Origin of the sequence: Bacteroides sedimenti, from assembly GCF_040365225.1 — a bacterium.
In the GTDB taxonomy this organism is placed as follows: Bacteria; Bacteroidota; Bacteroidia; order Bacteroidales; family Bacteroidaceae; genus Bacteroides; species Bacteroides sedimenti.
The window spans coordinates 2364530-2422200 of record NZ_AP028055.1; the positions used below are offsets into that span (position 1 = coordinate 2364530).

Below are 57671 nucleotides of genomic sequence, written 5' to 3' on the forward strand. Positions count from 1 at the left end.
CAAACGAATTCTTACAGAAATCAACAATCGTATAAACTTCCTCATGGATGTAGGTCTGGGTTATCTAACTCTCAATCGGTTAAGCAATTCTCTCTCAGGAGGAGAGAGCCAACGCATCAATCTGGCAACATCACTGGGTAGCAGCCTAGTAGGCTCACTCTATATTCTAGACGAACCAAGCATCGGCCTACACTCTCGTGATACTGATCGGTTAATTAAAGTGCTTCGGCAACTACAAAAATTAGGAAACACAGTTGTAGTTGTAGAACACGATGAAGAGATTATACGTACAGCAGATTATATCATTGATGTTGGTCCTCAAGCTGGCAGATTAGGTGGAGAAATAGTGTACCATGGCGACATGAAGAACCTGAAAAAAGGAAGCAACAGCTATACTGTAAAATATCTACTTGGAGAAGAAATTATTGAACCTCCCAAACATCACCGTCCTTGGAACAACTACATTGAGATTTTGGGAGCACGAGAAAATAATTTAAAAGGGATTAATGTACGATTCCCGCTGAATGTGATGACTGTTGTTACAGGAGTTAGTGGCTCAGGGAAATCAACTTTAGTCAGAGACATATTTTATAGAGCTCTGAAAAGAGAATATAGTGAAACAAGTGAGCGTCCGGGTGAATTCGCTTCTTTAGGTGGAGATGTCGGAATGGTAAAAAACATTGAATTTGTTGATCAAAACCCTATTGGAAAATCTTCTCGTTCAAATCCGGTGACTTACATTAAAGCATATGATGAAATAAGAAAGCTATGGGCAGAACAACCTCTATCAAAATTGATGGGATACGGAGCCTCCTACTTTTCTTTTAATATGGAGGGCGGCAGATGTGAAGAATGTAAAGGGGACGGAACCATTACGGTTGAAATGCAGTTTATGGCTGACTTAGTGTTGGAGTGTGAAAGTTGTCATGGAAAACGTTTCAAGAAAGAAACTTTGGAAGTTAAATTTAAAGACAAGAATATATACGATGTTCTTGAAATGACAGTTGAACAGGCCATTGAATTCTTTGAAGAAAACGGCCAAAAGAAAATTGTAAAAAAGCTTAAACCGCTTAAAGAAGTCGGGTTAGGATATATTAAGTTGGGGCAAACATCTTCTACCCTTTCCGGTGGAGAGAATCAACGGGTTAAATTGGCTTATTTTCTGAGTCAGGAGAAGGCTGAACCCACAATTTTCATTTTTGATGAACCAACAACAGGTCTTCACTTTCATGATATCAAGAAATTGCTGGAAGCATTTGATGCCTTAATTACAAGAGGACATACGGTAGTAATTATTGAACATAACATGGATGTTATTAAATGTGCCGATTACATCATAGACTTAGGACCCGAAGGTGGAAATTTGGGAGGCAATCTGGTGTGTTGTGGTACTCCTGAGGAGGTCTCTAAATGTGCGGCATCTTATACTGGACAATTTTTAAGAGAAAAACTTTCATAAGCAAAACCCCCTAAAATAAAATGGTGAGATAAGTAACAGTAGAATATTATTTATCTCACCATTTATGTTATTATTTAAACAAATCGTGAAGGCTATTACTGGTCAGATCTATCTAGAAGTAAAAGCCAAAGCCTATTTTTACTCCTACCTTGCTGTAATCTTGATCTGTTAAACTCTGATTGTAGTATATTGCTGGTTCAATTGTTACAGTTCGATTTATGAAAAAGGCATACCCTATCTCTGCACCGAGAGTCACATCATTCTTATTCCCGGTGTCTCGAAAATCATATTTATCATATTTAAATTTTGAACCGATATAAATCCCAGTCTGTTCAAAATAATAACGAACTCCGCTCCCTAGTGAGGTACGCTTATCTCCTTCTCCTTTATAATCAGACCCAGCGTTAAGCAGCACAGCGAAATTATCCATTAAAAAGACCCCTCCTTCGGCTTCAAAGCCAAACGAAAACTTATCCTGTCCGCTATATGACATCCCTATTCCGGTAATCGATGGTGTCAGTAGCCATTTATTTTGTTCAAACTGCGCTTTTGCTGTCAAGGAAGAGAGTAAAAAGATAATACCAATAAGAAGTAGTTTCTTCATTTTATTTCTTTTATTTGAGTTCTTTTGTGTTTTTATTATTTCCCATTTCACGCCGGCGTTGTTCAGCCAGTTTTTCTTTTCTGCGTAAAATTAACCACAAAAGGAATACTACTACATAGGATATTCCTACTGTCAGGATTTTCTCGAGGTCACTAATGCTAGTGTTGCGTGGAACCAAATAGATAGCTGTTACCGTAACATACACAAATAGTGCCAAACAAAGCCAGGTTGATTTTTTATGTTTCTTCATTGATCTTGTTCTTTCAAAAGTCAATAATCACAGATAAAATATTTTCATCAAATGCAAAAATTTATTCCAGCATCGAATTCTTCTATCTCCCATTTTAACTTAAAACAAAAATAATTAATATTATTGATTTGCAACATCTTTCATCTGAAAAAGCACTTAGTTCTAACGCTTTTTTACTTTCTTTTATCTACCTTTGCAACATTACGATATAAAAGAATGAAATATAAATATCTGTTTCTGTTGTTGTTCTCGTTCTTTCAGTTAAAATCGGAGGCGCAACCCAAGAATGAAATACGTGCCACATGGCTAACTACTATCTATGGGCTTGACTGGCCCACAGTCAAGGCTACTTCACCTGCCAACATAAATAAACAGAAAGCAGAGTTATGTAACATTCTGGACAACCTGAAAGCAGCCAATTTCAACACTATACTTTTGCAAACCCGTTTACGAGGAGATGTGATTTACCCCTCTTCCATAGAAACTTTTAATGAAACTATGACTGGCAAAAGCGGTTCTTCGCCCGGCTATGACCCACTGGCATTTGCTATTGAAGAGTGTCATAAACGAGGTATGGAATGTCATGCTTGGATGGTAAGCATTCCGCTTGGGAAAGAGAGCCATGTAAAAGAACTTGGCAAAAATTCTGTTATCAGGAAACATCCCCAGATTTGCAAACGATACCAGGGTGAATGGTTTTTGGATCCGGGAAACCCAGCCACTAAGGAATACCTATTTTCGGTCATAAAAGAAGTAGTTACCAGATATGACGTGGATGGCATAAACCTAGATTACATTCGTTATCCAGATCAACCTAAAAATTTTCCTGACAAGGAAACGTACAATAAATATGGCAAGGGCGAAAAACTTGACAACTGGAGACGTGAGAACATCACTTCTATTGTGAGGTACCTATACGATGGAGTAAAACAATTAAAACCATGGGTAAAGATGAGCAGCTCTCCTATCGGAAAATACAAAGATACATCTCGATACCCATCTGGAGGATGGAATGCATACCACACCGTTTATCAAGACGCTCAAGAATGGCTGCGGGAAGGTATTCAGGACATTCTTTTTCCAATGATGTATTTCAACGGAAACAACTTCTATCCGTTCGCTCTTGATTGGCAAGAAAAAAGCAGCGGTCGTTATATAGTTCCGGGACTGGGGATTTATTTTCTGGACCCTGTTGAAAAGAACTGGCCGTTAAGTGAAATTGAGCGACAGATATTCTTCACCCGCAGTCATGGTCTCATGGGACAAGCCTATTATCGTACCAGCTATATACTTAACAATACCAAACATCTCTACAGTGAACTAAGCGGATATCATTACGCCTGTCCGGCTCTTCAACCAGACATGAAATGGATGGACAATACTCCCCCATCATCTCCAGATAAAATAACCTGCAATCATGTAGGTTCGACGACGTTGTTAAGTTGGCAGCCAGCAGTGGACAACGATCCTGTTAATAAACCCACTTATATAGTGTATGCCTCCAACCATTATCCAGTAGATACATCTAACCCAAAAAATCTTCTGGCGCAAGGAATCAGAGAGACTCATTATACAGTAGAAGGAAAACCCGGAAAAATCAGAAACCAATACTTTGCCGTCACAGCCACCGACCGCTTCGGCAACGAGAGTCTGGCTGTCCAGCTTGATGCTCCAAAGGAGACATTTCAAATATCCGAAGACAGTACATTACTAATTTTACCACACTCAGAAGACTTGACAGAAATCACAATTACAGATCTTACAGGAAGATGTGTATTACATTCAGAATACAAGGAACAGGTAGCTATAGGTAATATGCAGTCAGGAGTTTATAAGGTTATTTTCACAGACTTTACAGGAAAGACTCACTTCTCAACAACAATGCTGGCTCGATAGTTGGTTTCCGAACCAATCGGGTTTAATGAGAGATATCCGGAAAGAATACGTCCTTTTTCTATAACTAGTGGTAATTCAACAAGTTTACGCAAATGATCTTCCAACAGCAAAGCGGGAGATTTGAAATATTCAACTTCAAAATGCCCTTCTCTATCAGGCTGAACAAAACGGTCATGGAATAATCGGGAGAAAAGCCCCATATTCATACGGAGATTAATTTCTACGCAAGGATGGATCCTATAAATGGGGCTTTCACTGAAATGGCAGACCATCATATCCACTCCCAAATATCCCTGGTATTTCCCGTCAAATAGTTGCGTAAGTTTCTCTTCAAGTAACTTGCGCAAGATAAGCAAATCACTTTTTGACACATATTTTGCCAAGTGTGCTTCAATATTCTTATCTGAAGCAAGCAAGTTTCCTTTATAAGCACCGCGTACATCCGTTTCAAAAAAAGAATAGCCAACAAAAGATACCCGACCAATCTCATCACAAAAGAACTCCATGGCAAAGTCCTCAACCTTTTCCATGAAAGGTTCACCAATTACACATCGCTGGTATTTGATGATTCTACGGCTCCAACCTTCAATATGAGAAGTATATTCTCCTTTCCCTGGGCGTAATCCCTTTCCGCTTCCGGACCAAGGGGCCTTTAGAAGTACCCGAGGGTAACGCTCTACGAATTCACGAACAGCCTTATCGGTAGTCAAGATTTCGGAACTACCACAAAAAACAGAGGAATCGGTTAATTCTTTAAGCAATTTCGCAGCCAGTGAGCGGTGAGAAAGCTCTCTGATATTTTCCATCCGTTCCTTTCCTGGTAGGTATTCATCAGAAAATCCTAACAGTCGTGCATGCTTGATTAATGTAGCGTTCCATCCCCAAGGGAAAAGTTTCGTGGATGAAAAGGAAGCTATCTCCTCTTCTCTGATTATCTGGAAGGACAAACTAAAAGTATTTTTCAGATTATTCAGCCACACCTCATCCACATTTTCTTTACTCATTATAAATGCACCTGTGGAAGCGTACCATACGGGCAGCAAAGAAAGGTCATCTGCCATCTTTCTGGCCGAAAGAGGCGGCATATAATTTTCATCACCATTGGCTAAAGCTAAATCATTATCAGGGTTGAATAAATATACTTCCTGCATTATCATATTCGATTGAGGCTGCAAAAATAAAAAAAGAGAAAAGACAAAGCCACAATTCATGAGAAAAATAAAAAATATTCTGAGATTAAGAAAAAACAATCGCACAGAATATTTATTCAACTCATACGAATCATATCATTTTATATCCCTTTCAAACCAAAAGATTTCCTGATTAAGCCAGAATCAATATTGTATATTTATAACATTCCCACTATTATTTTTGCATAGAAACTATAAACTAGTTTAAATCAGTGAATATTTTGCAATCTCCACTTTGCAAAGCAGAGAATATTAATTATCTTTGTCCCGAATAAAGAGAAATTTATGGAAGCTTTTTACAGAACACACAGTTACCTGGTAGAACACACCCATGCCGCCGTCCGAAGAGAACTGATGGACGAGATCGATTGGAACGACCGTCTGATTGGCATCAAAGGGACACGTGGAGTTGGTAAAACCACATTTCTGTTGCAATATGCAAAAGAACGCTTCGGAACAGATCGATCATGCCTGTTCATCAACATGAATAACTTTTATTTTTCGGGACACACTATTGTTGATTTTGCTGATGAATTCCAGAAAAACGGAGGTAAAGTGCTGTTGATTGACCAAGTTTTCAAGTATCCCAACTGGAGTCATGAGCTAAGAGTGTGTTACGATCGTTTTCCCGAATTAAAAATTGTATTTACTGGTTCATCAGTGATGCGATTGAAAGAGGAGAATGCCGAACTGTCGGGTATCGTTAAATCATACAATCTTAGAGGATTCTCTTTCAGAGAGTTTCTAAATCTTCAGACAAGTAGCTCTTTCCCCTCATATAAGCTTGAAGATATCCTTGTCAATCATGAACAAATAGCCAGGAGTATTCTTTCAAAAGTACGTCCTAATGATTATTTTCAGGATTATCTGCATCATGGTTTTTATCCTTTTTTTCTTGAAAAAAGAAATTTTTCTGAAAACTTACTTAAAACCATGAACATGATGATAGAGGTAGACATTCTATTAATTAAGCAGATAGAATTAAAATATCTCTCCAAGATAAAGAAACTTTTTTACCAGCTCGCAGGCAATGGTCCTTCCGCACCTAACGTAAGTCAATTAGCGACGGATATAGAGACCTCTCGAGCTACAGTAATGAACTATATTAAATATCTGGCAGATGCAAGATTAATCAACATGGTCTACCCAAAAGGAGAAGCATTTCCAAAAAAACCATCCAGAATTATGATGCATAACACCAATCTAATGTATTCTATCTATTCGGTAAAAGTGGAAGAACAGGATGTAGTAGAAACTTTCTTCCTTAATGCACTCTACAAAGATCATATCCTGAATAAAGGAGAGAAAGGAACCTCATTCTTAGTGGATGAAAAAATTCCGTTTAAAATATGTGCCGAAGGGTTTAAGGCAAAAAATAATCCCAATATTACTTATGCGATTCATCGGGCAGACATAGGACGCGATAATCAAATTCCTTTATGGCTGTTCGGTTTTCTTTATTAACTAAAATTTTTTATTTAATATATTAACAATTATGACTAAACAGAAGAAATTCATCACTTGTGATGGTAATCAAGCTGCTGCACATATCTCGTATATGTTCTCAGAAGTAGCTGCGATTTATCCTATCACCCCATCTTCGACTATGGCAGAATACGTAGACGAATGGGCTGCCGCCGGACGTAAAAATCTTTTCGGCGAAACAGTTTTAGTACAGGAAATGCAATCTGAAGCAGGTGCAGCAGGTGCATTACACGGTTCTCTTCAGGCAGGAGCACTGACCACAACTTACACAGCTTCTCAGGGATTGTTGTTAATGATTCCTAACATGTATAAAATAGCAGGTGAATTACTTCCTTGCGTTTTCCACGTATCAGCACGTGCTCTGGCTTCTCACGCTCTTTCTATCTTCGGTGACCATCAGGATGTGATGGCTTGTCGCCAGACAGGTTTTGCAATGTTGGCAGAAGGTTCTGTACAAGAAGTTATGGACCTTTCGGCAGTTGCTCACCTGGCTACTATCAAGAGCCGCGTTCCTTTCGTAAACTTCTTCGATGGTTTCCGTACATCACACGAAATCCAGAAGATTGAAATGTTGGAAAATGAAGATCTTGCTCATCTCCTTGATCAAGAAGCTCTGGCCGAATTCCGCAGCCGTTCATTGAATCCTGAAAATCCGGTTGCACGTGGTATGGCTGAAAATCCAGACGTATATTTCCAACACAGAGAATCTTGCAATAAATTCTATGATGCAGTTCCTGCTATCGTAGAAGAATACATGAAAGAACTTTCAGATATCACTGGTCGTAAATATAGTCTGTTCGACTACTATGGCGCAGAAGATGCTGACCGTGTAATTATAGCAATGGGTTCTGTAACAGAAGCTGCCCGCGAAGCAATTGACTACCTGACTGCTCAGGGAGAGAAAGTTGGTTTGGTTGCTGTACACTTGTATCGTCCATTCTCTGCTAAACATTTCTTGGCAGCTGTTCCTAAGACTGCAAAACGCATTGCTGTATTAGACAGAACAAAAGAACCAGGTGCTGTAGGCGAGCCATTATACTTAGACGTAAAAGACTGCTTCTACGGACAGGCTGATGCGCCGGTTATCGTAGGCGGACGTTATGGCCTGTCTTCAAAAGACACCACTCCTACTCAGATCCTTTCTGTATACGAAAATCTTTCTTTAGCTATGCCTAAGAACCAATTCACAATTGGTATCGTTGACGATGTTACTTTCACTTCTCTTCCTAAGAAAGAAGAAATCGCTTTAGGCGGTGAAGGCATGTACGAAGCTAAATTCTACGGTTTGGGTGCAGATGGTACTGTTGGTGCCAACAAGAACTCTGTTAAGATTATTGGTGACAATACCAACAAACACTGTCAGGCATACTTCTCTTACGACTCTAAGAAGTCAGGAGGTTTCACCTGTTCACACCTTCGTTTCGGTGACTCTCCAATCCGTTCTACTTATTTGGTAAATACGCCAAACTTCGTTGCTTGCCACGTTCAGGCTTATCTTCGTATGTACGATGTAACTCGTGGTCTGCGCGAAAATGGAACTTTCCTTCTGAACACCATCTGGAATGAAGAAGAATTGGCAAAACACCTTCCAAACAACGTAAAACGTTATTTTGCACAAAAAAATATCTCAGTATTCTATATCAATGCAACTCAGATTGCACAGGAAATTGGTTTGGGCAACAGAACAAACACTATCCTTCAATCTGCATTCTTCCGCATCACAGAGGTTATTCCTGTTGATCTGGCTGTAGAACAGATGAAGAAGTTCATCGTGAAATCTTACGGCAAGAAGGGTCAGGACATTGTTGACAAAAACAATGCTGCTGTTGATCGTGGTGGTGAATATAAGAAACTGACTGTTGACCCTGCATGGGCGACTTTAGCCGACGAAGAAGCTGCAACAAGTAATGCTCCTGCATTTGTAGAAAATGTAGTTAAGGTTATCAACGCTCAGAATGGTGACGACCTTCCTGTTTCTACTTTCGTTGGTATTGAAGACGGCACATGGCAACAAGGTACTGCAACTTTCGAAAAACGTGGTGTTGCTGCTTTCGTTCCAGTATGGGAATCTGCAAACTGTATTCAGTGTAACAAGTGTGCTTATGTTTGTCCTCACGCTTCTATTCGTCCATTCGTTCTTGATGAAGCAGAACAAGCTGCAGCTCCTTTCACAGATATGCTGAAAGCTACCGGAAAACAATTTGATGGCATGAAATTCCGTATTCAGGTTGACGTACTCGACTGTCTTGGTTGCGGTAACTGTGCTGATGTTTGTCCGGGTAACAAGCAAGGTAAAGCTCTTAAAATGGCTCCTCTTGAAAGTCAACTTCCGCAAGCAGCTAACTGGGATTATGTAGCTAGCAAGGTTAAGAGCAAACAACACTTGGTTAATGTAAATGCCAACGTGAAGAACTCACAATTTGCTACTCCATTGTTCGAATTCTCTGGCGCTTGTTCAGGTTGCGGTGAAACTCCTTACGTAAAATTGCTTACTCAGTTGTTCGGCGACCGTCAGATGATTGCTAATGCGACCGGATGTTCTTCTATTTACTCAGGTTCAGTTCCATCAACTCCTTATACAACTAACGAAGAAGGACACGGACCGGCATGGGCAAACTCTTTGTTTGAAGACTTTGCTGAATTCGGCATGGGTATGTCTCTGGCTGTTGAGAAAATGCGTGATCGTCTTGTTGACTTAATGACTAAAGCACAAACTTGCGATTGCTGTTCAGCAGAACTGAAAGGTTTGTTCAACGAATGGATTGCTGATAGAGAGAATACAGAACGTTCAATCGAACTGGAAGCCAAAATTACTCCGCTGGTTAAAGCTTGCGATTGCGATATCTGCAAAGAAGTTGCTTCACTCAGCAAGTTCTTAATCAAAAAGTCTCAATGGATTATCGGCGGTGACGGTGCGTCTTATGATATCGGCTTCGGTGGTTTGGATCACGTACTTGCATCTGGAAAGAATGTAAATATCTTGGTTCTTGATACTGAAGTTTACTCTAACACTGGTGGTCAGTCATCTAAAGCAACTCCGGTTGGAGCCATTGCTAAGTTTGCTGCCTCTGGTAAGAGAGTACGCAAGAAAGACCTTGGTCTGATCGCTTCTACATACGGATATGTATATTGCGCACAAATCGCTATGGGTGCTGACCAGGCTCAGACATTGAAAGCCATCCGTGAGGCAGAAGCTTATGACGGACCTTCAATTATTATTGCTTACTCACCATGTATCAACCACGGTTTGAAAGCCGGTATGGGTAAAGCACAAGCTGAGCAGGCTGCTGCTGTAGAATGCGGTTACTGGCACTTGTGGAGATACAATCCTGCATTGGAAGCTGAGGGACAAAATCCATTCACATTGGATTCTAAAGCTCCAAACTGGGATAACTTCCAGAACTTCCTGAAAGGTGAAGTTCGTTATGCTTCATTAGCAAAACAATATCCTGCTGAAGCTGAAGAGTTGTTCCAGGCTGCTCAGGAAAACGCTAAATGGAGATATAACAACTACAAGCGTTTGGCTAAGCAACAATGGGGTGTTGAACAAGAAGACTAATTCAATTTAGTTCTATAAAAGAAAGGCTGCTTCAGAATTCTGAAGCAGCCTTTCTTTTTCATTTAGAATGTGATGTTTTTTAATTCATCGTTTTTCCAGCTCGAATATAGATAAAACCTAACCTATATTGATTTCTGAAATATAATGATCATTATCAGTAAATACTATAATAGCGTTTTGATTATTATCAAATAAAATACTTTGAGATTGGATATAACAACTATTGGTGATTGGCTAATCAGCAGTGGGGTGTTGGTTGAATATCATCTATCACAGAGTTGATCACTTTCCCCGCGCAAGCATAGCCTTCATTATAGAGATCTGTAAGTTTCATCACATCAGTCTCCACCCTATCCACCACCATTGGTTTCTCAGGTCGAATAACTATAATCTTTCCTTCATCTTCCATACGCTCCACCATTTCCAACTGTTGGTTATAAACAAAGCAGCGGCGGCTCAGTGCTTCTCTTATTTTGGGATATTTGCGGTAAATAAAAGATGGAACCTTGTGGTCTTTAGTCTCTTTACGAAATCCTTTGTTGCGGGTCAATACCACTATATTCTTCTGGAATCCTTCTTCCATGGCATGAAGCAGAGGTATAGAATCAACAATTCCTCCGTCGAGCATCGGGATTCCATCCACAAAGGTAACAGGACATACAATAGGTAGGCTGCTTGATGCTTTACATATATCCAACAGACGCTGTTTTTCCTCTTTTTCTTCCAGATAGTTAGCCTCACCGGTTTCGCAGTTCGTAGTAACCATCACAAATCGTTCGGAAGAGGAAAAATAAGTTTTATAATCGTAAGGTAGTATTTTCTCGGGGAACTCTCCGAAAAGCAGATCAGCATCCAGCAGATTCTTTTTCTTTAAAAGATGCTTCACACCAATATAATGATATTTCTCCAACAAATCGATATTGCTGAACTTGGCACGTCCACGTTGACGCGAGATATACGACAATCCATTGCAAGCTCCAGCTGAAACAGCAATTGTATAAGGAAACCGGATATCATGATCCATAAAATAATCAAGTACGCCACTGGTAAAAACCCCACGCATACCTCCTCCTTCGAGAACTAATCCAGTATTACAATCTATCGTCATATTTATTTTTTCTCTTTTTTAAAGTTATCCTTTCTGATGTTGCTTCGGACTCATTACTAACAATGATGGCAGAGCTTCAAAAGCGTCTCTGTCTTCGGCTATTTTTTCACAAACCGAATGGCTGAGAATGAGCAAACCATCTTTCTGATTAAATGTAATCTCAGAAGTATCATTAATCGGATGTGGAATTACACATTCCGGGTATTGTTCAAGAATGGTATTTACTCGCTTGGTAAATTTTTCGTCTCCGGCAAACATGAAAAGATGAACCTTCTTAATATGATTCATCAGTAATGATTCCAGGTAATGAAGCATGAACAGATCCATATTCCCACCAAGAACCAGAGCTACCTCACCATGACCGAAGTTTCGGTTTACAAAAACCGCCACTTCACAACTGGCTTGACTAATCACATCATTAATTTTATTACGAAATAATCCTAGCAAAGGTAAAACCGGGGCACCACCTTCAATCATATAGTTACTACCGGCTCCAAGTAAAAGCAAATCCGGTTTCTCTGATTGCGCAAGATGTATCATCTCTTGCACCAACTTATCGGTTACTTTATAACGACAATCCACTTTCAGGGACTTTTTCTTAGCTTCAGTGTTTATCAGATTAAAACTGTCTTCCTCATATTGCTCTGCATGCAAAGGGTTTAAATCGGTTCCCAAAGTATAATGAGCTGCAATAACCTCTTTCTGCTTCAATCTTGGTCCGAAAAGAAGTTCATAAATCACAAGCAAATCGCGTCCTGATTCCATTCGGCCAAAACATAATATCAGCTTCTTTGTCAGACTGATCACAGGCTTACGGATTTCAAATATCTTTTCAATTAATGATAGTACCGGAGTGGTCATAAATGTCGTAACCAACGCCATAATAACCAAAATCACAAAAATTGATGGCGGAAGAACTCCCATTTCGTACCCTATATTCAGAGCAACTAGTTCCATCAATCCACGGGTATTCATCAGTGAGCCTACAATAAGACTGTTTTTCCAGGACTCACCTACCAGTCTAGAGGCTATAGCACAACCACCAAACTTCCCGATGATAGCCACTGCAATCAACATTGCACAGACTCCTAGTAGCTGAGGACTGTTAATCAAGCCAATTTCTGTACGCAATCCGGTGAAAACGAAGAAGAGGGGAAGGAAAAAAACTAGGGATATATCCTCAACCTTTTCCATCATTACTTTCCGGAAACCGAAGTTTGGAGGCATCACAACACCAGCCATAAAGGCTCCGAACAGAGCATGAATACCTATCAGTTCTGTTGTTGCCGCTGAAATTACCAGAATAAGAAATATAAATCCTACAAATGTTTTGTTTATAACCTCTTTATTGGCATATAAATCGCCGATTTTTTTCAAGAACGGACGAATCACAGTAAACATTACCACTATATACAAAAGAGTAAGCCCCACAGCATAAAGCGCACTACCAAATGTCCCCGCTTTGGCAATAGCTATGACAACCGCCAGCAAACACCAAGCCGTTACATCGTCATTTGCGGCGGAGGCAATTGCAAGAACCCCAATAGGAGTCTTGGTCATGTTTCTTTCTTGTATAATACGAGCTAGCACCGGAAAGGCGGTGATACTCATTGAAATTCCTATAAAAAGAGAGAAAGCAAGGAATGATGTATGTTGCGAAGCGTATTCTTCGTAAACCCAGAACGATGAGAGTACCCCCAGAAAAAAGGGTACTAATATTCCCGCATGGCTTATTACAAGTGTTTCATTTATTTTATTCTTCAATATGCTGAAGTCAAGTTCCATACCTATTACAAACATAAAAAGAATCAGACCTATCTGACTGGCCATCTGAAGATTGGTCATGGACTCGGGACGAAACAAAAATCCGAAAAACTCCGGGAAAAGGTAACCCATGACTGATGGACCAAGAATAATTCCAGCTACGATTTCGCCAATAACACCAGGCTGACCGATATATTTGAAGAGGAAAGAAAAAAGGCGTACAGTAAATAGAACCACAATTATCTGGAGCAACAGAATCATGAAAGGGCTATTAAAATTCTCAATCAGAATGCGTCGAAACATCTCATAATGATCTTCAAACTGTCCTGACGTTATTTTTGTCATGTCCAGATGGCTGAATCGGTTGCCTTCTTCTAACGCGACATAAATCATACCAGAAAAAAGCACCAGCATGATTACATAAATAATATAATTTTTTTTGATTCTGCTCATGTCTCTTTAATAATTCTGAAATTAAAAACAAATCTACTAAATTTTTATCCAACAATACTTATCTTTGTATCATTAAAAATTGAAATTAATTAAAGTATTATGAAAAAGATTGCATGTATAGCCCTTTTAGCAGCCTTTACTCTTCACAGTACAGCACAGGAGAAAGCAAAGAAAGAAGAAGGATTTATTTTTACAACAGTAAAAGAAAACCCTATCACTTCCATAAAAAATCAGCACCGTTCAAGTACTTGCTGGAGTTTCTCGGGACTAGGATTTCTGGAAGCTGAACTTCTTCGCAAAGGAAAAGGGGAATATGATCTTTCTGAAATGTTTGTGGTTCATCACACCATGGAAGATCGTGCGGAAAGATTTGTCCGTTTGCACGGAGACAGCCCTTTTGGCCCGGGTGGAAGCTTCTATGATATTATTTATTGTATGAAGAACTACGGATTGGTTCCTCAGGAAGCCATGAACGGAATACAATATGGAGATACACTTCCTGTTCACAATGAACTCGATGCTTTGATGCAATCATACGTAAATACCATTGGAAAAGGTTCTCTCAAGAAACTTACTCCGGTTTGGAAGAATGGCTTCAACGCAGTTGTAAGCACATACCTTGGCGAATGCCCGAAAGATTTCACATATAAAGGAAAGAAATATACTCCACAGTCGTTTGCCAAAGAACTGGGACTGAATGCTGACGATTATGTTTCACTTACTTCTTATACCCACCATCCGTTCTATTCAGAATTTGCAATTGAGATTCAAGACAACTGGCGCAACGGCAACTCATACAACCTGCCAATCGACGAATTTATGGAGGTAATTGAAAATGCTGTCAACAAAGGATACACAGTTGCTTGGGGTAGCGATGTTAGTGAAGCGGGATTTACACGCGACGGCATTGCCGTAGTTCCGGATGAAGTAAAATCGAATGAACTAACAGGCTCTGACATGGCACGCTGGACCGGCATGACAACTGCCGAAAAGAACAAGGAGCTCACCTCAAAACCTATGCCAGAAAAGGAAATTACTCAGGAAATGCGCCAGACCGGATTTGACAACTGGGAAACAACCGATGATCACGGTATGCTTATTTTCGGGATCGCAAAAGATCAGAACGGAAAAGATTACTTCATGGTGAAGAACTCTTGGGGAACAAACAGCAAGTACAAAGGAATATGGTATGCCTCGAAAGCATTTGTTAAATACAAGACGATGAACATTTTGGTTCACAAAGATGCTCTTCCTAAGAATATTTCTAAAAAGCTGGGGATAAAATAAAAATATCCTGTACAAAAGATTGCATTCTTTTGTACAGAAGAATGAATTGTTTTGTACAAAAGAATGCAATCTTCTGTACAAGAAAATAAGAAAGGCACGGGAATGATTTTTTCCTGTGCCTTTTGTTTTATATTTATCCGTCGTTAACCAATAAATTTCTCATTTACCATACAAGGTTATCTCCATCTAAAAATTTGCCGCTATCCAGTATAACTTATCACATTACCATTCTTTATCCATTATTACAGGCACTCAGTAACATTTAGTGCTGTCTGAACATTGTAATTTTTCGATCGACCAAGAATAAAGAGCCGGATTATAAAAAGTCAAACCTGGTTAAGCAACAAAAAAGGTTATAGACAAATATTATACTGTATACCCGCTTTTACTAAGCAAATATGCAACATACTCATTTACAGTTACTCTATTTTCAGTTATTAATTTGCTAATCTATTTGCTCATAAAGTATAAAGATGTGCATTTTTAAATAATAATCCTTTGTATAAGTCAACTGTTTGACTAAATTTGCAGACCGTTAGACAAACAGCTTTCAACACTCCGTTGACAGCTCTACTATACTGGTAATAGAATACTAATACTAAAATTAATATCATGAGTTTAAAGATTATTGTATTGGCAAAACAAGTCCCCGACACACGTAACGTTGGGAAAGATGCCATGAAAGCCGACGGAACAATTAATCGTGCGGCACTTCCGGCTATCTTCAATCCAGAAGACCTGAATGCTCTTGAGCAAGCTCTCCGGTTGAAAGATACACACCCCGGTTCTACCGTAACAATCCTGACAATGGGACCAGGTCGTGCGGCAGATATTATTCGCGAAGGATTATATCGCGGAGCAGATAATGGTTATTTGCTTACCGACAGAGCATTTGCGGGAGCAGATACGCTGGCCACATCTTACGCACTTGCCACTGCCATTCGTAAAATAAAGGAATACGATGTAATTATCGGCGGACGTCAGGCCATTGACGGTGATACAGCTCAGGTAGGTCCTCAGGTCGCTGAAAAGCTGGGATTAACTCAGATTACTTATGCAGAAGAGATTGTAAAGGTTGAAAACGGCCGCATTACTGTAAAGCGTCACATTGACGGCGGTATTGAAACTGTGGAAGGTCCTCTTCCCATCGTACTTACTGTAAATGGATCAGCAGCCCCTTGTCGTCCACGCAATGCCAAGTTCGTACAGAAGTACAAACATGCCAAGACAGTAACCGAAAAACAACAAGGAAACCTTGATTATACCGATCTTTATGATACAAGAGATTATCTGAATCTTGTAGAATGGAGTGTAACCGATGTTGAAGGAGATGTTAAACAATGCGGTCTTTCCGGTTCTCCAACAAAGGTTAAAGCAATTCAGAACATTGTTTTCCAGGCAAAAGAGAATAAAACTATCTCTTCTTCCGACAGAGAAGTTGAAGATCTGATCGTAGAGCTTTTGGCAAATCACACAATTGGTTAATCACTAAAGAAAGAAGTAAAAATGAACAATTTATTTGTATATTGCGAAATAGAAGACGGCATTGTTGCCGACGTAAGCCTTGAACTGCTTACCAAAGGCCGCTCTTTAGCTAACCAGTTGAACTGCCAGTTGGAAGCTGTTGTTGCCGGTTACAAATTAGATGGTATTGAAAAACAGGTACTTCCTTACGGAGTAGACAAACTGCATGTATTTGATGCAGAAGGTCTCTACCCTTACACTTCACTGCCTCACACATCCGTAATGGTGAACCTCTTCAAAGAAGAAAAACCTCAAATCTGTCTGATGGGGGCTACCGTTATCGGACGCGACCTTGGCCCTCGTGTTTCCTCAGCACTGACAAGCGGTTTGACAGCCGACTGTACTGCTCTCGAAATCGGTGACCACGAAGAAAAGAAAGAAGGCAAAGTTTACAGCAACCTGCTGTATCAAATTCGTCCTGCATTCGGTGGTAACATCGTTGCAACCATTGTTAACCCTGAACACCGCCCACAGATGGCAACCGTTCGCGAAGGGGTAATGAAGAAACAAATCCTTTCAAACGATTATAAAGGCGAAATTATCCGTCATGAAGTAAACAAGTATGTAGCCGACACAGACTACGTTGTGAAGGTTATTGAACGTCACATCGAGAAATCAAAGACCAACATCAAAGGTTCTCCTATCGTTGTAGCCGGCGGTTACGGTGTCGGTTCCAAAGAAAACTTCAACTTGCTTTTCGACCTTGCAAAGGTACTAAACGGAGAGGTAGGAGCTTCACGTGCAGCTGTCGATGCCGGTTTCTGTGAACACGACCGTCAAATTGGACAAACAGGTGTAACCGTACGTCCTAAACTTTATATCGCTTGCGGTATTTCAGGTCAGATTCAGCACATCGCAGGTATGCAGGAGAGTTCAATGATTATCTCAATTAACAATGATCCGAATGCACCGATCAACACTATTGCCGATTATGTTATTAACGGAACAGTAGAAGAGGTTGTGCCAAAGATGATTAAGTTCTATAAACAAAATTCGAAGTAGTAAAATGGCAAACTTATATTTAGATACACCAGAACTGAAGCATTATCTCAATCATCCGTTGATGAAGAGAATCGTTGAACTCAAAGAGCGCAACTATGCTGACAAAAATAATTTTGATTATGCTCCTGTAGATTTTGAAGATGCAATGGACAGCTACGATAAAGTGCTGGAAATTGTAGGTGAAATTTGCTCGGAAATCATTGCTCCCAATGCAGAGCACGTAGACCACGAAGGACCTCAGGTAATCAATAACCGCGTGAAATATGCAAGCGGAACTGCAGAAAACCTAAAAGCGGTAGTTGACGCAGGCTTAATGGGAGTGTCAATGCCTCGCCGTTTCGGAGGACTTAACTTCCCAAATGTTCCATACATGATGGCAGCCGACATGGTATCTTGCTGTGATGCCGGTTTTGAAAACCTTTGGGGGTTACAGGACTGTGCTGAAACACTTTACGAGTTTGGTAACGAAGATCAAAAGCAACGTTATATCACACGTGTTTGTGCCGGCGAAACCATGTCAATGGACCTTACTGAACCGGATGCAGGTTCCGACCTTCAGGCAGTAATGCTGAAAGCTACTTACAGCGAACAGGACCAATGCTGGTACCTAAACGGTGTAAAACGTTTCATTACCAATGGTGATGCTGATATTCACTTGGTACTGGCTCGTTCGGAAGAGGGAACTCACGATGGTCGTGGTCTTTCAATGTTTATCTACGACAAGAAGAACGGTGGAGTAAACGTTCGTCGTATCGAAAACAAGATGGGTATCAAAGGTTCTCCAACCTGCGAGCTTGTCTACAAAAATGCAAAAGCAGAACTTTGCGGCGACCGCAAACTCGGTTTGATTAAATACGTAATGGCATTGATGAACGGTGCACGTCTGGGTATTGCAGCACAATCTGTAGGTATTTCTCATGCTGCATACAGCGAAGCCTTGGCATATGCCAAGGACCGTAAACAGTTTGGCAAGGCAATCATTGAATTCCCCGCTGTATACGAAATCCTTTCATTGATGAAAGCAAAACGGGATGCTTCACGTACCTTATTGTACGAAACAACTCGTTTCGTAGATATCTACAAGGCGCTCGACGATATTTCCAAAGAACGCAAACTAACTCCGGAAGAAAGAACAGAACAGAAAACATTCTCTAAGCTGGCCGACAGCTTCACTCCACTTGCAAAAGGTTTGGGAAGTGAATTTGCAAACCAGAACGCTTACGACTGTATCCAGATTCACGGAGGTTCCGGTTTCATGAAAGACTACGCTTGCGAACGTATCTACCGTGATGCTCGTATCACCAGCATCTACGAAGGTACAACCCAACTTCAGGTAGTAGCTGCTATCCGTTATGTAACAACAGGTGCTTACCTGGCTCGCATGAAAGAGTACGAAGCAGAGCATGTTGCTCCCGAATTGGAGGGTCTGCATCGCCGTCTGAAAGCAATGTCTGAAAAATATGCCGCAGTTGTTGAAAAGATAGTTGCTGCCAAAGATCAGGAATTGCTCGACTTCATGGCTCGCCGTCTGGTTGAAATGGCCGGATACACCATCATGGGTTATCTGCTTGTACATGATGCTTCAAAATGTGATTCTTTCACAGAATCGGCTCATGTATTCGTTAAATATGCGGAAGGTGAAATTGACAAACACGCATTGTTCATCAACAAGTTCGATGCAGAAGATTTGTCTTTCTACAGAAAGTAATATCTTATCAATCCAAAAAGAAAGCGGAGGCTTCAGAGCCTCCGCTTTCTTTTTTTGTGGTTCGCATTTTTACCGAATTATTTGTTTCATCATTGCAACAATCCTGTCACCGCAAGACATAACTCCACTCCGCGAGCCTTTATCATTGGTTGGGCATCAATCAGTCATCCCTAACGAAGCCCTTTTTCAAATGCTTCTCAACGCTTCAATAAATCTCTTCACATCATCCTCAGTTGTATCAAACGATGTTACCAGACGCACTTCGTTATTGGTCTCATTCCAGAAATAGAAGAAATAGGTTTCCAGCAGTTTGTCAATCACCTTCCGAGGCATCTTCAAAAACAGAGCATTTGTTTCCGGCTTTTGAGTAAAAGTTACCCCAGGATAGTTCTTCAGCTCCTGATAAAGTAGCTGCGCCATCTTATTTGCATGTGACGCATTTGTGTGCCAGAGGTTATCAGTAAGGTAAGCCGTAAACTGACAAGAGAGGTAACGCATCTTAGAAGCCAGCTGTGCCGACTGTTTCCTGAAAAAACGTGTTTTTTTGGCCAAAACGGGGTCAAAAACAACTACGCACTCTCCCATCATCAAGCCATTCTTTGTTCCACCGAAACTAAGCACGTCGATTCCGCAATCCACCGTCAGCTCTTTCAGAGAAAGATTCAGAGCTACAGCTGCATTGGAGATGCGTGCACCGTCCATATGCACATACATTCCATATTCGTGAGCCAGACTTGTAATGGCTTTCAGTTCTTCTACGGTATAAACAGTTCCCAGTTCGGTACACTGAGAGATATAAATGGCTCCTGGCTGGGAATGATGCTGATCGCCAAACCCATGCAGGTGAGGTAAAATAAGCTCCGGAGTAAGCTTTCCGTCGGGAGTTTCAATCGGGCGGATCTGACATCCAGTCATTTTAACAGGAGAACCGCATTCGTCCACATAGATGTGAGCAGTCTCGGCACAAAGGATAGAATTGTAAGGCTGGGTTAAAAGTTGCAAGGCAACAACATTGCTACCTGTTCCGTTGAACACAAAAAATGGTTCACAATCGGGAGTAAATGTCTCTTTCACTTTAAGGACAGCCTCAGCAGTCCATTGGTCGTCACCATAACCAAAAGCATGGTCTTTATTGGCTTTTGCAAGTGCCTCCATTACTAAAGGGTGCACCCCTGAATTATTGTCTGATGCAAAACTTCTCATAATAGTATTTTGTTTATCATTGCAAAGGAACAGTTTTTTGTTGAAATCACATTGACAATGGTTGCAAAATATATCTATTTCTTTAACTTTGTTCGAAACAGAAAGAAGAAAAAATGAAAATTGATATTCGAAATATACGAAGAGAATACTTAAGGGGCGGACTGGCAAGAAAAAACCTGTCTGACAATCCATTCATTCAATTTCAGAAATGGTTGGAAGAAGCAATCGACGCGAATGTTAACGAACCAACAGCTGTCATTGTAGGTACGGTTTCTGAAGACGGAAAACCTTCCACCCGGTGCGTGTTGCTAAAAGAGTTACGTGATGATAAATTTGTGTTCTACACCAACTATGAAAGCCGCAAAGGAAAACAGTTGACCGGTTCTCCATATATCTCACTTACCTTTCTGTGGCATGAGCTGGAAAGGCAGGTCCACGTGGAAGGAATTGCCACAAAGGTTCCGCCCGAAGTATCGGATGATTATTATAAAACCCGACCTTATAAGAGTCGTATTGGGGCACGCATTTCCCCTCAAAGCAGACCTATTTCAGGAAGAATGAAAATCATGCTGGCATTTATCAGGGAAAGTATTCGCTTGGCAGGGAAAGAGGTGAAAAGACCTGAGAACTGGGGTGGTTATGCGGTAACTCCAACGCGCATTGAATTCTGGCAAGGAAGAGAAAGTCGGCTGCACGATCGTTTTCTTTATACTCTGCAAAATGACCAAAGCTGGAAGATTGAGCGACTCGCACCCTGAAACTGTGCAAATGTGGCTATTCCTAATATACTATAATTGTGTTATATTAGATTGCACAAGAGAGAAATTATTATTTATGCATTCCAAAAACAGATACTAAGTTCCATTCCATTTGCTTATCTTTTATCTGTGACTTTGATCTTCTCCATATCCAAACAGTGCAAAGTCATATTTACAGGGATCTTCTGGGCAAAGCTCTGATAGATGGTTTGTTATTTTCAACGCTGTTGATAGGCGATCTGTTTTGGGTAAATCATTCCAGATTATTCTGGAAACACGTCCTACGTGCACATCCAGGGGAATGATAAGCTCAGCCGGAGATATTCTTTTCCAAACTCCCATATCTACAATTCCATCATTCCTTACCAGCCAACGTAGCATCAGGTTACTTCTTTTGCAAGGACTTTTTCTTTGTGGTGATGAGATATGCCTGGAAGGAATCCAGCCGGATAACATCTGAAGGCCATTTAATATTCCATCTGAAAGAAACAACTCTTCCAAAGAATGGCTTTTCTGATAATAGTAGTACAATCCCTGACAAACATCCCACATATCCCGTTCAAAAAAAGTACGATGTATGTTTTTCTCCGATCCTTTCATTTCTTTCCACTCCCGATTCATTATATAAGTATACGGACTATTTCCCATTAGAGAGTGCATCTTCTCGGCATCTCTTAAAATCAGGTCGCGCTTTCCCCAAGTAATTATTGAAGTAAGCAACGCCGAAACCTCCACATCCTGAAGTAGCGAAAATCTTCTGGGAAACTGAATCGGGTCAGTTTCTATGAATGAATAGGTATTATATGTCTCTGCAAGCTCATCAAGCTTGCTTTTAATGGAGATATGTTTATTTTTCAGTTTAAATTCCATTCTTTTTCATCAATCATAATTGTGCAAATCTAATACTTTCTAAACAAAGATTTATCAATATTTGTCTTTCAAAAATCCAAATAAACTTAATATCTTCACAATACCATAATATATAAATTGTATTAAAATGCATCGTTTTTGGCAAATAATAATGCCTATTCAAACGTTATCTTCACAATTAAAGTATATAAATACTCTTTACTCAGAAAAAAAACATATATTTGCTTATAAATTTAATCAAGACACATTCAAATGAAGATTCGGTTCACCAGCTTCATCTTAATTCTAATTTGCAGCATAGGATGTTCTTCCCATCAGATTCCAGGTTACATGAAAAGTCAGAAGGGTGTTATGAATGAATCAAGGTTTTCAAGCGGATTTAATGTTTTTCTGACAGCGCTATCCGAAGAAGCCGAAGGCAATTCCCTAGATCAGTTTGTTCCTTCAGAGAATCTGATAAAACAATTTTCTCTGAAAAAGATAGATGGTCTGTTCAATATCTTCGGCTTTCTGCAAACAGATAATTCTTTTCAAGAAAAGGAAGTAGAGAAAATAGGGGGAAAGCTAATTCCATATTCTCTGCAAATATACAGCTTTCATATTCCTATTGAATCTATCCAAAAGCTGATTCAAATTAAAGGAATAACCTTTATTGAAATCAATCAGAAAACAAGGACCAAACAAACAAATACAAAAAGAGACTAAACACACAAAAAATAAAAAAATGAGACGGAAATCATTATTATGCTTTATCATTCTTTTTTCTCTTTCTGCAATAACACAAGCTCAGGAGAACTCCAAAAAATTGTCACCTTTTACAAAATCGTTTCTTACGAATATCAAACAACCGGAAGGTTCTTCAGCTCAGAAAAGATCGTTTATTAAAAGAGCTGGAATCCGCCAGATTGGTATCAACGAATACCTTGGCGCATTTGTCCGTCTGGCAGAAAGTGCCGGGACTGAAGCCTTGGAGGAATTGGGAGTAAAAATAGGGACTCGCTGCAAGGAGATTGTTACTGCACAAATTCCGTTGAGTGCTGTCGAGTCAGTCGCAGCTTTGCCCGAAGTAACATATATTCAGATAGGCAGCCCGGTACACAAACAAATGGATAAAGCCAGAGCAGCCTCAGGTGTTGATAAAGTACAGTCGGGAATGTCTCCCCTGAATGCTCCTTATTGGGGAAAAGATGTAGTGATAGGAATCATTGACAACGGATTTGAGTATGGTCATCCGGCTTTCTATACATCCGATCATACAGCTCTTCGTATAAAAAAGGTCTGGGACCAGAATGCCTATGAAGGAAATGCACCATCCAAGTTCGGTTACGGTGCTGAATACGTCAATCAGGATTCTATTTTGGCTGCATTATATGATATAGCTGACGCCTCTCACGGAACACATGTTGCTGGCATAGCAACCGGAGCCGACAAATCGTCAGAAAACGGCTATTATGGAGTAGCGGGAGAATCTGAAATAATTCTGGTATCTCAGGGTGGAACATCCACCTACATTGCCGATGGTATAAAATATATCTTTGATTACGCCGATTCAATAGGCAAACCATGTGTCGTTAACCTGAGTCTAGGAACCTATATCGGGCCGCACGATGGAACTTCAACCTTTGATGTTCTGGCAGACCAGCTACAAGGAAAAGGGCGCCTTCTGGTGGGTTCAGCAGGCAATGAGGCCGGAAAGAAAATCCATACATCCGGTAATTTCAGTGCTACAGACTCTATTTTCCGTACTTTTGTGAATTTCAAAGATAACGTAGCTTGTGATATATGGGGCGAAACTGACAAAAACTTCAAGGTACAGCTTTGTTTGTATGACACCCTAACAATGGACACCTTGTACATAACACCGGAATATAACACTACCGATCTTAACAACGGAACTAGAATTAATCTCACCTCACTGACAAACAGAATTGTGCGGGGATCTATTTACTTATCAACAGGAACAGATCCACAAAATAAAAAGCCTAATGTTTACTTTTATTCCGAATTTACTGCCATGCCCGAAAAATACTGCCTTGGACTGATTTTCAAAGCAAAAGATGGAAGAATTAACGCGTGGGCAGATGAAAGTATCTGCTCCTTTACAAACAGGAATCGTATCGGATGGTCTGATGGAGACAACTTTTGTTCAATCGGAGAAATAGGAGGAACAGGAAAACAGATAATTACCGTAGGAGCATATGCTACTAAAACGTCATATACTAATCTGGATCAGACAAATCTTACAATGAATGAAACATTGAACTCTCTAGCCTCCTTCTCTAGTGCTGGACCCACCGTTGACCGACGTATGAAACCGGAAATCACAGCTCCGGGAAGCATTATCATCTCTTCAGTTTCAAGTTATGATACCACCAATCCAAGTGAAAGAGTCAAATCAACAGAGATAAACGGAAAGATATACTACTACGGTATGATGCAAGGAACCTCTATGGCTGCTCCTAACGTATGCGGTGTTCTAGCTACTTGGCTCCAGGCCAACCCTAAACTGACTCCAGATGAAGTTAAGGCTATTCTGCAAAAAACAGCAATTAATGATTCTTTTACCGGAGACTTGATACCTTCAGGGAACAATACCTGGGGGTATGGAAAGATTGACGCTTTCAAAGGACTTCTGGAGGTAATTAAACAATCCACCTCTATCGAAGAGACATTCTCGCTTCCATCAACATCGGTATTGATGTACGCTACTCAGGGAAATCGGCAGTTGATTAAATTTCTATTCACACAGGAAGATTCAAACGTACAGATCAGCATATTTAATGTAAACGGTCAAAAACTTCTTAGCAAGCAGATCGGAACAATATCCAGTAAACAGGAAGAAACAATTAATCTGGAGAATATGCCTAAAGGTTTTTACCTAATTAAAATTTCAGGGAACAATTTAAATCAGGTATTTAAGGTAAATACAAAATAATAGATACCATCTATCGCGACAGAAATAGATTCGGTTCTCATAAATAGAAAAAGAGTAGGCAGTTCATCAAGGCTGCCTACTCTCATTTTAGTCCATTCATTTATATACTTTTTAAATCAGATTGTCTGGATCTTTCAGTTCAGTTATACAATTCCATACAAAAGCCATACGAACTATGAATGTTGTTTCAGCTTGCGTAAGTAATAATCAAGGCCAAGTAAACCAAGAGCCAGAAATCCGATATAAAAATAGAAGCCAAAAATTGGGCTTGATTCAGAAGAATAACGAAGATTTATCAGGCTTTCGATTATATCGAAAGAGAAATAAGTTCTCAATAAATAAGTAGTAAAACCAATTAAGGAAGCAGAAGTTACCAATAAAAGAACAAAATTTAATCTAGCAGCCCGCCGATGCTTTCTCTGAGCTTCAACATTGATTTGTTCCATTACCTTACTTGTAAAATCAACTGAGAGAGTCTCAAAGGAAGACTTTCTGAGAGCTTCTTTCAACAATTTATCTTGATTTGCTTTCATTTTCACACTTGGTTTATCAATGCACATATTTTTTTTCGGATACGATGCAATTTCACTTTTATATTAGTAGGAGTCAACCTAAAGATTGAGGCTAACTCATCAACAGATTTATTCTCGTTATAAAAGAGAGTGATTAATACTCTTTCATTTGCGTTAAGTTGAGTAAGCGCCCACTCCATTTTTTTTATTCTCTCTTCGTTGTCAGAACTGCACAATATCTCATCAGCCTCGTCGTCAGATATATTATCAATTATTTGTTCATCTATAACTGATAATTCTTTTTTTTGCTTACGCGTGGCAGAAATCGCAGTATTATATGCAATTCTATATAGCCAGGTAGAAAAGCTACAATCTCCTTTATAAGTGTCTAGTTTCCGGTAGGCCTTTACAAATGAATCTTGCGTAAGCTCTTCTGCATCTTCTCTACATGAAATTATTTGAAGAACAAGAGAATAGATAGGCCGACTGTAACGATCAAGAAAGTAAGAAAACAAAGTTGTTTCTCCTTCCAGAATTCGTTTTATATAATCTATCTCTTCTTTCTGTCCCATCTTATTCTTTTAGACGCGCTAATTACTTAATGGTTACATCTTTGAGGACTTTTTATTTTTATCCTCGAAAAGTGTAACCTTTTTCATTTGAGAACGTCAAACGTTACAAAGAACGAATTTATTCATTTAAAAACATACGATTATGATGGATTTTATTTCAGTCCCATTGGTTGTAGGAATTGTGACATTGGGAATTTACAAACTATTTGAGCTCTTCGTTAGAAAAAAAGAACGCCTATCTATTATTGAAAAGATAGGAGAGAAATTTGATGCTTCAATGATTGAAAACAAATTCTCTTTTCCATCAAGAATTTTTAAGAATTTTTCTTTTGGATCATTAAAAGCCGGATGTCTTTTAATGGGAGTTGGTTTGGGGTTATTAGTTGGTTTTATCATTTGTACGTCCACGATAACTGGTTACAATATGGGACATGATATAGACTGGGGGGTTAGAGACACAGCTGGAATTGTGTATGGAGCCTCAGTTCTTATTTTTGGAGGATTAGGACTAATTACTGCGTTCCTAATAGAAATGCAGTATTCCAAGAAAGAGGAGAAATAAGTCTAAAAATCAAGCGATAAAACAGAAAAGGCTATTCCTTATGGAACAGCCTTTTGTTTTAATATTGCAGGAAAGAATTACATCATGCCGCCCATGCCGCCCATTCCCGGAGCACCCATTGGCATTTCTGGTTTATCTTCTTTCTTTTCCACGATTACACATTCTGTAGTCAGGAACATACCTGCGATAGATGCAGCATTTTCAAGAGCCACACGAGTTACCTTAGCTGGATCTACTACTCCGGCTGCGTACATATTTTCATAAACATCGCTATAAGCGTTGTATCCAAAATCTGCTTTACCTTCACGTACCTTCTGAACAACCACAGCACCTTCTTTTCCTGCGTTAGCCACAATCTGACGAAGAGGTTCTTCAATTGCACGTTTGATGATTTCAATACCTGTTGTTTCATCTGCATTTCCACCCTTCATACCTTCCAAAGCTTCAGAAGCACGGATGTAAGCAACACCACCACCAGGAACAATACCTTCTTCGATTGCTGCACGAGTAGCACAAAGAGCATCATCAACACGGTCTTTCTTTTCTTTCATTTCCACCTCAGAAGCAGCACCTACATAAAGTACAGCTACACCACCTGATAGTTTAGCCAGACGTTCCTGAAGTTTTTCCTTGTCGTAATCAGAGGTAGTAGTCTTAATCTGAGCCTTGATTTGATTGATGCGTGCATCAATGTTTTCTTTAGTACCAGAACCGTTTACGATAGTTGTGTTATCTTTAGTGATTGTTACCTTTTCGGCAGAACCAAGCATTTCAATTGTAGCCTGTTCCAGTTTGATGCCTTTCTCTTCGCTGATTACGATACCGCCTGTAAGTATCGCGATATCTTCCAACATTTCTTTTCTTCTGTCGCCAAAGCCCGGAGCTTTCACTGCACAGATCTTCAACTGAGAACGAAGACGGTTTACTACCAATGTAGTCAAAGCTTCACTATCCACATCTTCCGCAACAATCAGTAATGGACGACCTGTCTGAACAGCTGGTTCAAGAATTGGAAGCATATCTTTCAGGTTAGAGATCTTCTTGTCGTAGATAAGAATGTATGGGTTCTCCATTTCGCACTGCATCTTTTCAGTGTTGGTTACAAAATAAGCAGAAAGGTAGCCACGGTCAAACTGCATACCTTCAACCACGTCGATAGTAGTGTCTGTTCCCTTAGCTTCTTCAATAGTGATTACACCGTCTACAGAAACTTTGCGCATTGCATCAGCCACCAGTTTACCAATTGTTGAGTCGTTGTTTGCAGAGATGCGTGCAACCTGTTCTATCTTATCGTAATTATCGCCTACCTTTTCAGATTGTTTTCTGATAGATGCCACAACTGCTTCTACAGCCTTATCAATACCACGCTTCAAATCCATCGGATTTGCACCTGCAGCAACGTTCTTCATACCTACACTTACAATTGATTGTGCCAGTACAGTTGCAGTAGTTGTTCCATCACCGGCATCTTCACCAGTTTTAGAAGCTACTTCCTTTACCAACTGAGCGCCGGTATTCTGGAATGAATCGCTCAATTCGATTTCCTTAGCTACTGTTACACCGTCTTTTGTGATGTGTGGAGCACCAAATTTCTTTTCAATAATTACGTTGCGACCTTTAGGGCCAAGTGTTACTTTTACTGCATTTGCAAGCTCATCAACACCTTTCTTCAGTTGTTCGCGAGCATCGATATTGAATATGATATCTTTAGCCATGATTATTTAATTAAATGATTGATAAATGAATAATGAAAAATTAAAGAGTTGCCAACACATCGCTCTGACGCATAATCAGGTATTTTGTACCCTCTACGTCCAGTTCAGTTCCGGCATACTTTCCATAAAGAACAGTGTCGCCTACCTTCAGTACCATTTCTTCGTCTTTAGTACCTTGACCAACTGCCACAACTTCGCCCTTCAATGGTTTTTCTTTTGCTGTATCGGGAATGATAATACCACCGATAGTTTTTTCTTCTGCAGGAGCAGGAAGAATAAGTACTCTGTCTGCTAATGGTTTAATGTTCATAATTCTTTAAATATTATTTGTTAGACTTTAATTTAATGTTTACGGAAAAACATAAGCGAAAAGTATGCCAAAAAGAAAAAAGCTTCCCAACAAAGAGCTAAACTGCCGTTTATAACAACAAAAAAGGTCAATTTGTTTTTTAAACTGACAAATTGACCTTTTTTTAATATCTTTATGAAAAGGATTATTGGGTAACAGCTTCAATCAATTGAGCAATATCAACCAACTGCTGTTCGCCTGTCTCCATATTTTTAAGCATTACTTTACCTTCATCCATCTCATTTTCACCAACTATACCCACAAAAGGAATCTTCTTATCATTAGCGTATCCCATCTGTTTCTTCATTTTGGCCGAATCGGGATAAAGCTCTGCACGAATATTCGCTTCGCGGGCTTTCGCCAGCAACGGCAGGCAATAAGCTGCTTCCTTCTCTCCGAAGTTCACAAACATCAGCTGAGTTCCGTTCACCGCCTCTTTTGGATAAAGATCCAACTGGTTCAGTACATCGAAGATACGATCGGCTCCAAATGAGATCCCAACTCCGGATATCCCAGCCATGCCAAACACCCCTGTCAGATTGTCATAACGACCGCCACCAGTGATGCTTCCAATCTGAACATCCAACGCCTTTACCTCAAAGATTGCTCCGGTATAGTAGTTCAAACCACGTGCTAAGGTTAGGTCTAGTTCAACGTCAGACTTCACATTCAAATTAGAAAGTGAGGAAAGAATGAACTCACTCTCTTCTACCCCTTTCAGACCGATTTCACTTTCGGCAAGGATTGTTTTGAGTGTATTCAGTTTTTCTACGTTTGTTCCGCTCAACAGGATGATTGGTTGTAGCTTGGCAATCGCTTCTTCCGGAATTTCTTTAGAGGCCAGTTCGGCATTCACATTATCCAGACCAATCTTATCCAGCTTATCAATTGCCACGGTGATATCGACAATCTTTTCCGCTTCACCAATAATTTCGGCAATACCGCTTAATATCTTACGGTTATTTATCTTTATGGAAACTCTTACCCCCAGACGGGTGAACACATTATCTACCATCTGCATCAGTTCAACCTCGTTCAGCAGGGAGTTGCTTCCTACCACATCGGCATCGCATTGATAAAATTCACGGTAACGTCCTTTCTGAGGACGGTCAGCACGCCAAACCGGCTGAATTTGATACCGTTTAAAAGGAAAACTGAGTTCATCACGATGCATCACCACATAACGGGCAAAAGGTACTGTCAAGTCATAACGCAATCCTTTTTCGCAGAATTTGCTGGCCAGTTTTGCAGCATTGCGTGAAAGCAGTTCCTCGTCGGTCAGGCCGGAAAAGTAATCGCCTGAGTTCTGGATCTTGAATAATAGTTTATCTCCTTCATCTCCATATTTGCCCATTAGTGTAGAAAGGTTCTCCATGGCAGGAGTCTCAATCTGTTCAAAACCGTAAAGATGAAATACTTCACGAATCGTGTTGAATATATAGTTACGCTTCGCCATTTCAACGGGCGAAAAATCGCGTGTTCCTTTTGGTATACCTGGTTTTGCCATAATTAAAATTCTTTTTGCGGCACAAAGTTACACTAAAATATTGATTCTATAAAAAAAAGGGCCTATTTACTAAAACTTATTAGCCTCTTATTGTGTCTATATTATGAGCTGGAAGTTGATGGAAATAAACTCATAAACCATATAACGATGAGACTCTTTCTCTGGCTGATGGTTATGATGGGAAACCTGCACGCCGCACAGGCACAGGTCACCATGGAAGATGTGAAAAGGTATTTCACTGAACAGAGCCTTTTGGTGAAACAGGCCCGCGATTTCCAGGATTACGAAAGAGCAGAAGAGCTGGATTATGCAATACTCCGTACCGTACTCTCCTATCCCGAAGATATCCAGAAAAAGATAAACCCCGTAAAAGGAGCTCTCTATTACAATATTGCCTGTTATCGCTCATTAATGAATAAGAAAGAAGAAGCAATAGAGGCTTTTGCTAAAGCAGTAGAAAACGGGTGGGTCAATTTTATATATACCATCAAAGACAAGGATCTGGAAAACATCCGCAACGAGAAAAGATTCACGGCCATGGTAGATAGGTTACAGGAGGAAAACGATTTCCCGAATATCCTGAAACAAGCCGGAGGATATGCCCATAAAAAGGACTCTCTTTTGCCGAAGTTCACCTATTTGCCTCCGAATGACTGCAATCTGATACGGATTAAGGAACATTTCAATCTGGACAGCATCGCTGGTTACGGGGATGAACTTTCTAAAATTAAAAGATTGCTCGGTTGGGTACACAATATGGTACGTCATGACGGACAGGCATCCGACCCAATATCAAATGATGTTATTAATCTGATTAACACCTGCCAAAAAGAAAACCGGGGACTCAACTGCCGGATGATTTCACGGATATTGAACGAATGCTACCTCGCAATGGGGTTGAAATCGCGAAGCATAACTTGCCTGCCCCAAAAAAACACAGACGATTGCCATGTTATAAACCTGGTTTACTCCACCACTTTGGATAAATGGCTATGGATGGACCCTACCTTTAATGCCTATGTGATGGACGAAAATGGGAATCTGCTCAACATCGCCGAAGTGCGCGAACGTCTGATTAGTGGTGCTCCTCTAAAGATTAACGAGGATGCCAACTGGAACAATAAAAAAAAGGAAACCAAGGAACACTATCTGGATTTCTACATGGCCAGAAATCTCTATTCCATGAAATGTGTATTAAATAGTGGCTATGACACGGAAAGTCAGATCGCAGGAAAATTTTCACCAGTTACTGTTACTCTTTATCCTTCATCAGCGCTGAATATAATCAATAAACAATCGGGCTGCACTGACAATGCTACCTATTTCTGGCAATCACCGCAACAATGAGGTTATTGAAAATTCATTTTCGTTTGTAGCCGTCTTTATCTGTTCAGAAAAGCCTGCAATAAATTCTAGGACTTTGCATTGTACCTTTTTTACGTCTTGTGCTATAATACCCAAGGTAAAAAAGAGCTAGTTCAAAAAATAAAATAACTTCTTATGAGTTGAATAATAAATACGACTTCGGATAGAGACCTGAAGAAAAAGGCATAAAAAAGGGTGCTGTTCAGACTTTTTTGAACAACACCCTTTTATTTATATCTGCAAATATTAATCTCTTCTTCCCATGAATATCATGACGTAATAAATCAATGTTGCCAAAGAACCTAATGCAGCAACCACATAGGTATAAGCAGCCGAACGAAGGGCATCTTCAGCCTGAGCATGATTATATGAGTTGGTGATGCCTGCACTGCTTAACCAAACCAATGCTCTTTTACTGGCATTGATTTCAACCGGTAAGGTGATAAAGCTGAACAGGGTTGTCATGGCAAACAGGATAATGCCGGCCAACAGTAACTGAGGAAAGGAATTAAACATGATAATACCTCCAAGCAGCAGCCATGTCATCCATTGCGATGCGAATGTAACAACCGGAACCAGTTTAGAGCGCATGGTCAGAGGAGCATAAGCCCGTGCATGCTGTACGGCATGGCCGCATTCGTGAGCCGCAACAGCAGCAGCAGCGACACTGTTGCTTGAATAGACACTTTCACTCAGATTCACTGTCTTATTGGCAGGATTATAGTGGTCGGTCAGGTGCCCCTGAGTACAGGTTACCTGCACATCATAAATTCCGTTATCATGCAGCATCTGCAATGCCACATCGCGGCCTGTCATCCCATTTGATACAGGAATCTTGGAATATTTCTTAAATTTGCTTTGCAACGACTGCTGCACAATAAAGCTTACTACAGCTATGACAATAAATAGAATAAACATACTTTTCTTCTTTAATTAATTAATACTAACTGTATTACAAATAGTTTGCCAAATATAATATTTTATAAAGTCATAAACCAAATAACCCTCTATTTTTAGTAAGATTTATAGATTTACCCATATAATTGATTTTAAAAAGTTGCACAGTCGTGCAAGTCATGAAAAGCACATCAATCTTACCGATTGTATAACACATACAAGTGTTTAAGCCGTGCGTTCCCAGCATATTATTTACAAAAGTCACGCAGTGTCATTGCAAATGTCCATCACTTTTTTTTTGGGGGGGGGAGTATAACCGGCTTATTTATTGTAGTAAATTCAATAACAAAGTAATTGAAAGGAAATCAACAATAACTGTAGAAGAGAAGTTGTTTACAACAAAAACTAAATTCTAAGTTTTCTTCAAAAAAAAGAGTTTAATTGCAGAAGACTTAGAATTCAATCCCTATATCTAGTTGGTTAATCTTGTCAGATTATTCACCAATTAATGTTCTGGTTCCCATTTTCTTTTCCACGTTCTCCACAACTTCACTTACAAGCGGTTTGTTTTCAAAACGTTTAGCATAACTTGTATAATCAGGACGTGTACGGTGATAGTCCGGATCCATAAAGAGCGGGCTCGAGATGATATGATCGGCAGTGGAACGATTGCAGCAGAACACAATGTTTTCAACTCCTGCCAAACGGGTCAGCGCTTTCACATCTGTATCGTGAGGTTGCAAAGTCATCGGATCAGTAAAGAAAAAAAGATAATCAATCTCACCATCCACAATACGCGATCCCATCTGTTGGTCACCGCCCAACGGACCCGATTTCAAGATTGTGATATCCCATTCAATATCCGGATGCTTCTCTTTCAATGCTTCACGAATCAGTGTACCTGTGGTCCCTGTGCAATAGAATTTATGTCCCATCAGTAATTTAGAATTCCAGACTACCCATTCAATCATGTCTTTCTTCATTCCATCATGTGCTACCAGCCCTATTTTTCTAACTAGTTTTTTCATATTCGTCAATTTATATTTTGTAGAATCCTTTCAACTGAGAAAAATATTTTTTTCTTCTCAAATAATGGCACACTAAGATACTTCTTTTTATTCGTTCGGGAATCATCAATAAGGATGTTTTTTCAAGATTTATCATCCGGGAGACCCTAAATTCCTTTCTTAAAGCGTTATATTCCCTGCGAGCCTGAAACACAGCTGTCATATTAGGAAATTGTCCCTTCATCATGAAAGTAAAAGCAGCCACATAATCAAGAAGACAACGTATAATCATAACTCGTCGTAACTCATTTTGAGGAAGATTCTTATAAAGCATCAGCAGGTTGTTCCTGAAGTTAAGGAACGTTTTCCTGGGATTCTCTTTTTTAAGTGTTGCTCCGCCCACGTGATAGACCACGCTTTGAGGGATACAAACTAATCCTCTGTTTCGACTTCTGAGCCGCCAACAAAGGTCAATCTCTTCCATGTGGGCAAAAAAACGTCCATCCAAACCGCCTGCTTCCCAATAATCGGACGAACGGATGAAAAGAGCGGCACCGGTTGCCCAGAATATCGGAACAATTTCTTCGTATTGGCCTTGATCCTTCTCTATTACACCCATGATTCGCCCTCGGCAGAAAGGGTATCCGTAACGGTCAATATATCCTCCACAAGCTCCGGCATATTCAAAATGATCTTTCTGGCGCCAACTTAATATCTTAGGCTGACAGGCAGAAACTTCCGGATGAGCATCCAGATAAGTAATCATCGGTTCCAACCAGCATTCTGTCACCTCTACATCGGAGTTGAGCAGTACATAATAGTCTGCCTCCACCTGATTCAATGCCTTATTGTACCCATCGGCAAAACCATAATTACGATCAAGCGCCACTTGCTTTACCAATGGAAACTCTTGATTGAGCACCAATATTGAGTTGTCCGTGGAAGCATTGTCGGCCACATAAACTTCCACACCGCTTAATGCGGAGTAACGAATAACGGATGGAAGAAACTTACGAAGCATCTCGCTTCCATTCCAATTCAGAATTACTACTGCAACTTTACTCATTTACTGATTATTTTGACGTTTGTGTTTCCATCTTTTATGAGACCAAAACCAGTACCCTGGCTCACGGATGATAGTTTGCTCCACTTTACGGGCAAACATTTCTGTGATCTCACCCGTTGCGGTCTCTTTGGGCGACTCCACCATCAATTCGAATATCGCTTCACAATAGCCTCGTTTTTCTTTTTTCAGCTCACAATAAAATACCGGAAAATCCATCATCCGGGCAATCCGTTCACCTCCATCCATAAAAGAGGTATCCTGATTCAGAAAAGTAGTCCAGTAATTAAGACTATGCACGTTGGGCGACTGGTCGGCCACCAAACCCAAGACCAGTTTTTTACCTGCGCGCCTTGCCTTAATTACCTCGCGGATTGCATCATGCTTAGGCACATTGTAACCGCCAAAACGGGAGCGATTATGCTTAAATAGTTCGTCAATGTATTTATTCTGGATGGGCTTATACACCTGCATAGGGATATCTCCTTCTTTCATGAAGGAACCAATACCCACTGCCCACTCAAAGTTAGCATAGTGAGGCATCATCACAATGATTCCGCCGTGCTTCTCAAGCATCTCCAGATAAAGCTCCGTATTAGTGAATTTCATCCGGCGAAATAGCTCCTCCTTAGACATGAGAATCATCTTCAAGCTCTCCAGCATATAATCGCAGATATAATGGTAAAATTTGCGCTCTATGGCCTTAAGTTCCTTGTTGTCCATTTCCGGAAAAGAATTTCTCATATTCATCCGGACAACCCTCTTTCTGTAACCCACTACTTTGTAAACCAGCAGGTAAAGAAGATCGGAAATCTTATAGAGTAACCAAAAAGGCATGATGGCAAGTAACCAAATGCCGATACGGGCGAATATATAAACTAGTTTCGACATCACTTATTCAATAATGGTTCCTTTCAATGCAGTTTCATCATCATTAAATCCGCCTAAAAGCACCTTAACCAGGTGATTATCCAGTCTGGGGGCATTATCCACCTCCACACGAATATAGTTATCCGTAAAACCATGCATCGGAGCCCCTGATTTGGATTTTTCCAACAAAACCGTTTTGGTTTCACCTATCCATTGAGAATAGAAAGCTTTTGTCTTTTTATCAGAAAGTTCCAGTAAACGCTGACTTCTTTCATGCTTAATTTCAGGAGAAACCACATAGTCTATCTTCAGGGCCTGTGTCCCAGGACGTTCGGAATAGCTAAATACATGAAGTTGTGTAACATCCAGTCCTTTCAGGAACTTGTAAGCTTCTTCGAAATATTCATCTCTCTCTCCACGAGTACCCACAATCACATCCACTCCGATAAATGCATGAGGCATTACCTCTTTAATTTTTTGAATCTTCGAAGCAAAGAGAGTGGTATCATACCGGCGACGCATCAGCTTCAACACGTCGTCACTACCCGACTGAAGCGGAATATGAAAATGTGGCATAAAACTCCGTGAGGAAGCTACAAACTGGATGATCTCATCAGTAAGAAGGTTCGGTTCGATGGAGGAGATGCGGTAACGTTCAATGCCATCCACCTGATCGAGTGCCTTAACCAAATCAAAGAAATTCTCTCCGGTGCTTCTACCGAAATCACCGATATTCACACCTGTAAGCACAATTTCTTTTCCACCTTCGGCTGCAGCTTGTTGAGCCTGCTCAACCATTGAGGCAATAGTTCCGTTACGACTTCTTCCACGCGCAAACGGAATGGTACAATAGGAACAGAAATAATCACAACCATCCTGAACCTTTAAGAAATAGCGGGTACGATCTCCTTTTGAACAAGAAGGAGCAAACGAACAGATATCTTTGGTTGTGGAAGCAAAAGCCTCCCCTTTCTCATGCTTATCCAAACTTCCGAGGTATTGAAGCAGATCTTTTTTCTGCTCAGCACCCAATACTATGTCTACACCTTCAATCTGTGCCACCTGGTCTGGTTTAAGTTGTGCATAACATCCTGTTACCACCACAAAAGCCCCAGGATGCTGTTTCACAAGCCGGTGTATAGCTTGACGACACTTCTTGTCGGCCACCTCGGTTACCGAACAAGTATTCACAATGCATATATCGGCTTTCTCTCCTTTCCGGGCTGTACGGACACCCGCTTCCCTAAGTGTTTTGCCAATTGTAGACGTTTCCGAAAAGTTTAATTTACAGCCTAGCGTGTAATAAACAGCTGTTTTATCCTGAAATATAGAGGTATCTATCATAATCCTTTTTACATAAACTGGTGCAAAGTTACACATTATTATAATTAAAAGTTGTTATATACCAATTAACTTTCTAATAGAAAACATTTTCCAGCAAAAACAAACGACAAATACTTTTGGAAGAATATTTATTTTTGTATATTTGCAAAGGCTGTTAGCAAGAGGTTTCAGTAATAATCAGTGTGAAACATCATAAACAACAAAACAGGCAAAAATTAAGTATTAGCTTGCTCCTTAATCATATTTAGATAAAAGAGACCAAATTCACACTAACCGTCTGCTTATCAACACAATAGAGTCCTTCTTAAAGGACAAAGAAGAAAAAAGAAAAAATTTATTCTAAAAAAAAACATAAAATAATTGTCTTTTTTGATACAACATATCAAATAAGTTCATACATTTGCAACGTTTTAATAAAGCAATTAATTGTATTACAGATTTAAAAAACAAAGAAAATGAAAAAGTTAGTATTGATGTTCGTTGCTATTGCAGCAGTTTCTTTCGCATCTTGTGGTAAAAAAGCAGCAGACGAAGCTGCAAAACAAGCTGATTCTATCAGAATCGCTGATTCAATCGCTGCAGCACAAGCAGCAGCTGACACTACAGCAACTGCTGATTCAACTGCAACTGATTCTGTAGCTCAACAGTAATCAACGAACTCGAGAGAGAATTGAAAGTCTGGCGTGCTCTAAGAGCACCAGACTTTTTTTTTGCACATAATCCAACAAAAATATTTACATTCACAGCTCACAAACCTTTTAGAAGGGCTCACCGGCAAAGATTTCAATAATAATTCCTGCGAACTACGTCATACAATCCAGCCATCCCACCTGTTTTCTACCTCAACATTCTTACCCTAATTAAGAAACCAACATTCCGATATCACACTTTAAACATATAACACCTACAAAGTCAGCACCACCCTTCCATCCACAATTCGGGCAGTACGATTCAACCAACACCAAATAGCTATTTTGGTAATACAAATACATGATCACACCGAATAAAATTGAACTTAAAAACAGCCACAGCCATTCACAATAAAAAATTTAGTTGGCACCCTAAAACAACCTCACTCACATTATCCGAGAACAAAAAAAAGGCCACCTCAATGAGGCAGCCTTTTCAGTATCTTCAGATGAGATAGATTATTCTTCAGCAATTACTTCGAAAGGAATTTCCACAGAAACTTCTTTATGAAGCTTTACTACTGCCTGATAAGAACCAACTTCTTTTACAGAGTCCTTAACAACAATAATCTTTCTATCAATTTCAAAACCAAGCTTAGCGAGAGCTTCAGCAATCTGAATGTTAGATACAGAACCAAAAATAGTACCTGTAGAGCTAACCTTTGTAGCGATTGTCAATGAAACTTCTTTCAATTTTGCAGCAAGCTCTTCAGCATCATTCTTGATTTTCTCAAGTTTATGAGCGCGTTGCTTCAAATCTTCAGCCAACATTTTCTTTGCAGATGGAGTAGCAATAACCGCTTTTCCTGTAGGAATAAGGAAGTTACGACCATAACCAGACTTAACTGTTACGATATCGTTCTTATAACCCAAATTTACTACGTCTTCTTTCAATATAATTTCCATACTCTTCCTCCTTATTATTTCATCATGTCAGTTACATATGGTAGTAACGCCAAATGGCGTGCTCTCTTAACTGCCTGTGCAATTCTACGTTGGAACTTCAATGAAGTACCTGTGATACGACGAGGAAGAATTTTTCCTTGTTCGTTCAAGAATTTCTTCAAGAATTCAGGATCTTTATAGTCGATATATTTGATACCGCTCTTTTTGAAACGACAATATTTCTTCTTCTTAACGTCTACTGAGGGCGGAGTTAAATATCTGATTTCTGATTGATTTTGTTGTGCCATGATTAATTCTCCTCCTTTTTAGTTAATTTTACATGTCTTCTCTTAGCAGCATACTCAGCAGCATACTTATCCATTCTGAAAGTCAAGAAACGGATAACTTTTTCGTCACGACGGAAGTTAAGTTCCAGCTTTTCAACAACTGTTGGTTCAGCTTTAAACTCGATCAACTGGTAAAAACCTGTCGATTTCTTTTGGATTGGGTAAGCAAGCTTCTTAAGTCCCCAATTCTCTTCATTGATAATCTCAGCTCCTTCTGCCTGCAGAATAGCCTTGAACTTTTCTACCGCTTCCTTCATCTGAACATCAGATAAAACGGGAGTTAAAATGAAAACGGTTTCGTATTGATTCATACTTGTTTAATTAAAAAAATAAATATTGTTTTTTTATTGAGTGCGCAAAGGTAAACATTTTATTGATATCCTCCAACCGTTTTAATTCTTTTTTCTTTTTATAGCTTTTTCACCCAGCATCTTAGGGTATTTTCAGAGAAGAATACTATCTTTGCAAAGTTGTTTAAACAATAATTTCATGATAGAACAATTCAATTTCGATATTCAATTAATTTTCGCCATTTTAAATGGCAAGGTATCCGCAGCAATAAATCGGAAGCTATACCGAAACTTTCGCCAGAATAATCTGGAAATCAGTCCAGAACAATGGACTGTGCTCATCTATTTATGGGAGAAAGACGGAGTCACTCAGCAGGAGTTATGTAACGCAACTTTTAAAGACAAGCCCAGCATGACCCGACTGATTGACAACATGGAGAAGCAGCATTTGGTAGTACGGATCTCCGATAAAAAGGACAGAAGAACTAATTTGATCCACCTAACAAAAACAGGAAAGGATATAGAAGAAAAGACAAGGCTAATTGCTGCCCTGACATTAAAAGAAGCTTTGCGAGGCATCACATTAAAGGAACTGGAGGTTAGCCAGGAGGTACTTCGCACCATCTTCCATAATACCAAGGATTAAATTTTCATTTCATCATTAAATAGCACAAAGGCCGGAAAATTTCCGGCCTTTGTGCTATTTAAGATAGTAATTATTAAATCGTTAAGCTTCAATCTCAGGAGTAATAAGTTTATATCCCTTTCCGTGAATATTAATGATTTCAATAGATTCATCTTCTTTAAGATGTTTACGGAGTTTTGTGATATACACATCCATGCTTCGTGCATTGAAATAGTTATCATCAATCCAGATTGTTTTCAACGCAAAATCTCTTTGCAGAATCTCATTTGCATGAGCACAAAGCAAACCAAGCAATTCAGACTCTTTAGTAGTCAGTTTAGTTTGTCTGCCTTCAATTGAAAGAATCTGTTTTTGAGTATCGAAGATAAATTTTCCAATCTTATATACATTGCTCTCCTTGTTCTTCTTTCCTCTTACCCGTCTCAGGATAGCTTCAATTCTAAAAGTCAGCTCTTCCATACTAAACGGCTTTGTAAGATAATCATCTGCCCCAATCTTAAAGCCTTCCAATATATCATCTTTAAGTGTTTTTGCTGTCAGGAATATGATTGGAATTTCAGCATTTGCCGCACGAACCTCTTGCGCCAAAGTAAAGCCGTCCTTCTTAGGCATCATTACATCAAATACGCACAGATCATACTTACTCTTCAAGAAAGCTTTGTAACCAGCCTCGCCATCAGGATACAATTCGGCAGCATATCCTTTTGCCTGCAAATATTCTCTCAAAAGCATGCCAAGATTCTCATCATCTTCGCATAATAAAATACGCATTTTCTCGTCCATATTGTTAATTATTTAATAAAGGTAATACAATAATAAATTTACTTCCCACTCCCAGTTCACTTTCAATACGAATTGTACCTTTGTGATCCTGAATTATTTTTTTCACATAAGCAAGTCCCAGTCCAAAGCCTTTCACATCGTGCAGATTACCGGTGTGTACACGGTAAAATTTATCAAAGACTTTCTTCAGGTTTTCTTTTTTTATTCCAATTCCATTATCAGCAATCGAGATGCAAAGTTTACCCGGTTCATTCCATGTTGTAACGGTCAGCAGCAAATCTTCTTCAGCTTTTTTATACTTCACTGCATTATCCATCAGATTGAAAATCACGTTGGTAATATGCATTTCATCTACAAAAATATTTGGATCTTCAGCTTTCAGATTAGCTTCAATTTTCCCATTATACTTCTCAACTTTCAAAGTGAAAGTGTTTATAACTCCCGATATTAATTCATTCGCATCAACTCCGGTCATTTTCAGCGTTGCTTTTTGCCGTTCAAACATTGACATCTGCAAGACTTTTTCTACCTGGAATCTCAATCGTTTTGTTTCGTCATTAATCACCCCAGAGATATGCTGAAACATCTGCGGAGATTTACCCACCGCCGGGTCTTTCAGCATCTGAGCTGCCAGAGAGATTGTTGATATCGGAGTTTTAAACTCATGAGTCATATTATTAATGAAATCATTCTTCATTTCCGTCAGCTTTTTCTGCCTGAAGGCAATGTAAATGGTAAAGATGAATGTTATCAACAACACCAATGTAAACACCAAAGACGGAAGCATAAAGCTGATCGAATCAAAAATATAATCTCTTCGTGTAGGGAAATGTACCTTCACAAAACTAATCTTTGTAGGCGGATCATTAGGAAAAAGAATTTGAGTATACGAATTTTCGCTTCCTTTATCTTCATAATCGGGACAGCGGTAAGCTTCCCTCCCATCCTTATCAGTAACAGTGAAGTGATATGGTATATCTATTCCGTTGTTAACAAACTCTGATTTTAAGTAACCATCAAGATTTTTAAAATTAACACGATCTTCCAAAGCCTTATCACTTGCTTTATAAAGAATGTTCAAGACCACTTCATCCAGTAATACCCGTTGATGCAGGTATCTATTTTTAATTGCTTCCTGCAATGCTTTCGATGTCTGAAGAATATTATTCTCACCATGCTTCCTCGATATCATTGCCTTAGGCAGCCCCGAAGGCTTCATCATTGTTGTTTTCAGCTCAAAATCAGAAGAGGAGGAAGAGACCGGATACGAAACATGCGCCTGAGGCTCCTTCCCCTCAACATCTACCTGAGGTGAAACAGGTTGAGGACTTAATGCCACGCGTTCCGTCTCGGCTACATCTTTCTCCAGATATCTTAAAGTTTCATCATATTCCAGATTTTTTGAGACTTGATATAAGCTACGTTTTACCGATTCATCAAATTGTTCATTACGCATCTTAACCATCTCTTCTATATAACTCACCTGAAGGTAAAGCAAACTCAGAAAAGACAGCCCCATTACAATACCCAATATCCAAATTGTTGATTTTTTCATACCAACAAATTTAACATATCAAAATTAACATCCATAATCAATTAATTAAATTTAACAAGGAGTTCTCTATAATTAACCGAAAAGCATGTTTTATTTGACATTTTGTATATTACAACAAAAAATGAACTTATATAGTTGCAAATTTAATATAAATTTAACCATTCAGCTATAAAAAAAGCCAAAATATCAACTATTGTTAAAAAATAATAGGAGAAATATCATGATTTCTGTCATTTAGTATAACCAAATGGATGTAGAAACACAATAATTGCTGCAGATTTTATGCAAGCAGAGCTCACAAAAAAAGCAGATCGTTACAAAAAGATTGCAACGATCTGCCAATATTTACCACAGAGAGCTGTAAAAGCTATTCCGGGTTATTAAATCTTAAATAACAAATCATTCTTCTTTTACTTGTTTTGCCTCAAATTCTTTAATTAATTTGTCCTGAACATCAGTCGGAACAAGCTCATAGCTGGAGAATTTCATGATAAAAGATGCGCGTCCGCCTGTTAATGAGCTCAGTGAAGTTGAATAAGAAGACATCTCTTTCAATGGAACTTTTGCTACAATCTTCTCAAATCCTTTCTCGCTGCTCATTCCCATTATCATTGCACGACGTCCTTGCAAATCACCCATCACATCACCCATTTTATCACTTGGAACAAATACTTCCACATCATAGATTGGTTCCAGGATCTTCGGGCCTGCATTTTTGAATGCTTCGCTGAAAGCATTACGCCCGGCAAGCATGAACGAAATTTCATTAGAATCAACCGGGTGCATTTTTCCATCATATACAATCACACGTACGTCACGCGCATACGAGCCGGTCAATGGTCCTTGTTCTATTCTTGACATAATCCCCTTCAGGATAGCAGGCATAAAACGTGTATCGATTGATCCGCCAACAATACTATTAATAAACAATAATTTACCACCCCAGTCAAGCGGAATCTCTTCCTGTCCTTTTACATTAATCTTGTACTCCTGACCATTGAATTTGTATGTATCAGGCACAGGCATGCCCTCTTTGTAGGGTTCCACAATCAGGTGAACTTCTCCAAACTGTCCGGCTCCTCCTGATTGCTTTTTATGTCGATAATCTGCACGAGACGCCTTGGTGATTGTTTCCCGATAAGGAATTTTGGGTTCTTCATACTTAATCATAAGTTTTTCGTTGTTTTCCAATCTCCATTTCAGCGTCCGGAGGTGGAACTCACCTTGCCCATGTACCAACGTTTGCTTCAGCTCCTTGGATTGTTCAATCACCCATGTAGGATCTTCTTCGTGCATCCGATACAAAGCACTCATCATTTTTTCTGTATCTGCCTCGCTAACAGGCTTTATAGCTCTTGTATACCTTGAATTTGGATATTTGATAAAATCAAATTTGTTATTACAATCCTTTCCATTCAGGGTGTTACCCGTTTTCACTTCTTTCAACTTCACCGTCGCTCCAATGTCTCCGGCAACCAGCTCTTCAACCTTAATACGATTAGCTCCGGCAACTACAAACATCTGGGCAATACGCTCTTTCGATCCTCTATTGGCATTGGTCAAATCGTCTCCCTCTTTCACCTTACCGCTCATCACTTTAAAGTAGGAAACTTCACCGATGTGAGGCTCCACGCTTGTTTTAAAGAAATAGAGAGAAGTTGGTGCGTTTACATCCGGTGAGACTTCTACTCCTTCAGTGTTGGCAACTTTTGGCATATCTGAAACATAAGGTACCACATTGCCAAGGAATTCCATCAAACGGCGAACCCCCATATCTTTTCCTGCACATACACAGAATACTGGGAAAATGCTCCGAGTTACAAGTCCTTCACGAATACCCAGACGCATTTCGTCCGGTTCCAGGGTCTCTTTTTCAAAGAATTTCTCCATCAGGCTTTCATCATTCTCGGCTGCTGATTCTACCAATGCTTTATGCATCTCCATCGCCTTATCCATCTCTTCAGCTGGAATGTCCTCTATTTCAGGTGCACCACCTTCAGGCTTCCAAGTAAATTTCTTCATCACAAGAACATCAATCAGGGAATTAAAGCCCGGACCACAGGATATAGGGTATTGAATCGGAACTACCTTCGGGCCATATGCATCTTTCAGCTGTTCCAGGATATTATCGTAATCACATTTCTCGTGATCCAACTGATTCACAAGAAATATAACAGGTTTACTAAGCTTTTCGGTATAACGGAAGTGGTTTTGTGTACCCACTTCTATACCATACTGGCCATTAATAAGAAGAATAGCGGTATCAGTTACATTCAAGGCCGTAACTGTACTGCCAATAAAGTCATCGGAACCGGGACAATCAATAATATTCAGCTTCTTGCCGTTCCATTCGGTATGTAAAACAGTAGAAAACACAGAATAGCCATACTCCTGTTCAACCGGAAAGTAATCGCTAACTGTGTTCTTGGTGGCGATGCTTCCTCTACGTTTTATAATACCACTCTCGTAGAGCATCGCTTCCACGAGAGTGGTTTTCCCAGAGCCTGAACTTCCCAACAGGGCTAAGTTCTTAATTTCATTAGTCTGATATACCTTCATAATATATAAGATTTAAATTATTAACTCGGATATGTTTATCGCATACCTTTTACTTTGCGCAAAGTATAAATTAATAATTTCTAAAACAACTAATTACAGGTGTTAGACAACTATGTTATTTAACACAATATTACAAACTATCAATAACAGATTAATGAGTTACCAAACTTAATCAGACATCGGAATCTGGAGAAGCAGTGATTGTGAAATAAAACTCGTTATATTCCATTTGACGAATATTTAAAACCGGAAACTGTAGACTGGTTTTACTAAAAAAGCTTACTTTTGCACTTCAAACGTCAATTCATATGGCAGGCATTTACCTACATGTTCCATTTTGCAAAACCAGATGCAATTACTGTGACTTCTACTCCACAACAAGAGATGAGGTCAGAGAGCGTTATATCCGGGCGCTATGCAGGGAGTTGGAACTGCGTAACAACTACCTGGAAAATGAACCTGTGGAGACAATCTATTTCGGAGGCGGAACCCCTTCACAACTATCTCATTCCGATTTTGAAAAGATATTTACTACTTTAAACAAAGAGTATGATATACAAAATTGCGGGGAGATTACCATTGAAGCCAACCCCGACGACCTGACTCCTGAATACATCAATAAACTGACAACGCTGCCCTTCAACCGCATAAGCATTGGCATGCAGACGTTTAACGACAAGCTCCTGCGCCTGCTCAACAGAAGGCATACCGCCAATCAGGCGATTCGGGCAGTGGAAGAGTGCCGCAAGGCAGGGTTCCGCAACATCAGCATCGATCTGATGTACGGCCTTCCGGGAGAGACTCTGAAAGATTGGGTAGCCGATTTGGAAACAGCGATAAGCCTCAACCCGGAACATATTTCGGCTTACCACCTTATATATGAAGAGGGCACCCCCCTCTATAAAATGTTGCAGAAACAACAGATTACAGAGGTTAACGAAGAGTTGAGCGTCAGCTTCTTTTCACTGATGATTGAGCGTTTAACCCAAGCCGGTTACCAACATTACGAAATCTCCAACTTCTGCAAACCCGATATGTACTCACGACATAACTCGAGCTACTGGACCGGCAAGAAATATCTGGGCTGCGGCCCGTCCGCACACTCCTTTAACGGAGAAAGCCGTCAATGGAACGTATCCTCTCTGGAGCAATACCTTGAAGGAATAGAATGCGGAGCTCCCTGCTTTGAGGTGGAGCCATTAGACACTGTCACCCGCTATAACGATTTTGTGATTACCTCCCTTCGCACCATGTGGGGATTACCCCTGGCACACTTAAAAGAGGAGTTTGGCGAAGAACTGCTACAATATTGCCTGGGCAATGCAAAAAACTATCTGGAATCGGGCAAACTCGAGATTAAAGACAATACCCTTTTCCTCACCAAAGAGGGCATATTCATTTCGGATGGAATCATGAGTGACCTTCTATGGGTTGAAGAGGAATAAAACGAAGGAACGATGTTGATAATTACCATTATACTTTTTATGGCAACTGGTATCTTTGCCGGATACCTGATTCGAAACAAGAATATCGGAATTGTAAGTCGTATCGTCACCGGATTCATCTGGCTGCTTCTTTTCCTGCTGGGAATGGAGGTGGGCGGCAACGAACGCCTTATCAAAGGTCTCTACGTCTTTGGGCTGGAGGCCTTAATCCTGATGATAGCCGGAGTAACGGGAAGCATTCTTGCCTCCTGGGCCTTGTGGCGCTATATTTCAAAAAACGAACAAAAGAAGAATAATCAATCATGAAAGGAAGTCTCACCATCGTAGGGTTCTTTATTCTGGGTATCATCGTTAGCCACTACCGGTTGGTACCTTATACAAATATGTGTTCAGACCTGAGTTTCTATGCTCTTTGCGGGCTTATGTTCTTTGTCGGCATCAGCATCGGAAGCGATACGACCACCCTCAAAAACTTCCGTCAGCTCAACATTCGATATACTCTGCTTCCTCTGATGACAATTCTTGGTACATTGGCAGGATGCATCATTGTGTCCCTTTTCCTCTCCAACCGTTCCGTCAGCGAATGCTGTGCCGTTGGTTCCGGTCTGGGGTACTATTCACTTTCGAGCGTTATCATTACGGAATATCATGGAGCCGAGCTGGGCACAATAGCCCTGTTGTGCAACATCATGCGAGAGATAGTTGCCCTGCTGTGCGCCCCGCTTCTTGTAAAACATTTCGGCAGACTGTCTCCCATTTCCGTGGGAGGAGCAACTACCATGGATACTACCCTACCCATCATTACGCAATCTTGCGGAAAAGATTTTGTAGTTGTTTCAATCTTCCACGGATGCCTGACCGATTTCTCGGTTCCGTTTCTTGTAACTCTTTTCTGTTCATTGTAATATGGTCACATATCTGAGAAAGCAAAGTCTCAGAATCGTAAACTTTTTAAATTAAGAATTCCTCATATTATATATTCAAAAAAGTCGCGCAAGTCGCGCAAGTCGCGCAAAAGCAGTATAATCAACTATATACCAAATACATAACGGTGCGTCACTTTCTGCGTGACTTCAGAAAAGTCACGCAGAATCATAACAGGGGAATGGTATCTTTTTTGATGCCACATATATGTTGATGGAACCAACTCTATGTATAATCTCAACCAACCAGAAGGATTTCTCTCTCCATCCGGATCTGCATATCCTGTACATCCGGGTGTACCGCACCCCTACACCCGGATGTACTGATGACGTACACCCGGATGTACAGACAAAAACATCTGCACAAAATATAAAGTTCAAGCCATTAAAGGATATTTAAATCATTCATATCCTGGTAATAATGCGAATTATTATCGCAGAACAAAATAAATATTAAACATAGAGGGAACAATAGTGCGTGACATTTTATAAGTCGCGCGCTTTTTCTGCGGAAGTCACGCGCCCATACACCATTGATATACAAATAATTACAACGACCCTGCGTGACTTGCGCGACTTGCGTGACTTTTTTAAAAAAACTATATGAGGAAATGGGATGACGATAAGAAGAATTCCGGTTTTCAATCGGACATCTTGGTTTTGAAGTAAAAATTGGTTGGAACAGTTTCTATTTAGACACTTTACTCATCGGGTTATTAGTTATACAGGATTACAATAATGACAAAGAACAAATGAAAAAGCAACCCTTTATATTACTTTCTTCAATCTCTGATCCGATTCATGTCACTCAATAGCTATTATTTTTTTGTTTTAATCTTTCAGATTGAATTTTATTAAAAAAATGTTATTATTATAAATAATTTGCATACCTTTACCCGAAACAAAACTAAATAAATAAATTTCTACTTTAATACTCTAATAATTTCACATTATTATTATGAAGAAAAACGCTGTACTATTTCTATTGTTTTTATCAGTCCATCTATTCACATCTGCACAGGACTTCAACTACAACTATGGTAAAATTACGGATAATGAGCTATCCATGACTAGTTACCAAGGCGATGCTTCGGCTCCGGCTGTTGTAATATACAAAAATATAACAGCCAAATATGCCTATAAAAAGGATGGATTCGTAGTAGAATATATCTACGAACAGAAAATAAAAGTTTTAAAATCAGAAGGGACAAAATATGCCAATGTGACAATCCCGGTATTTGATAAAGGAGACAGCGGTTCTCCAAAAGAAGTTGTATCAAAGATTGAAGCATATGCTTATAATTTGGAGGAAGGAAAGACAAAGAAAACAAAAATGGATAAAAATTACATTTTTGAAGAGCGCATTAACCCCTTTTATAAACAAATAAAATTCACGATCCCCGCAGTGAAGGAGGGAACTGTTATTGAGTATAAATACAAACTTACCTCCGAGCGTCCCGATGTGATTGAGGACTGTGTGTTTCAGCAGGATATTCCTGCAATGTATAGTAGTTATGATGTTACTATTCCTCAGTATTTTGATTTCAATGCAGAGTTGGTAGGGAAAAACCAGATTAAGGTTGCAGAATCACTTGTTAACCAGAGCGCATCATTTGAAAATGAATACCAACAAAGTTATACTGTTAGCTTTACAAGCAGAAGAATATTCCTTACTGTGATCAACCTGCCTGCCATGAAAGATGAGCCCAACGTTTGGTGCGCTGACGACTACCGCACCAAGGTGACATTCGAGCTGAAAGGTACTAAATTCCCTGGTTCCGATTATAAGCCCTTTACCAGCAAATGGGAAGATATTGATGCTCTACTGAAAAAAGATAAAGAATTTGGCGAAGTACTTAATATGGTAAACCCATTCAGAGAAGAAATGCGCGCTATGCAGGTCACCTCTCTTCCATCAAATACTGAGAAAATACGTGCTATATTTAAGTTCTTAAAATCTAAAATCGTATGGGATGGTACCTATCGTCTTTATGGAGAAAATATCAAAAAAGCCATTAAGAAAGGTGCAGGAAGCAATGCAGACATAAATTTTATTCTTATCAGCATGTTGAAGGATGCATCCATCGATGCTTATCCGGTTATGATGAGCAAACGAAGCAGTGGCAGACTGCCTATTCTATTTCCCAGTGTTTATAAACTAAATACCTTTATAGTAGGTATAAATGATGGTAGCAGCATCGTTTATCTGGATGGCTCTGTAAGTAATGGAGATATCAACATCCTTCCACCGGTACTGATGGTAGACCGGGCAAGGGTGTACAATTCAAACGGGCCGGGAAGTTGGGTAGACCTCACCAGCGTGGGCAGACATTCAGTAAATGCTATTGTAAAAGCATCAATTTCACCCGAAGGTACAATTACGGGAGAAAGAGCTGTATCCTATTCAGGCGACAAAGCGGTCGGTTTCCGGAATGGTTTTTCGGAAGCAAAAGACAGCACTACTTTCATAACTAAAACAGAAACAGAGAACGGAATTTCTATAAAAGGCACTTCTTTCAAAGGTCTTGAAAGTTTTTCTCCAACTGTACAAGAAAGATTGATATTTACCAAAGAAGTGAGCCATAATGATACCCATATCTACCTTAACCCAATGATCTTCCCTCATCTAACCAAGAATTATTTTATGAGTGAAGAGCGTAGGTTACCTGTAGAATTTGATTATCCATACACCTTCAAGCTAGTCACCACACTTGAGATACCTAAGGGATATCAGATTGAGGACCTTCCTAAACCGATAAAGATTGTCTTTGACAAACAAGAAGGCTGTAGTTGTACCTATAATATACAACAAACTGGCAGTACAATAGAACTGGCATATACGTTCTCTCTGAAAAGACTTCTGTACACCGAGCAGGAATACAGTTCTTTGAGGAAACTATGGGGCACAATTGTGGACAAAAACAATGAGCAAATCGTATTAAAGAAAATAGCAACAGAAACTGCCGCCTCTAAAAAAGAGAGTACTCAACTGTAATATGGCGCCATTTTTATAAATGAAAAACAAAATGTAATATAACTTATTATCAACCATTCTATTATGAAGAAACTTGTAACCTTATTACTCTTGCTGGTTTCAGTCATCGGCGCGACATCAGCACAAGAATTTACAACCAAGTATGGAAAAGTGACCAAGGACGAACTCGCCATGAAAAGCTATTCCAAAGATACAACCGCATCAGCTGTTATACTTTATAAAACGCTTGATGTATGCTATTTTTATAACGATGCCATCGGAAATTTTGAGATAGAATATTATTACGAAGCAAAAATAAAAGTACTGAAACCTGATGGAGTTAATAAGGCAAATATTTCAATTCCATTTTACGACACTGGTAAGAGCGGTTCATCCAGAGAACGTGTCTCTAAAATAGAAGCGTTTGCCTACAACATGGAAAATGGCAAAATTCAGAAAACAAAGATGGAAAAGAATTACATCTTTGAAGAACAATCAAGTCCAGTCTACAAAAGGGTTAAATTTACCATCCCGGTAGTAAAAGAGGGTACTGTGATTGAGTATAAATATAAATTATCATCACCTTTCTGGGCAAACTTGAATGACATGGAAATCCAGGAAGACATACCTGTGGTCTATGCAAAATATCAAGTTCGCATTCCTGAATATTTTTTCTTTAATATTGACACTAGAGGGTACGAACGTTTAAAGACAGAAGATATCCGCACCAATGAAACTTTCATGGTGCAGACAAGCAATGGCACAAGACAACCGGTAACAAGCAATTCACGCCAGTTGACCTTTATTGCCAATGAGCTTTCTGCCCTGAAAGACGAACCTAATGTGTGGTGTTCAAATGATTTCTGCACTAAAGTAACCTTTGAATTAAGAGGAATTCAGTTCCCCTTCTCTGCTTATGAACCATATACCAATACTTGGGAGAAAATTGAGGAACTTCTCAAAAAAGAAGATGGTTTTGGAGACATGCTTAAGCTTAAAAATCCATATAAGGATGAGATGGGAGCACTTAATCTGTCGAACCTGTCACAACAAGAAAAAATCCGGGCAATTTTTCAGCTGTTAAGAAAGAAAATGAGCTGGAACGGCAATTATGCTTTCTTTGGAAACGAAACCAAAAAAGCGATTAAAAACGGAACGGGAAACAATGCCGATATGAACTTCGTTTTAATCAGCATGCTGAAAGATGCAGGACTTAATGCATTCCCGGTAATGATGAGTACCCGGGACAGGGGAAGACTTCCTTATACTTACCCAAGCATAAATAAGCTGAACACCTTTATCGTGGGTATTAATGACACAGACAGCACAGCCGTTTTTCTGGATGGTTCTGTCAAATATGGCGATATAAACGTTATTCCATCAACGTTAATGGTAGATAGGGCCAGAACCTATAACACAAACAGTCCGGGCAGTTGGGTTGATTTAACCTCTATCGGCCGACATTCAATTAACTCGTTTATCAAAGGTAGAATTACTGCTGACGGAAAACTTGAAGGAGAAAGAAGTTCAGCATATAGTGGACTAAATGCAGCAAGCTTCCGCTCAGAGTTCAAAGCATCCAAAGACAGCGCCACATATATTCAGGAAATGGAAACCGAGAACGGCATTTCTGTAAAAGGATTCGTTTGCGAGGAACTGGAGACCCTATCCCCCAATGTTAAAGAAAAAGTTTCATTCAATAAAGAAATCAGCAGCAATGATGAACACATCTATCTAAATCCGATGATCTTCCCTCATCTCACCAAAAACCCGTTCACCAGTGAAACCCGGAAGCTCCCCATCGAATTTAGTTACCCGAATACCTTCAAACTTGCTTGTATCTTGGATATCCCAGAAGGGTATCAGGTAGAAGAATTACCAAAATCGGCAAAATTGAATCTGGAAAAACAAGGATGCGATTGTAGTTACAACATTCAGGTAATCAATAATCAAATACATCTGAGATATGTTTTCACACTTCAAAGAATCATGTATTCTACAGATGAATATCCATCTCTCCGCAATTTCTGGGGAACAGTTATGAATAAGAATAATGAGCAGATTGTACTGAAGAAGATTACCTCACAAAATACACAACCTGCACAACAGACTTCACAACAATAAAATACTTGCTTGATTATGCTTAACAAAAGAATAAAATCGTTACTATTTTCTTTGTTGATTCTAAGTACAGGATTTGCACAGGACAAACTAGCACTACCCGAAATACCCGATTCTCTAAAGGAGAATGCCAATTCGATAGTAGTAAGCTATATAAGGGATATTAACTATCTGTCGGATGTTTCCGCCGAAGAGAAGAACAGTTCCATCATAACAATCCTGAACAGTAAAGGGGAAAGTGAAGCCGGTTTTGGCTGTAGCACCGATATGTTCAGCGAATTGAAAGATTTCCGTGGAGTTATTTACGACGCCACCGGTAAACAAATACGTAAGATCAAAAAATCGGAATTGAGGTTTTCTGAATATACCGAAAGTTTGGCAGATGATAGCAGACACTATTATTTTGAACCCGATATCGCCAATTATCCGGTCACCATCAAGTACGAATGGGAGATAAAGCATAAAAATGGATTGATTGGCCTACCTCCCTTTTTCCCTCAGGGCAGTTTCAACCAGTCAGTGATTAAGGCTGAGTATCGTCTCCACGCGCCAGATAAAGTTGAATTCTTGTTCAAGGCGGTTAACATGAATGAAAAGCCTGAAGCTGTTAACGAGAAAGGAAACTCATATCAGCGATGGGGAGTGGCCAATATCAAAGCAATTGAAAACGAACCTTACACAAAACCGGCAACCGAGCTAATTCCAAAACTTTATTTAGGCCCACGAAACTTTACCTTCGACAAAACCAAAGGTGAAATGAGTAACTGGAAAACTTATGGGATGTGGCTATTTGGTTTGTTAAAGGACAGGGACATACTGTCTGATGCCAATAAAAAGAAAATTGCGGAACTGACCAAAGATTGCAAAACAGACTACGACAAGGTGAAGATCTTATATGATTATCTGGCAAAAACCACCAGATACGTAAGCATCCAACTGGGTATAGGCGGCCAACAACCTATGCCTGCCGAAGAGGTGGCAAAAACCGGTTTCGGCGATTGTAAGGCGCTCTCCAACTACATGCGGGCCATGCTCAAGGAAGTTGGAATCCCTTCCACCTATACAGTTATCAGCACCGAGAATAAAAGACTGCTTAAAGATTATGCCAGTGCAAATCAGATGAATCATGTCATCCTTCAGGTTCCTCTGCCGGAAAGAACCCTTTGGCTGGAATGCACAAATCCAGATTATCCTTTGGGTTATGTTCACGAAGACATTGCCGGACACGATGCCTTGTTGGTTAAAGAAACAGGCGGAGAAATTGTCACTTTACCAACCTACAAGGATTCACTGAATACCGAAAATCACAATGTTTTAATTACTATTACGGAACAAGGAAATGCCACTGCAAAGGTTACACGTGTAAGTAAACTTCTTCAGTACGAGAACATGTTTATCTTCAGCAAATTATCTCCTACAAAACAGATCGATTTTTTGAGAGAAAGGGTGCAGCTGCCACAGGCAAGAGTAAACAACATCAGCTTCAAGGAAGAGAAAACTGCAAATCCTTTATTTACTGTAAATTACAATGTAGATTGCGAAAAATATGGAAGCAAAACCGGAAATCGCCTCTTTGTACCAATAAATGTTTTCCGTGGAGGGCTTCCCAGACTAACCGTGAAGAAGAGAGTCAGTCCTATTTTAGTAAATTCCGGATTTCTTGACAGCGACACAATTACGCTGGAAATTCCCAAAAACTACGTAATAGAGTCATTGCCAAAACTACCTGTTATGGAGAAAAAATTTGGAAAATTCAGCTCTATTATTTCTCCTATGGGCGATAAAATTGTGATTATAAATCAGCTATCACTCCTCTCAGGAGAATATGACGCAGAACAATATCCGGAATTTGCAGCTTTCTGCAAAGAGGTATCCAATGCCTATGCCAGTAAAATAATACTAAAAAAGAAAGAACAGACATTATAAAACTGAGAAAAACGTAATATATTCGGCTTGGTTGTCCAGCAATTAAAGCCTTCTGTGAAATCGGAATTATATTCTGCACAGCATCAACAAATGTTTCGTACTTAAAGATTCGCTCTTTTGTACGAAACATTTTTTATTGTTCTTCAGCAATCTGATAATATTCCCTTAAAATAATTAAATGATTCACGCATGAACATCTGTTTTTTTATTACTTTTACGAAATGAAACGATTCGTTTCAACACCGCCCGTTAAAGGGCATTTGTCTCCTCGCTGAGACGCTCTCGAACAGATAAGAAAAAAATAAAATATATAATGAGTCACAAATGGAATTATCAATCCCCGACATCAGAACAGAACGAAGCGAGCCAGGCATTAACAGATGAATTGGGAATCAGTCCCATTCTGGCAAGACTTCTTGTGCAACGAGGAATTGAGAGTGCTGAAGAGGCCAAGAAATTCTTTCGTCCACAACTCCATGATCTCCATGACCCTTTCCTGATGAAAGACATGGATGTGGCTGTTGAGAGGCTAAACCGAGCCATGGGGCGGAAAGAACGAATTATGATTTACGGAGATTATGATGTAGACGGAACAACTGCTGTTGCGCTCGTTTATAAGTTTATCCAGCAGTTTTATTCAAATATAGATTACTACATCCCCGACCGCTACAACGAAGGATATGGAGTTTCCGTTCAGGGAATTGATTATGCTGCCGAAACGGGAGTAAGCCTAATCATTGTACTCGATTGTGGCATTAAAGCTGTAGATGAAATTGCCTATTCCTGTGAAAAAGGGATTGATTTCATTATTTGCGATCACCACGTTCCAGACAATGTACTTCCACCTGCGGTTGCCATTCTGAACGCCAAAAGAGAAGACAACACTTATCCATACACACACCTTTCAGGCTGTGGAGTAGGGTTCAAATTCATGCAGGCCTTTGCTAAAAGTAATGGCATAGACTTTCATCATCTCACACCGCTGCTTGATTTGGTAGCAGTGAGCATTGCTTCGGATATTGTTCCAATTATGGGAGAAAACCGCATCTTGGCTTATCACGGATTAAAGCAGCTTAATTCAAACCCCAGCATAGGTTTGAAAGCAATAATCGATATTTGCGGACTAAGCGAGAAAGAGATCACGATGAGTGACATCGTTTTCAAAATAGGTCCGCGCATCAATGCTTCAGGACGAATTCAGAACGGAAAAGAGGCCGTTGATCTGCTTACAGAAAAAGACTTCTCACTGGCTTTGGAAAAAAGCAACCTGATTAATCAGTATAATGAAACCCGCAAAGACCTTGACAAGAGCATGACCGAAGAGGCCAATAAGATAGTTGACCACTTGGAAGGTCTTGAAAACAGGCGTTCCATTGTGCTCTTCAACGAAGACTGGCACAAAGGAGTTATTGGCATCGTTGCTTCAAGATTGACAGAAATCTATTATCGCCCAGCAGTTGTGCTTACCCGTACGGACAATCTCGCAACCGGTTCCGCCCGTTCTGTTTCCGGATTCGATGTTTACAAAGCCATCGAACATTGCCGCGATCTGCTTGAGAGTTTCGGTGGACACACCTATGCAGCCGGGCTTTCCATGAAAGTGGAGAACGTGGAACAGTTTACCCAAAGGTTCGAAGAGTTTGTTTCCAAACACATTCTACCTGAACAAAGAAGTGCTGTGATCGACATAGATGCGGAAATCGATTTCAAGGACATCACTCCACGTTTCTATGCGGATTTAAAGAAGTTCAATCCCTTCGGTCCGGAGAATCACAAACCTATTTTCTGTACCCATCATGTGTATGACTATGGTACCAGCAAAGTAGTAGGACGTGATCAGGAGCACATCAAGCTTGAGTTAGTGGACAACAAATCGAACAACGTCATGAACGGCATTGCTTTCGGGCAAAGTTCGCAGGCACGCTATATTAAGACCAAACGTTCTTTTGATATTTGCTACAGCATTGAAGAAAACACTCATAAACATGGGGAAATTCAACTCATGATTGAAGATATAAAGCCTACGGAGTAGACAGTTATGCCGGTTAATTATCACGAGATACTGAAACAGTATTGGGGATACACAGAATTCCGCGACCTGCAGGAAGATATTATCACCAGTATTGGTGAGGGGAAAGACACGCTGGGACTAATGCCTACCGGTGGTGGGAAGTCCATTACGTTTCAGGTGCCGGCCCTTGCCAAAGAGGGAATCTGTCTCGTAATTACTCCATTAATAGCCCTGATGAAGGATCAGGTACAGAATCTGAGGAATCGGGGAATTAAAGCCGTTGCTATTTACTCTGGCATGACTCGCAGAGAGATTCTAATCGCTCTTGAGAATTGCATTTTTGGCGATTACAAATTTCTATATATCTCTCCCGAACGCCTGGACACAGAGATCTTCCGTTTGAAACTCCGAAGCATGAAGGTAAGCATGATTACCGTCGATGAATCTCACTGTATCTCACAGTGGGGATACGATTTCCGGCCTGCTTATCTTAAAATCGCAGATATCCGCGATATGCTTCCTGGTGTACCCGTTCTGGCATTAACCGCTACAGCCACACCGGAAGTGGTTAAAGACATTCAGAAAAGACTTCATTTTGCTAAAGAGAATGTCTTTCAGATGAGTTTCGAGCGGAAAAACCTGGCATACATTGTACGTAAAACCGACAATAAGCAAGAAGAACTCCTGCATATACTTAATAATGTACCGGGCAGCGCCATTGTCTACGCTCGCAGTCGCAAACGCACCAAAGAAGTTGCCGATCTACTAAAAAAGAATGGAATTTCAGCAGATTTTTATCATGCCGGTCTGAATGATGAGGTGAAGGATCTACGTCAGAGGAAATGGCAAACCGGCGAATTTCGTGTAATGGCAGCAACGAATGCTTTCGGTATGGGTATTGATAAAGCTGATGTGAGACTAGTGGTTCACGTTGATCTTCCGGATTCACCCGAGGCTTACTTTCAGGAAGCCGGACGAGCTGGTCGAGACGGACAAAAAGCCTATGCTGTGGTGCTTTATTCCAAGTCGGATAAAACAACGCTGACAAAACGCATTTCCGATACATTTCCTGATAAAGAGTACATCAAACAGATTTATGAACATCTGAATTTCTATTATCAAATGGCTATGGGTGACGGACAAGGCAGAATGTACGAATTTAACCTGGAACAATTCTGCCGTAATTTCAAGCACTTCCCGGTTCCGGCCGATGGTGCCCTGAAAATAATTTCGCAAGCAGGATATATAGAATATACAGACGAACAGGATAATGCATCCCGGTTGATCTTTACGGTGGGTCGCGAAGAACTCTATAAATTCAGAGAGATGGGTCCTGAGATGGAGGCTCTACTGCAAGCAGTACTCCGATCATACACCGGAATATTTACCGACTATGCATACATCAATGAAGAGTCACTGGCCATCCGTCTGAACCTTACCCGTCAGCGGGTTTACGAATTGCTTATCCAATTATCCAAAAGAAGGATTATTGATTATATTCCTCATAAAAAAACTCCTTATATTATATATACCCGCGAACGGGTTGAGCTCCGTCATCTCCAAATACCCAAAGAGGTATACGAAGAAAGAAAAGAAAGATATGTAAAACGGATACAGGCGATGATATCTTACGTTACAGCAGATAATGCCTGTCGCAGCCGCATGTTGCTTCGCTATTTCGGAGAAAAGAACGAGCACA

Annotated in this window: 46 protein-coding genes and 2 pseudogenes (2 of these 48 running past the window's edge); 24 read left to right on the forward strand and 24 right to left on the reverse strand. The window is 39.9% G+C overall.

What is annotated here, in order from left to right:
- Nucleotides 1-1459: the 3' portion of an excinuclease ABC subunit UvrA gene (gene uvrA, locus ABWU87_RS09290; protein ID WP_353330129.1), read on the forward strand. Its footprint begins 1322 nt before the window's first position; only the last 1459 of its 2781 coding nucleotides appear in the window; its start codon lies beyond the left edge, outside the window; it ends in the stop codon at nucleotides 1457-1459.
- A gap of 112 nt (nucleotides 1460-1571) precedes the next feature.
- Here the strand turns inward: uvrA and ABWU87_RS09295 are convergent, their stop codons facing one another.
- Complete coding sequence (locus ABWU87_RS09295) at nucleotides 1572-2063, reverse strand: hypothetical protein (protein WP_353330131.1); 492 nt, start codon at nucleotides 2061-2063, stop codon at nucleotides 1572-1574.
- Nucleotides 2064-2073: 10 nt separating this feature from the next.
- On the reverse strand, nucleotides 2074-2313 hold the full coding sequence (locus ABWU87_RS09300; RefSeq protein ID WP_353330133.1) for a hypothetical protein: 240 nt from the start codon (nucleotides 2311-2313) through the stop codon (nucleotides 2074-2076).
- Between the two features lie 216 nt (nucleotides 2314-2529).
- Between ABWU87_RS09300 and ABWU87_RS09305 the strand changes: the two genes are divergently transcribed.
- Nucleotides 2530-4209, forward strand: a complete 1680-nt coding sequence (locus ABWU87_RS09305; protein ID WP_353330135.1) for a glycoside hydrolase family 10 protein — start codon at nucleotides 2530-2532, stop codon at nucleotides 4207-4209.
- On the opposite strand, the gene ABWU87_RS09310 is transcribed toward ABWU87_RS09305, so the two are convergent.
- Complete coding sequence (locus tag ABWU87_RS09310) at nucleotides 4179-5360, reverse strand: hypothetical protein (RefSeq protein WP_353330137.1); 1182 nt, start codon at nucleotides 5358-5360, stop codon at nucleotides 4179-4181. The genes ABWU87_RS09305 and ABWU87_RS09310 overlap by 31 nt on opposite strands.
- 324 nt (nucleotides 5361-5684) lie before the next feature.
- Here ABWU87_RS09310 and ABWU87_RS09315 point away from each other — a divergent pair, with 324 nt between their 5' ends.
- Complete coding sequence (locus ABWU87_RS09315; RefSeq protein WP_353330139.1) at nucleotides 5685-6863, forward strand: ATP-binding protein; 1179 nt, start codon at nucleotides 5685-5687, stop codon at nucleotides 6861-6863.
- Nucleotides 6864-6894: 31 nt separating this feature from the next.
- The gene (gene nifJ / locus ABWU87_RS09320) at nucleotides 6895-10443 is read left to right on the forward strand and encodes a pyruvate:ferredoxin (flavodoxin) oxidoreductase (RefSeq protein WP_353330141.1); all 3549 of its coding nucleotides are present in this window, start codon (nucleotides 6895-6897) and stop codon (nucleotides 10441-10443) included.
- Nucleotides 10444-10681: 238 nt separating this feature from the next.
- On the opposite strand, the gene ABWU87_RS09325 is transcribed toward nifJ, so the two are convergent.
- Both ABWU87_RS09325 and ABWU87_RS09330 read right to left on the reverse strand, forming a co-directional pair.
- Nucleotides 10682-11551 carry a patatin-like phospholipase family protein gene (locus ABWU87_RS09325; protein ID WP_353330143.1) on the reverse strand — a complete coding sequence of 290 codons (870 nt, stop codon included), beginning with the start codon at nucleotides 11549-11551 and terminating at the stop codon, nucleotides 10682-10684.
- Between the two features lie 24 nt (nucleotides 11552-11575).
- Nucleotides 11576-13768 carry a cation:proton antiporter gene (locus tag ABWU87_RS09330; RefSeq protein WP_353330145.1) on the reverse strand — a complete coding sequence of 731 codons (2193 nt, stop codon included), beginning with the start codon at nucleotides 13766-13768 and terminating at the stop codon, nucleotides 11576-11578.
- A gap of 99 nt (nucleotides 13769-13867) precedes the next feature.
- Here ABWU87_RS09330 and ABWU87_RS09335 point away from each other — a divergent pair, with 99 nt between their 5' ends.
- From ABWU87_RS09335 to ABWU87_RS09350, 4 genes are all read left to right on the forward strand, one after another.
- Nucleotides 13868-15055 (forward strand): aminopeptidase C, encoded by a 1188-nt coding sequence (locus ABWU87_RS09335; protein ID WP_353330147.1) that lies wholly within the window; start codon nucleotides 13868-13870, stop codon nucleotides 15053-15055.
- A gap of 612 nt (nucleotides 15056-15667) precedes the next feature.
- The gene (locus ABWU87_RS09340; RefSeq protein WP_353330149.1) at nucleotides 15668-16540 is read left to right on the forward strand and encodes an electron transfer flavoprotein subunit beta/FixA family protein; all 873 of its coding nucleotides are present in this window, start codon (nucleotides 15668-15670) and stop codon (nucleotides 16538-16540) included.
- Nucleotides 16541-16561: 21 nt separating this feature from the next.
- On the forward strand, nucleotides 16562-17581 hold the full coding sequence (locus ABWU87_RS09345) for an electron transfer flavoprotein subunit alpha/FixB family protein (RefSeq protein WP_353330151.1): 1020 nt from the start codon (nucleotides 16562-16564) through the stop codon (nucleotides 17579-17581).
- Nucleotides 17582-17585: 4 nt separating this feature from the next.
- Nucleotides 17586-19289 (forward strand): acyl-CoA dehydrogenase family protein, encoded by a 1704-nt coding sequence (locus ABWU87_RS09350; RefSeq protein WP_353330153.1) that lies wholly within the window; start codon nucleotides 17586-17588, stop codon nucleotides 19287-19289.
- A gap of 186 nt (nucleotides 19290-19475) precedes the next feature.
- Here the strand turns inward: ABWU87_RS09350 and ABWU87_RS09355 are convergent, their stop codons facing one another.
- Entirely contained in the window at nucleotides 19476-20492 is a 1017-nt protein-coding gene (locus tag ABWU87_RS09355) for a threonine aldolase family protein (protein WP_353330155.1), read from the reverse strand.
- A 113-nt stretch (nucleotides 20493-20605) separates the two neighbouring features.
- Here ABWU87_RS09355 and pdxH point away from each other — a divergent pair, with 113 nt between their 5' ends.
- On the forward strand, nucleotides 20606-21250 hold the full coding sequence (pdxH, locus tag ABWU87_RS09360) for a pyridoxamine 5'-phosphate oxidase (protein WP_353330157.1): 645 nt from the start codon (nucleotides 20606-20608) through the stop codon (nucleotides 21248-21250).
- A 123-nt stretch (nucleotides 21251-21373) separates the two neighbouring features.
- Here the strand turns inward: pdxH and ABWU87_RS09365 are convergent, their stop codons facing one another.
- Complete coding sequence (locus tag ABWU87_RS09365) at nucleotides 21374-22120, reverse strand: TIGR02757 family protein (protein ID WP_353330159.1); 747 nt, start codon at nucleotides 22118-22120, stop codon at nucleotides 21374-21376.
- Nucleotides 22121-22450: 330 nt separating this feature from the next.
- Between ABWU87_RS09365 and ABWU87_RS09370 the strand changes: the two genes are divergently transcribed.
- Together ABWU87_RS09370 and ABWU87_RS09375 are read left to right on the forward strand one after the other, a co-directional pair.
- Nucleotides 22451-22825, forward strand: coding sequence for a hypothetical protein (locus ABWU87_RS09370; protein WP_353330161.1), 375 nt, complete (start codon nucleotides 22451-22453; stop codon nucleotides 22823-22825).
- A gap of 19 nt (nucleotides 22826-22844) precedes the next feature.
- Entirely contained in the window at nucleotides 22845-25055 is a 2211-nt protein-coding gene (locus tag ABWU87_RS09375) for a S8 family serine peptidase (protein WP_353330163.1), read from the forward strand.
- A gap of 173 nt (nucleotides 25056-25228) precedes the next feature.
- Here the strand turns inward: ABWU87_RS09375 and ABWU87_RS09380 are convergent, their stop codons facing one another.
- Nucleotides 25229-25588: a hypothetical protein gene (locus ABWU87_RS09380; protein WP_353330165.1), complete on the reverse strand. Its 360-nt coding sequence runs from the start codon at nucleotides 25586-25588 to the stop codon at nucleotides 25229-25231.
- A gap of 2 nt (nucleotides 25589-25590) precedes the next feature.
- Nucleotides 25591-26139, reverse strand: coding sequence for an RNA polymerase sigma factor (locus ABWU87_RS09385; protein ID WP_353330167.1), 549 nt, complete (start codon nucleotides 26137-26139; stop codon nucleotides 25591-25593).
- Nucleotides 26140-26281: 142 nt separating this feature from the next.
- On the opposite strand from ABWU87_RS09385, the gene ABWU87_RS09390 reads away from it, so the two are divergent.
- Complete coding sequence (locus tag ABWU87_RS09390; RefSeq protein WP_353330170.1) at nucleotides 26282-26701, forward strand: DUF6249 domain-containing protein; 420 nt, start codon at nucleotides 26282-26284, stop codon at nucleotides 26699-26701.
- A 77-nt stretch (nucleotides 26702-26778) separates the two neighbouring features.
- On the opposite strand, the gene groL is transcribed toward ABWU87_RS09390, so the two are convergent.
- The 3 genes from groL to hisS all read right to left on the reverse strand — a co-directional run bounded on the left by groL (nucleotide 26779) and on the right by hisS (nucleotide 30275).
- Entirely contained in the window at nucleotides 26779-28416 is a 1638-nt protein-coding gene (gene groL, locus ABWU87_RS09395; RefSeq protein ID WP_353330172.1) for a chaperonin GroEL, read from the reverse strand.
- Between the two features lie 40 nt (nucleotides 28417-28456).
- A complete protein-coding gene (locus ABWU87_RS09400) occupies nucleotides 28457-28726 on the reverse strand; it encodes a co-chaperone GroES (RefSeq protein WP_353330174.1) in 270 nt (89 codons plus the stop codon).
- A gap of 184 nt (nucleotides 28727-28910) precedes the next feature.
- On the reverse strand, nucleotides 28911-30275 hold the full coding sequence (gene hisS / locus ABWU87_RS09405) for a histidine--tRNA ligase (protein WP_353334447.1): 1365 nt from the start codon (nucleotides 30273-30275) through the stop codon (nucleotides 28911-28913).
- A gap of 144 nt (nucleotides 30276-30419) precedes the next feature.
- Between hisS and ABWU87_RS09410 the strand changes: the two genes are divergently transcribed.
- The gene (locus ABWU87_RS09410) at nucleotides 30420-31619 is read left to right on the forward strand and encodes a TPR end-of-group domain-containing protein (RefSeq protein ID WP_353330176.1); all 1200 of its coding nucleotides are present in this window, start codon (nucleotides 30420-30422) and stop codon (nucleotides 31617-31619) included.
- Between the two features lie 264 nt (nucleotides 31620-31883).
- Here the strand turns inward: ABWU87_RS09410 and ABWU87_RS09415 are convergent, their stop codons facing one another.
- The 5 genes from ABWU87_RS09415 to mtaB all read right to left on the reverse strand — a co-directional run bounded on the left by ABWU87_RS09415 (nucleotide 31884) and on the right by mtaB (nucleotide 36818).
- Complete coding sequence (locus tag ABWU87_RS09415) at nucleotides 31884-32555, reverse strand: zinc metallopeptidase (protein ID WP_353330178.1); 672 nt, start codon at nucleotides 32553-32555, stop codon at nucleotides 31884-31886.
- A gap of 473 nt (nucleotides 32556-33028) precedes the next feature.
- Complete coding sequence (locus ABWU87_RS09420) at nucleotides 33029-33562, reverse strand: methylglyoxal synthase (RefSeq protein WP_353330180.1); 534 nt, start codon at nucleotides 33560-33562, stop codon at nucleotides 33029-33031.
- Between the two features lie 10 nt (nucleotides 33563-33572).
- Nucleotides 33573-34607 carry a glycosyltransferase family 2 protein gene (locus ABWU87_RS09425; protein WP_353330182.1) on the reverse strand — a complete coding sequence of 345 codons (1035 nt, stop codon included), beginning with the start codon at nucleotides 34605-34607 and terminating at the stop codon, nucleotides 33573-33575.
- A complete protein-coding gene (locus ABWU87_RS09430) occupies nucleotides 34608-35495 on the reverse strand; it encodes a lysophospholipid acyltransferase family protein (RefSeq protein WP_434533880.1) in 888 nt (295 codons plus the stop codon). It lies immediately after the preceding gene.
- 3 nt (nucleotides 35496-35498) lie between these two features.
- The gene (gene mtaB / locus ABWU87_RS09435) at nucleotides 35499-36818 is read right to left on the reverse strand and encodes a tRNA (N(6)-L-threonylcarbamoyladenosine(37)-C(2))-methylthiotransferase MtaB (protein ID WP_353330186.1); all 1320 of its coding nucleotides are present in this window, start codon (nucleotides 36816-36818) and stop codon (nucleotides 35499-35501) included.
- 455 nt (nucleotides 36819-37273) lie between these two features.
- Here mtaB and ABWU87_RS09440 point away from each other — a divergent pair, with 455 nt between their 5' ends.
- A complete protein-coding gene (locus tag ABWU87_RS09440) occupies nucleotides 37274-37468 on the forward strand; it encodes a hypothetical protein (protein ID WP_353330188.1) in 195 nt (64 codons plus the stop codon).
- 498 nt (nucleotides 37469-37966) lie between these two features.
- On the opposite strand, the gene rplI is transcribed toward ABWU87_RS09440, so the two are convergent.
- Genes rplI through rpsF form a run of 3 tightly spaced genes read right to left on the reverse strand, consistent with a single transcriptional unit; the run spans nucleotide 37967 to nucleotide 39050 of the window.
- On the reverse strand, nucleotides 37967-38413 hold the full coding sequence (rplI, locus tag ABWU87_RS09445) for a 50S ribosomal protein L9 (protein ID WP_353330190.1): 447 nt from the start codon (nucleotides 38411-38413) through the stop codon (nucleotides 37967-37969).
- A gap of 14 nt (nucleotides 38414-38427) precedes the next feature.
- Nucleotides 38428-38700, reverse strand: a complete 273-nt coding sequence (gene rpsR / locus ABWU87_RS09450) for a 30S ribosomal protein S18 (RefSeq protein ID WP_163213217.1) — start codon at nucleotides 38698-38700, stop codon at nucleotides 38428-38430.
- A gap of 2 nt (nucleotides 38701-38702) precedes the next feature.
- Complete coding sequence (rpsF, locus tag ABWU87_RS09455) at nucleotides 38703-39050, reverse strand: 30S ribosomal protein S6 (RefSeq protein WP_353330193.1); 348 nt, start codon at nucleotides 39048-39050, stop codon at nucleotides 38703-38705.
- Between the two features lie 178 nt (nucleotides 39051-39228).
- On the opposite strand from rpsF, the gene ABWU87_RS09460 reads away from it, so the two are divergent.
- Nucleotides 39229-39675, forward strand: coding sequence for a MarR family winged helix-turn-helix transcriptional regulator (locus ABWU87_RS09460; RefSeq protein WP_353330195.1), 447 nt, complete (start codon nucleotides 39229-39231; stop codon nucleotides 39673-39675).
- Nucleotides 39676-39756: 81 nt separating this feature from the next.
- Here the strand turns inward: ABWU87_RS09460 and ABWU87_RS09465 are convergent, their stop codons facing one another.
- The 4 genes and pseudogenes from ABWU87_RS09465 to ABWU87_RS09475 form a co-directional block, all read right to left on the reverse strand.
- The gene (locus ABWU87_RS09465) at nucleotides 39757-40458 is read right to left on the reverse strand and encodes a response regulator transcription factor RprY (protein WP_353330197.1); all 702 of its coding nucleotides are present in this window, start codon (nucleotides 40456-40458) and stop codon (nucleotides 39757-39759) included.
- A 4-nt stretch (nucleotides 40459-40462) separates the two neighbouring features.
- Nucleotides 40463-41704: pseudogene (locus ABWU87_RS09470) on the reverse strand (sensor histidine kinase); the annotation flags it as partial.
- An 83-nt stretch (nucleotides 41705-41787) separates the two neighbouring features.
- Nucleotides 41788-42013 (reverse strand): annotated as a pseudogene (locus ABWU87_RS14935) (two-component sensor histidine kinase); the annotation flags it as partial.
- A 399-nt stretch (nucleotides 42014-42412) separates the two neighbouring features.
- On the reverse strand, nucleotides 42413-44572 hold the full coding sequence (locus tag ABWU87_RS09475; protein WP_353330201.1) for an elongation factor G: 2160 nt from the start codon (nucleotides 44570-44572) through the stop codon (nucleotides 42413-42415).
- 308 nt (nucleotides 44573-44880) lie between these two features.
- On the opposite strand from ABWU87_RS09475, the gene hemW reads away from it, so the two are divergent.
- The 9 genes from hemW to ABWU87_RS09520 form a co-directional block, all read left to right on the forward strand.
- Complete coding sequence (gene hemW / locus ABWU87_RS09480; RefSeq protein ID WP_353330203.1) at nucleotides 44881-46017, forward strand: radical SAM family heme chaperone HemW; 1137 nt, start codon at nucleotides 44881-44883, stop codon at nucleotides 46015-46017.
- Nucleotides 46018-46029: 12 nt separating this feature from the next.
- Nucleotides 46030-46323 carry a LysO family transporter gene (locus ABWU87_RS09485; RefSeq protein ID WP_434533881.1) on the forward strand — a complete coding sequence of 98 codons (294 nt, stop codon included), beginning with the start codon at nucleotides 46030-46032 and terminating at the stop codon, nucleotides 46321-46323.
- Nucleotides 46320-46922, forward strand: coding sequence for a lysine exporter LysO family protein (locus ABWU87_RS09490; protein WP_353330205.1), 603 nt, complete (start codon nucleotides 46320-46322; stop codon nucleotides 46920-46922). Before ABWU87_RS09485 ends, ABWU87_RS09490 begins: the two co-directional genes overlap by 4 nt.
- A gap of 232 nt (nucleotides 46923-47154) precedes the next feature.
- Entirely contained in the window at nucleotides 47155-47340 is a 186-nt protein-coding gene (locus tag ABWU87_RS09495) for a hypothetical protein (RefSeq protein WP_353330207.1), read from the forward strand.
- Nucleotides 47341-47898: 558 nt separating this feature from the next.
- Nucleotides 47899-49935, forward strand: a complete 2037-nt coding sequence (locus tag ABWU87_RS09500) for a DUF3857 domain-containing protein (protein ID WP_353330209.1) — start codon at nucleotides 47899-47901, stop codon at nucleotides 49933-49935.
- 63 nt (nucleotides 49936-49998) lie between these two features.
- Nucleotides 49999-52038: a DUF3857 domain-containing protein gene (locus ABWU87_RS09505; RefSeq protein ID WP_353330211.1), complete on the forward strand. Its 2040-nt coding sequence runs from the start codon at nucleotides 49999-50001 to the stop codon at nucleotides 52036-52038.
- Nucleotides 52039-52053: 15 nt separating this feature from the next.
- A complete protein-coding gene (locus ABWU87_RS09510) occupies nucleotides 52054-53961 on the forward strand; it encodes a DUF3857 domain-containing protein (RefSeq protein WP_353330213.1) in 1908 nt (635 codons plus the stop codon).
- Between the two features lie 313 nt (nucleotides 53962-54274).
- On the forward strand, nucleotides 54275-55993 hold the full coding sequence (recJ, locus tag ABWU87_RS09515) for a single-stranded-DNA-specific exonuclease RecJ (RefSeq protein ID WP_353330214.1): 1719 nt from the start codon (nucleotides 54275-54277) through the stop codon (nucleotides 55991-55993).
- Between the two features lie 6 nt (nucleotides 55994-55999).
- On the forward strand, nucleotides 56000-57671 hold the 5' portion of the coding sequence (locus ABWU87_RS09520; protein ID WP_353330216.1) for a RecQ family ATP-dependent DNA helicase. The gene runs 233 nt beyond the window's last position; 1672 of the gene's 1905 nt are visible here — the first part of the coding sequence; the start codon lies at nucleotides 56000-56002; its stop codon lies beyond the right edge, outside the window.

What these genes read in the sequence shown, in the direction of transcription:
- ABWU87_RS09510 (WP_353330213.1), top strand. Translation starts at nt 52,054, where the DNA reads ATGCTTAACAAAAGAATAAAATCGTTACTATTTTCTTTGTTGATTCTA.
- ABWU87_RS09370 (WP_353330161.1), top strand. Translation starts at nt 22,451, where the DNA reads ATGAAAAGTCAGAAGGGTGTTATGAATGAATCAAGGTTTTCAAGCGGA.
- ABWU87_RS09400 (WP_353330174.1), bottom strand. Translation starts at nt 28,726, where the DNA reads ATGAACATTAAACCATTAGCAGACAGAGTACTTATTCTTCCTGCTCCT.
- ABWU87_RS09425 (WP_353330182.1), bottom strand. Translation starts at nt 34,607, where the DNA reads ATGAGTAAAGTTGCAGTAGTAATTCTGAATTGGAATGGAAGCGAGATG.
- ABWU87_RS09385 (WP_353330167.1), bottom strand. Translation starts at nt 26,139, where the DNA reads ATGGGACAGAAAGAAGAGATAGATTATATAAAACGAATTCTGGAAGGA.
- mtaB (WP_353330186.1), bottom strand. Translation starts at nt 36,818, where the DNA reads ATGATAGATACCTCTATATTTCAGGATAAAACAGCTGTTTATTACACG.
- ABWU87_RS09500 (WP_353330209.1), top strand. Translation starts at nt 47,899, where the DNA reads ATGAAGAAAAACGCTGTACTATTTCTATTGTTTTTATCAGTCCATCTA.
- ABWU87_RS09305 (WP_353330135.1), top strand. Translation starts at nt 2,530, where the DNA reads ATGAAATATAAATATCTGTTTCTGTTGTTGTTCTCGTTCTTTCAGTTA.
- ABWU87_RS09310 (WP_353330137.1), bottom strand. Translation starts at nt 5,360, where the DNA reads ATGCAGGAAGTATATTTATTCAACCCTGATAATGATTTAGCTTTAGCC.
- rpsF (WP_353330193.1), bottom strand. Translation starts at nt 39,050, where the DNA reads ATGAATCAATACGAAACCGTTTTCATTTTAACTCCCGTTTTATCTGAT.
- ABWU87_RS09315 (WP_353330139.1), top strand. Translation starts at nt 5,685, where the DNA reads ATGGAAGCTTTTTACAGAACACACAGTTACCTGGTAGAACACACCCAT.
- ABWU87_RS09430 (WP_434533880.1), bottom strand. Translation starts at nt 35,495, where the DNA reads ATGTCGAAACTAGTTTATATATTCGCCCGTATCGGCATTTGGTTACTT.
- ABWU87_RS09495 (WP_353330207.1), top strand. Translation starts at nt 47,155, where the DNA reads ATGGAACCAACTCTATGTATAATCTCAACCAACCAGAAGGATTTCTCT.
- ABWU87_RS09380 (WP_353330165.1), bottom strand. Translation starts at nt 25,588, where the DNA reads ATGAAAGCAAATCAAGATAAATTGTTGAAAGAAGCTCTCAGAAAGTCT.
- ABWU87_RS09415 (WP_353330178.1), bottom strand. Translation starts at nt 32,555, where the DNA reads ATGTTTATTCTATTTATTGTCATAGCTGTAGTAAGCTTTATTGTGCAG.
- ABWU87_RS09475 (WP_353330201.1), bottom strand. Translation starts at nt 44,572, where the DNA reads ATGAAGGTATATCAGACTAATGAAATTAAGAACTTAGCCCTGTTGGGA.
- ABWU87_RS09440 (WP_353330188.1), top strand. Translation starts at nt 37,274, where the DNA reads ATGAAAAAGTTAGTATTGATGTTCGTTGCTATTGCAGCAGTTTCTTTC.
- ABWU87_RS09345 (WP_353330151.1), top strand. Translation starts at nt 16,562, where the DNA reads ATGAACAATTTATTTGTATATTGCGAAATAGAAGACGGCATTGTTGCC.
- ABWU87_RS09350 (WP_353330153.1), top strand. Translation starts at nt 17,586, where the DNA reads ATGGCAAACTTATATTTAGATACACCAGAACTGAAGCATTATCTCAAT.
- ABWU87_RS09365 (WP_353330159.1), bottom strand. Translation starts at nt 22,120, where the DNA reads ATGGAATTTAAACTGAAAAATAAACATATCTCCATTAAAAGCAAGCTT.
- groL (WP_353330172.1), bottom strand. Translation starts at nt 28,416, where the DNA reads ATGGCTAAAGATATCATATTCAATATCGATGCTCGCGAACAACTGAAG.
- ABWU87_RS09490 (WP_353330205.1), top strand. Translation starts at nt 46,320, where the DNA reads ATGAAAGGAAGTCTCACCATCGTAGGGTTCTTTATTCTGGGTATCATC.
- ABWU87_RS09460 (WP_353330195.1), top strand. Translation starts at nt 39,229, where the DNA reads ATGATAGAACAATTCAATTTCGATATTCAATTAATTTTCGCCATTTTA.
- ABWU87_RS09390 (WP_353330170.1), top strand. Translation starts at nt 26,282, where the DNA reads ATGATGGATTTTATTTCAGTCCCATTGGTTGTAGGAATTGTGACATTG.
- nifJ (WP_353330141.1), top strand. Translation starts at nt 6,895, where the DNA reads ATGACTAAACAGAAGAAATTCATCACTTGTGATGGTAATCAAGCTGCT.
- ABWU87_RS09420 (WP_353330180.1), bottom strand. Translation starts at nt 33,562, where the DNA reads ATGAAAAAACTAGTTAGAAAAATAGGGCTGGTAGCACATGATGGAATG.
- ABWU87_RS09340 (WP_353330149.1), top strand. Translation starts at nt 15,668, where the DNA reads ATGAGTTTAAAGATTATTGTATTGGCAAAACAAGTCCCCGACACACGT.
- ABWU87_RS09410 (WP_353330176.1), top strand. Translation starts at nt 30,420, where the DNA reads ATGAGACTCTTTCTCTGGCTGATGGTTATGATGGGAAACCTGCACGCC.
- ABWU87_RS09375 (WP_353330163.1), top strand. Translation starts at nt 22,845, where the DNA reads ATGAGACGGAAATCATTATTATGCTTTATCATTCTTTTTTCTCTTTCT.
- ABWU87_RS09485 (WP_434533881.1), top strand. Translation starts at nt 46,030, where the DNA reads ATGTTGATAATTACCATTATACTTTTTATGGCAACTGGTATCTTTGCC.
- ABWU87_RS09295 (WP_353330131.1), bottom strand. Translation starts at nt 2,063, where the DNA reads ATGAAGAAACTACTTCTTATTGGTATTATCTTTTTACTCTCTTCCTTG.
- ABWU87_RS09505 (WP_353330211.1), top strand. Translation starts at nt 49,999, where the DNA reads ATGAAGAAACTTGTAACCTTATTACTCTTGCTGGTTTCAGTCATCGGC.
- hemW (WP_353330203.1), top strand. Translation starts at nt 44,881, where the DNA reads ATGGCAGGCATTTACCTACATGTTCCATTTTGCAAAACCAGATGCAAT.
- recJ (WP_353330214.1), top strand. Translation starts at nt 54,275, where the DNA reads ATGAGTCACAAATGGAATTATCAATCCCCGACATCAGAACAGAACGAA.
- ABWU87_RS09465 (WP_353330197.1), bottom strand. Translation starts at nt 40,458, where the DNA reads ATGGACGAGAAAATGCGTATTTTATTATGCGAAGATGATGAGAATCTT.
- ABWU87_RS09335 (WP_353330147.1), top strand. Translation starts at nt 13,868, where the DNA reads ATGAAAAAGATTGCATGTATAGCCCTTTTAGCAGCCTTTACTCTTCAC.
- ABWU87_RS09325 (WP_353330143.1), bottom strand. Translation starts at nt 11,551, where the DNA reads ATGACGATAGATTGTAATACTGGATTAGTTCTCGAAGGAGGAGGTATG.
- ABWU87_RS09330 (WP_353330145.1), bottom strand. Translation starts at nt 13,768, where the DNA reads ATGAGCAGAATCAAAAAAAATTATATTATTTATGTAATCATGCTGGTG.
- rpsR (WP_163213217.1), bottom strand. Translation starts at nt 38,700, where the DNA reads ATGGCACAACAAAATCAATCAGAAATCAGATATTTAACTCCGCCCTCA.
- ABWU87_RS09355 (WP_353330155.1), bottom strand. Translation starts at nt 20,492, where the DNA reads ATGAGAAGTTTTGCATCAGACAATAATTCAGGGGTGCACCCTTTAGTA.
- ABWU87_RS09300 (WP_353330133.1), bottom strand. Translation starts at nt 2,313, where the DNA reads ATGAAGAAACATAAAAAATCAACCTGGCTTTGTTTGGCACTATTTGTG.
- rplI (WP_353330190.1), bottom strand. Translation starts at nt 38,413, where the DNA reads ATGGAAATTATATTGAAAGAAGACGTAGTAAATTTGGGTTATAAGAAC.
- pdxH (WP_353330157.1), top strand. Translation starts at nt 20,606, where the DNA reads ATGAAAATTGATATTCGAAATATACGAAGAGAATACTTAAGGGGCGGA.